The organism is Flavobacterium sp. GSA192, assembly GCF_006386525.1.
In the GTDB taxonomy this organism is placed as follows: Bacteria; Bacteroidota; Bacteroidia; order Flavobacteriales; family Flavobacteriaceae; genus Flavobacterium; species Flavobacterium commune.
In genome coordinates this window covers 461,374-519,044 of the sequence record NZ_VAHC01000001.1, presented here as the reverse complement: position 1 = coordinate 519,044, position 57,671 = coordinate 461,374, and the positions used below count along the sequence as shown (strand labels likewise).

57 protein-coding genes, 2 tRNA genes and 1 pseudogene (2 of these 60 only partly in view) are annotated in these 57,671 nt (G+C 35.7%); 32 read left to right on the top strand and 28 right to left on the bottom strand.

Going from position 1 to position 57,671, the window contains the following annotated elements; all coding sequences use genetic code 11:
* The 12 genes and pseudogenes from FDM27_RS02195 to FDM27_RS02140 all read right to left on the bottom strand — a co-directional run.
* On the bottom strand, positions 1 to 1,115 hold the 5' portion of the coding sequence (locus FDM27_RS02195; RefSeq protein ID WP_140485011.1) for an alginate export family protein. It extends 148 nt beyond the left edge of the window; the window shows 1,115 of its 1,263 coding nt (coding positions 1-1,115); it begins with the start codon at positions 1,113 to 1,115; its stop codon lies beyond the left edge, outside the window.
* Between the two features lie 7 nt (positions 1,116 to 1,122).
* Positions 1,123 to 1,755 carry an SCO family protein gene (locus FDM27_RS02190; RefSeq protein ID WP_255510441.1) on the bottom strand — a complete coding sequence of 211 codons (633 nt, stop codon included), beginning with the start codon at positions 1,753 to 1,755 and terminating at the stop codon, positions 1,123 to 1,125.
* Positions 1,752 to 2,552: a formylglycine-generating enzyme family protein gene (locus tag FDM27_RS02185; RefSeq protein ID WP_140485010.1), complete on the bottom strand. Its 801-nt coding sequence runs from the start codon at positions 2,550 to 2,552 to the stop codon at positions 1,752 to 1,754. Before FDM27_RS02185 ends, FDM27_RS02190 begins: the two co-directional genes overlap by 4 nt.
* 26 nt (positions 2,553 to 2,578) lie before the next feature.
* A pseudogene (locus FDM27_RS02180) lies at positions 2,579 to 2,899 on the bottom strand (c-type cytochrome); the annotation flags it as partial.
* Positions 2,900 to 2,984: 85 nt separating this feature from the next.
* The gene (gene nirK / locus FDM27_RS02175) at positions 2,985 to 4,418 is read right to left on the bottom strand and encodes a copper-containing nitrite reductase (RefSeq protein WP_255510469.1); all 1,434 of its coding nucleotides are present in this window, start codon (positions 4,416 to 4,418) and stop codon (positions 2,985 to 2,987) included.
* 167 nt (positions 4,419 to 4,585) lie between these two features.
* On the bottom strand, positions 4,586 to 4,831 hold the full coding sequence (locus tag FDM27_RS02170; RefSeq protein WP_140485008.1) for a cytochrome C oxidase subunit IV family protein: 246 nt from the start codon (positions 4,829 to 4,831) through the stop codon (positions 4,586 to 4,588).
* Positions 4,832 to 4,833: 2 nt separating this feature from the next.
* Positions 4,834 to 5,415: a cytochrome c oxidase subunit 3 gene (locus FDM27_RS02165; RefSeq protein WP_140485007.1), complete on the bottom strand. Its 582-nt coding sequence runs from the start codon at positions 5,413 to 5,415 to the stop codon at positions 4,834 to 4,836.
* A gap of 7 nt (positions 5,416 to 5,422) precedes the next feature.
* Entirely contained in the window at positions 5,423 to 6,388 is a 966-nt protein-coding gene (locus FDM27_RS02160; protein WP_140485006.1) for a DUF438 domain-containing protein, read from the bottom strand.
* Between the two features lie 7 nt (positions 6,389 to 6,395).
* Positions 6,396 to 8,171 carry a nitric oxide reductase activation protein NorD gene (locus FDM27_RS02155; protein ID WP_140485005.1) on the bottom strand — a complete coding sequence of 592 codons (1,776 nt, stop codon included), beginning with the start codon at positions 8,169 to 8,171 and terminating at the stop codon, positions 6,396 to 6,398.
* 76 nt (positions 8,172 to 8,247) lie between these two features.
* Positions 8,248 to 9,039, bottom strand: coding sequence for a CbbQ/NirQ/NorQ/GpvN family protein (locus FDM27_RS02150; RefSeq protein ID WP_140485004.1), 792 nt, complete (start codon positions 9,037 to 9,039; stop codon positions 8,248 to 8,250).
* 110 nt (positions 9,040 to 9,149) lie between these two features.
* Positions 9,150 to 10,484 (bottom strand): cbb3-type cytochrome c oxidase subunit I, encoded by a 1,335-nt coding sequence (locus FDM27_RS02145; RefSeq protein WP_140485003.1) that lies wholly within the window; start codon positions 10,482 to 10,484, stop codon positions 9,150 to 9,152.
* 11 nt (positions 10,485 to 10,495) lie between these two features.
* Entirely contained in the window at positions 10,496 to 10,930 is a 435-nt protein-coding gene (locus FDM27_RS02140; protein WP_140485002.1) for a c-type cytochrome, read from the bottom strand.
* Positions 10,931 to 11,221: 291 nt separating this feature from the next.
* On the opposite strand from FDM27_RS02140, the gene ric reads away from it, so the two are divergent.
* The 10 genes from ric to FDM27_RS02090 all read left to right on the top strand — a co-directional run bounded on the left by ric (position 11,222) and on the right by FDM27_RS02090 (position 20,519).
* Entirely contained in the window at positions 11,222 to 11,950 is a 729-nt protein-coding gene (gene ric / locus FDM27_RS02135; RefSeq protein ID WP_140485001.1) for an iron-sulfur cluster repair di-iron protein, read from the top strand.
* 232 nt (positions 11,951 to 12,182) lie between these two features.
* Positions 12,183 to 14,273 (top strand): ribonucleoside triphosphate reductase, encoded by a 2,091-nt coding sequence (locus FDM27_RS02130; RefSeq protein WP_071186333.1) that lies wholly within the window; start codon positions 12,183 to 12,185, stop codon positions 14,271 to 14,273.
* An 81-nt stretch (positions 14,274 to 14,354) separates the two neighbouring features.
* The gene (gene nrdD / locus FDM27_RS02125; protein ID WP_128194331.1) at positions 14,355 to 14,519 is read left to right on the top strand and encodes an anaerobic ribonucleoside-triphosphate reductase; all 165 of its coding nucleotides are present in this window, start codon (positions 14,355 to 14,357) and stop codon (positions 14,517 to 14,519) included.
* Positions 14,503 to 15,192: an anaerobic ribonucleoside-triphosphate reductase activating protein gene (locus tag FDM27_RS02120; RefSeq protein WP_140485000.1), complete on the top strand. Its 690-nt coding sequence runs from the start codon at positions 14,503 to 14,505 to the stop codon at positions 15,190 to 15,192. Before nrdD ends, FDM27_RS02120 begins: the two co-directional genes overlap by 17 nt.
* An 11-nt stretch (positions 15,193 to 15,203) precedes the next feature.
* Complete coding sequence (locus FDM27_RS02115; protein ID WP_071185110.1) at positions 15,204 to 15,653, top strand: CopD family protein; 450 nt, start codon at positions 15,204 to 15,206, stop codon at positions 15,651 to 15,653.
* A gap of 43 nt (positions 15,654 to 15,696) precedes the next feature.
* Positions 15,697 to 16,914 (top strand): hypothetical protein, encoded by a 1,218-nt coding sequence (locus FDM27_RS02110; RefSeq protein WP_140484999.1) that lies wholly within the window; start codon positions 15,697 to 15,699, stop codon positions 16,912 to 16,914.
* 53 nt (positions 16,915 to 16,967) lie between these two features.
* Positions 16,968 to 17,402, top strand: a complete 435-nt coding sequence (locus FDM27_RS02105; protein WP_140484998.1) for an RrF2 family transcriptional regulator — start codon at positions 16,968 to 16,970, stop codon at positions 17,400 to 17,402.
* An 81-nt stretch (positions 17,403 to 17,483) separates the two neighbouring features.
* Positions 17,484 to 18,428, top strand: a complete 945-nt coding sequence (gene nadA / locus FDM27_RS02100) for a quinolinate synthase NadA (protein ID WP_071185107.1) — start codon at positions 17,484 to 17,486, stop codon at positions 18,426 to 18,428.
* The gene (gene nadB / locus FDM27_RS02095) at positions 18,428 to 19,978 is read left to right on the top strand and encodes an L-aspartate oxidase (protein ID WP_140484997.1); all 1,551 of its coding nucleotides are present in this window, start codon (positions 18,428 to 18,430) and stop codon (positions 19,976 to 19,978) included. Before nadA ends, nadB begins: the two co-directional genes overlap by 1 nt.
* A 109-nt stretch (positions 19,979 to 20,087) precedes the next feature.
* Positions 20,088 to 20,519: a hypothetical protein gene (locus FDM27_RS02090; RefSeq protein ID WP_071185105.1), complete on the top strand. Its 432-nt coding sequence runs from the start codon at positions 20,088 to 20,090 to the stop codon at positions 20,517 to 20,519.
* A gap of 49 nt (positions 20,520 to 20,568) precedes the next feature.
* Here FDM27_RS02090 and hemL read toward each other — a convergent pair whose 3' ends face one another.
* The 4 genes from hemL to FDM27_RS02070 all read right to left on the bottom strand — a co-directional run bounded on the left by hemL (position 20,569) and on the right by FDM27_RS02070 (position 24,244).
* Positions 20,569 to 21,855: a glutamate-1-semialdehyde 2,1-aminomutase gene (gene hemL, locus FDM27_RS02085; protein WP_140484996.1), complete on the bottom strand. Its 1,287-nt coding sequence runs from the start codon at positions 21,853 to 21,855 to the stop codon at positions 20,569 to 20,571.
* Between the two features lie 89 nt (positions 21,856 to 21,944).
* Complete coding sequence (locus FDM27_RS02080) at positions 21,945 to 22,775, bottom strand: glucosaminidase domain-containing protein (protein ID WP_140484995.1); 831 nt, start codon at positions 22,773 to 22,775, stop codon at positions 21,945 to 21,947.
* Positions 22,768 to 23,664, bottom strand: a complete 897-nt coding sequence (locus FDM27_RS02075) for a 1-aminocyclopropane-1-carboxylate deaminase/D-cysteine desulfhydrase (protein WP_410503830.1) — start codon at positions 23,662 to 23,664, stop codon at positions 22,768 to 22,770. The genes FDM27_RS02080 and FDM27_RS02075 overlap by 8 nt, the downstream gene beginning before the upstream one ends.
* 250 nt (positions 23,665 to 23,914) lie before the next feature.
* A complete protein-coding gene (locus FDM27_RS02070) occupies positions 23,915 to 24,244 on the bottom strand; it encodes a hypothetical protein (protein WP_071185101.1) in 330 nt (109 codons plus the stop codon).
* A gap of 48 nt (positions 24,245 to 24,292) precedes the next feature.
* Here FDM27_RS02070 and FDM27_RS02065 point away from each other — a divergent pair, with 48 nt between their 5' ends.
* From FDM27_RS02065 to FDM27_RS02050, 4 genes are all read left to right on the top strand, one after another.
* Complete coding sequence (locus tag FDM27_RS02065; protein WP_071185100.1) at positions 24,293 to 24,475, top strand: DUF5522 domain-containing protein; 183 nt, start codon at positions 24,293 to 24,295, stop codon at positions 24,473 to 24,475.
* Positions 24,476 to 24,564: 89 nt separating this feature from the next.
* Positions 24,565 to 25,101 carry a DUF4136 domain-containing protein gene (locus FDM27_RS02060; RefSeq protein WP_071185099.1) on the top strand — a complete coding sequence of 179 codons (537 nt, stop codon included), beginning with the start codon at positions 24,565 to 24,567 and terminating at the stop codon, positions 25,099 to 25,101.
* A gap of 234 nt (positions 25,102 to 25,335) precedes the next feature.
* A complete protein-coding gene (ilvA, locus tag FDM27_RS02055) occupies positions 25,336 to 26,580 on the top strand; it encodes a threonine ammonia-lyase IlvA (RefSeq protein WP_071185098.1) in 1,245 nt (414 codons plus the stop codon).
* 37 nt (positions 26,581 to 26,617) lie between these two features.
* Positions 26,618 to 27,016 carry a group III truncated hemoglobin gene (locus FDM27_RS02050; RefSeq protein ID WP_071185097.1) on the top strand — a complete coding sequence of 133 codons (399 nt, stop codon included), beginning with the start codon at positions 26,618 to 26,620 and terminating at the stop codon, positions 27,014 to 27,016.
* A gap of 5 nt (positions 27,017 to 27,021) precedes the next feature.
* Here the strand turns inward: FDM27_RS02050 and FDM27_RS02045 are convergent, their stop codons facing one another.
* The 3 genes from FDM27_RS02045 to FDM27_RS02035 form a co-directional block, all read right to left on the bottom strand.
* Positions 27,022 to 27,642, bottom strand: a complete 621-nt coding sequence (locus tag FDM27_RS02045) for a DUF4230 domain-containing protein (RefSeq protein ID WP_140484993.1) — start codon at positions 27,640 to 27,642, stop codon at positions 27,022 to 27,024.
* A gap of 2 nt (positions 27,643 to 27,644) precedes the next feature.
* Entirely contained in the window at positions 27,645 to 28,607 is a 963-nt protein-coding gene (locus FDM27_RS02040; protein ID WP_140484992.1) for a GSCFA domain-containing protein, read from the bottom strand.
* A 257-nt stretch (positions 28,608 to 28,864) separates the two neighbouring features.
* Positions 28,865 to 29,635 carry a hypothetical protein gene (locus FDM27_RS02035; RefSeq protein ID WP_140484991.1) on the bottom strand — a complete coding sequence of 257 codons (771 nt, stop codon included), beginning with the start codon at positions 29,633 to 29,635 and terminating at the stop codon, positions 28,865 to 28,867.
* Between the two features lie 401 nt (positions 29,636 to 30,036).
* On the opposite strand from FDM27_RS02035, the gene FDM27_RS02030 reads away from it, so the two are divergent.
* Positions 30,037 to 30,420: a hypothetical protein gene (locus FDM27_RS02030; protein ID WP_140484990.1), complete on the top strand. Its 384-nt coding sequence runs from the start codon at positions 30,037 to 30,039 to the stop codon at positions 30,418 to 30,420.
* Between the two features lie 89 nt (positions 30,421 to 30,509).
* Here FDM27_RS02030 and alaS read toward each other — a convergent pair whose 3' ends face one another.
* On the bottom strand, positions 30,510 to 33,146 hold the full coding sequence (gene alaS, locus FDM27_RS02025; protein WP_140484989.1) for an alanine--tRNA ligase: 2,637 nt from the start codon (positions 33,144 to 33,146) through the stop codon (positions 30,510 to 30,512).
* A gap of 219 nt (positions 33,147 to 33,365) precedes the next feature.
* Here alaS and FDM27_RS02020 point away from each other — a divergent pair, with 219 nt between their 5' ends.
* The 8 genes from FDM27_RS02020 to FDM27_RS01985 all read left to right on the top strand — a co-directional run bounded on the left by FDM27_RS02020 (position 33,366) and on the right by FDM27_RS01985 (position 41,177).
* Positions 33,366 to 34,343, top strand: coding sequence for a M23 family metallopeptidase (locus FDM27_RS02020; RefSeq protein ID WP_071185092.1), 978 nt, complete (start codon positions 33,366 to 33,368; stop codon positions 34,341 to 34,343).
* Positions 34,344 to 34,489: 146 nt separating this feature from the next.
* Complete coding sequence (locus tag FDM27_RS02015) at positions 34,490 to 34,822, top strand: MerR family transcriptional regulator (RefSeq protein WP_026713247.1); 333 nt, start codon at positions 34,490 to 34,492, stop codon at positions 34,820 to 34,822.
* A gap of 86 nt (positions 34,823 to 34,908) precedes the next feature.
* Positions 34,909 to 35,502, top strand: coding sequence for a LemA family protein (locus FDM27_RS02010; RefSeq protein WP_140484988.1), 594 nt, complete (start codon positions 34,909 to 34,911; stop codon positions 35,500 to 35,502).
* Positions 35,503 to 35,560: 58 nt separating this feature from the next.
* Complete coding sequence (locus FDM27_RS02005) at positions 35,561 to 35,998, top strand: TPM domain-containing protein (RefSeq protein WP_140484987.1); 438 nt, start codon at positions 35,561 to 35,563, stop codon at positions 35,996 to 35,998.
* A 3-nt stretch (positions 35,999 to 36,001) separates the two neighbouring features.
* On the top strand, positions 36,002 to 36,838 hold the full coding sequence (locus FDM27_RS02000) for a TPM domain-containing protein (RefSeq protein WP_140484986.1): 837 nt from the start codon (positions 36,002 to 36,004) through the stop codon (positions 36,836 to 36,838).
* A gap of 304 nt (positions 36,839 to 37,142) precedes the next feature.
* A complete protein-coding gene (locus tag FDM27_RS01995; RefSeq protein ID WP_071185088.1) occupies positions 37,143 to 37,556 on the top strand; it encodes an RrF2 family transcriptional regulator in 414 nt (137 codons plus the stop codon).
* Between the two features lie 257 nt (positions 37,557 to 37,813).
* Entirely contained in the window at positions 37,814 to 40,363 is a 2,550-nt protein-coding gene (locus tag FDM27_RS01990; RefSeq protein ID WP_140484985.1) for a TonB-dependent receptor, read from the top strand.
* 199 nt (positions 40,364 to 40,562) lie between these two features.
* Positions 40,563 to 41,177: a deoxynucleoside kinase gene (locus FDM27_RS01985; RefSeq protein ID WP_071185086.1), complete on the top strand. Its 615-nt coding sequence runs from the start codon at positions 40,563 to 40,565 to the stop codon at positions 41,175 to 41,177.
* A 78-nt stretch (positions 41,178 to 41,255) separates the two neighbouring features.
* Here FDM27_RS01985 and FDM27_RS01980 read toward each other — a convergent pair whose 3' ends face one another.
* The 4 genes from FDM27_RS01980 to FDM27_RS01965 form a co-directional block, all read right to left on the bottom strand.
* The gene (locus FDM27_RS01980; protein WP_255510440.1) at positions 41,256 to 43,739 is read right to left on the bottom strand and encodes a sodium-translocating pyrophosphatase; all 2,484 of its coding nucleotides are present in this window, start codon (positions 43,737 to 43,739) and stop codon (positions 41,256 to 41,258) included.
* A gap of 110 nt (positions 43,740 to 43,849) precedes the next feature.
* Entirely contained in the window at positions 43,850 to 44,380 is a 531-nt protein-coding gene (locus FDM27_RS01975) for an inorganic diphosphatase (RefSeq protein WP_066328669.1), read from the bottom strand.
* Between the two features lie 92 nt (positions 44,381 to 44,472).
* On the bottom strand, positions 44,473 to 46,962 hold the full coding sequence (locus FDM27_RS01970) for a DUF5686 and carboxypeptidase-like regulatory domain-containing protein (RefSeq protein WP_071186329.1): 2,490 nt from the start codon (positions 46,960 to 46,962) through the stop codon (positions 44,473 to 44,475).
* Positions 46,963 to 47,082: 120 nt separating this feature from the next.
* The gene (locus FDM27_RS01965) at positions 47,083 to 48,060 is read right to left on the bottom strand and encodes a pyruvate dehydrogenase complex E1 component subunit beta (protein ID WP_035662453.1); all 978 of its coding nucleotides are present in this window, start codon (positions 48,058 to 48,060) and stop codon (positions 47,083 to 47,085) included.
* A 263-nt stretch (positions 48,061 to 48,323) separates the two neighbouring features.
* Between FDM27_RS01965 and FDM27_RS01960 the strand changes: the two genes are divergently transcribed.
* From FDM27_RS01960 to FDM27_RS01945, 4 genes are all read left to right on the top strand, one after another.
* Positions 48,324 to 49,070 carry an electron transfer flavoprotein subunit beta/FixA family protein gene (locus FDM27_RS01960; protein ID WP_071185084.1) on the top strand — a complete coding sequence of 249 codons (747 nt, stop codon included), beginning with the start codon at positions 48,324 to 48,326 and terminating at the stop codon, positions 49,068 to 49,070.
* A gap of 107 nt (positions 49,071 to 49,177) precedes the next feature.
* A complete protein-coding gene (locus tag FDM27_RS01955; protein WP_140484984.1) occupies positions 49,178 to 50,146 on the top strand; it encodes an electron transfer flavoprotein subunit alpha/FixB family protein in 969 nt (322 codons plus the stop codon).
* Between the two features lie 137 nt (positions 50,147 to 50,283).
* Positions 50,284 to 50,904 carry a bifunctional nuclease family protein gene (locus tag FDM27_RS01950; RefSeq protein ID WP_071185082.1) on the top strand — a complete coding sequence of 207 codons (621 nt, stop codon included), beginning with the start codon at positions 50,284 to 50,286 and terminating at the stop codon, positions 50,902 to 50,904.
* Between the two features lie 51 nt (positions 50,905 to 50,955).
* Entirely contained in the window at positions 50,956 to 51,780 is an 825-nt protein-coding gene (locus tag FDM27_RS01945; protein WP_140484983.1) for a thymidylate synthase, read from the top strand.
* Positions 51,781 to 51,878: 98 nt separating this feature from the next.
* On the opposite strand, the gene FDM27_RS01940 is transcribed toward FDM27_RS01945, so the two are convergent.
* On the bottom strand, positions 51,879 to 52,175 hold the full coding sequence (locus tag FDM27_RS01940) for an isoamylase early set domain-containing protein (protein WP_071185080.1): 297 nt from the start codon (positions 52,173 to 52,175) through the stop codon (positions 51,879 to 51,881).
* 238 nt (positions 52,176 to 52,413) lie between these two features.
* Between FDM27_RS01940 and FDM27_RS01935 the strand changes: the two genes are divergently transcribed.
* The 3 genes from FDM27_RS01935 (at position 52,414) to FDM27_RS01925 (ending at position 53,736) form a co-directional block, all read left to right on the top strand.
* Positions 52,414 to 52,749: a 2TM domain-containing protein gene (locus FDM27_RS01935; RefSeq protein WP_071185079.1), complete on the top strand. Its 336-nt coding sequence runs from the start codon at positions 52,414 to 52,416 to the stop codon at positions 52,747 to 52,749.
* 6 nt (positions 52,750 to 52,755) lie between these two features.
* Positions 52,756 to 53,259, top strand: coding sequence for a dihydrofolate reductase (locus FDM27_RS01930; protein WP_140484982.1), 504 nt, complete (start codon positions 52,756 to 52,758; stop codon positions 53,257 to 53,259).
* 237 nt (positions 53,260 to 53,496) lie between these two features.
* Entirely contained in the window at positions 53,497 to 53,736 is a 240-nt protein-coding gene (locus tag FDM27_RS01925) for a hypothetical protein (RefSeq protein ID WP_140484981.1), read from the top strand.
* A 64-nt stretch (positions 53,737 to 53,800) separates the two neighbouring features.
* Here FDM27_RS01925 and der read toward each other — a convergent pair whose 3' ends face one another.
* Complete coding sequence (der, locus tag FDM27_RS01920) at positions 53,801 to 55,111, bottom strand: ribosome biogenesis GTPase Der (RefSeq protein ID WP_140484980.1); 1,311 nt, start codon at positions 55,109 to 55,111, stop codon at positions 53,801 to 53,803.
* A 211-nt stretch (positions 55,112 to 55,322) separates the two neighbouring features.
* Positions 55,323 to 56,204: a GTPase Era gene (era, locus tag FDM27_RS01915; protein ID WP_071185076.1), complete on the bottom strand. Its 882-nt coding sequence runs from the start codon at positions 56,202 to 56,204 to the stop codon at positions 55,323 to 55,325.
* Positions 56,205 to 56,407: 203 nt separating this feature from the next.
* Here era and FDM27_RS01910 point away from each other — a divergent pair.
* Together FDM27_RS01910 and FDM27_RS01905 are read left to right on the top strand one after the other, a co-directional pair.
* A tRNA-Met gene (locus FDM27_RS01910) sits at positions 56,408 to 56,480 on the top strand.
* A 111-nt stretch (positions 56,481 to 56,591) separates the two neighbouring features.
* Positions 56,592 to 56,664: transfer RNA gene (locus FDM27_RS01905), tRNA-Met, on the top strand.
* Here the strand turns inward: FDM27_RS01905 and FDM27_RS16270 are convergent.
* A protein-coding gene (locus FDM27_RS16270) for a recombinase family protein (RefSeq protein ID WP_410503833.1) crosses the window boundary here: on the bottom strand, positions 56,624 to 57,671 show its 3' portion. Its footprint extends 605 nt past the window's final position; only the last 1,048 of its 1,653 coding nucleotides appear in the window; the start codon falls outside the window, past its right edge; the stop codon is at positions 56,624 to 56,626. The genes FDM27_RS01905 and FDM27_RS16270 overlap by 41 nt on opposite strands.

Below are 57,671 nucleotides of genomic sequence, written 5' to 3'. Positions count from 1 at the left end.
TGAACAGCGTAGCCCAAGGTAAAATCAAGCTCTGTTCCTAAATAGCTTTCCTTTTTTTGATTGGAAGCATCCAAAACCGTATTGGGCGCATTGAAAATATGTGGTGTTAACGAAAATTGCCATTTTTTGGAAGCATAATTTAATTTCAAATAAGCATCCTGCAATCCCACACTATTTTGATGATTCCCAACATAGAAATAATCCATAAAACCATTAAAAGCGTGATTGGTTCCAAAAATAGGACTGAACGATTTAATTGCTAAACTGCTATCATTTTGATCTTTCCCTGATAAAAATTCATATCCCAAAGTTGCTTTAAAAGCATCAGTCAAGGCATAACCTACATTGGCTCCTGCATACCAGGCACTGACATTCTTATCGGTACTTTTTCCTGTTTGTCCGTACAAACCTAAATTGCTATCCCATTTTTTATCTTTAAAAACAAGATAAGTTCCAAAAGTTTGTTTGTAATCGACTTCTAAATTCCCAACCGATTTTTCAAATTCATAACCCGTATTCAACAATAAAAAACTGCTACTTATTTTACCAAATTGCGTATGATACCAGGCATATTGCATCGATTTATAATTAGTGGTATAAGGCGTTTTAGGAGCAACCAAATTTTCAGCATTGGCATTCATAGCGAAACCTAAATCCAGTTGATGTTTTTCCTTATGGAAAGAAAACAAGGCGGCATCATGGCTTTGTCCTTGTTGCAACCAATCGATTTCTCCAAAAATACGCTGATTGTCATAGGAAATCACCTGACGACCAAAACGAGCAGACCAATTGGGACTAAATTCATATTGTGCCCAGGCTTCAAAAACAGCTACTCCATTTTTATCCGCTGTGGTTGTGGTAGCAACATCGCCCCAGCTTCGGATGTTCTGTAAAGTCAGTTTGACTTTTAATTTTTCTTGTTTAAAATTCAAATTCAATCGGGAACGCTGTGAGACAAATGAAGTCGCATCTTCTCCGTTTGACATCGGGCTTTTAAAACCGTTTCGGTATTCGTAACGAGGTCTTATTTGTAAATTGGCATCCAATTCCTGTGCATAAGTTCCCAGACTTAGTATTCCTGTTAATGCCAGGCCAATTATTTTTAGTGCTTTCATCGTTAATTTATTTTTGAGCTTCCTCTTTAATTTTGGCTATCGTTGCATCCGAATTAACACCCAAACCTTCTTGTTGATATGTCAGTTCTCCGTCGGCATTGAATACGCTGATAATATTGGAATGAGAAAAATCAATAGGGGATATTTTTTTATAATTTACTGCCAAAACTGCTGCAAACTCCCGGGTATTTTCTTCGGTTGAACGCAGAAAAACCCATTGATTGCTATCCATTTTATTTTCGACAGCAAAAGCTTTAAGACGTTTAGACGTATCTGTTTCCGGGTCAATACTTACCATAACCATTTTCACCTTGTCTTTAATCTTTTCGGGCAAACGCTGCTCGATATTACGCATATCTGCAACTAATCTAGGGCAGGCAGCTTTGCAGGAAGTATAAATCATCACCATGACCAGAACTTTTCCTTTCATATCTTTCATTTCGATATGCTGTCCGTTTTGATTGGTCCATTTGGAAGGAAGATTATAAATCGACAAATCTGAAATCGGCTTGTCTTTTACCGCTGCTTTTGCTTTTTGGTTGCAGGATTGTAATGTAATTGCCAACACAAATACTCCTAAAAAAAGCAAGCTAAGGATTCTTTTTTTTATTTTCTGACATTCCAATTTTGATTTCATCATCTTAAATTTTGAATGGGTTTCACTAGAGCAACTTTATCTTTAGCACAGCGAAATCCCAGATTTCTAGTAGTATATCTTGCTTTTAAACTGCCTCTAAATGCATAACGCATAAAGGCAGCATAATTCATCAAATCGGTGGCATTAACTGAACCGCTGCCACAAAACAAATTCTTATCGGTATCCTTGTCTTTTCTGGATTCACCGGAAAGAAAAATACTGTTGAAATCGGCCGTCCATTCCCAAACCAGTCCATGCATGTCGTAAACACCCCAATAATTTTTGAAGGTTTGCCCTATCGGATTGGCAAAGGTTTTCGGTTTTTCGTACCAGGACATGATGTATTTATTGAAATTTTCTTTGGTACGGGCATCAATACGCTTTTCATCGGCCATAGCAACATATTCCCATTCATCCATTGTGGGTAATCTTTTTCCCTGACATTCGCAGTATTTTTTAGCAGCAAACCAGGAAACATTGGTTACAGCTGCATTATCTAAATTGTTTTTTCCGTAATTGAAATCACTTTCCCATTGATTCAAATAACTTTTATCCGCAAAAAGTCCTTTCATTTTAGAACGGCTGTAAGCTGGATATTTTTTTACAAAAGCCAGATATTGTGCATTAGTTACCGGATACACATCTATACTGAAGGAGGTGACTTTAACCGGTTTTTTATTGGTAACTCCATAAAGAGGGACAAAGCTGCCCTCTTTTATGGATACCATTTTTACTTCTTGTGCAAAAAGAGTAGCCGTCAACAACATCAAAATGGCTGTTATTTTTTTTTGTAGAAACATAGATACTCTTTTTAAACAATTCGTAATTATCTTTGGGCTTTGACCATTGCTGGAGTAATCACTTTTTTGCTATTTCCCCAGCTTGAATAGACATAAGTTAGTACATCGGCAATTTGTTGATCACTTAATGCCTGAGCTGGCATGGCTCCACTAAATTTTTTCCCGTTTACAACTATAGGTCCATTTAATCCTTTTACCACTCCTTTGATAGCTCTGTTTACATCTTTGTTAAGATAATCAGATTTTGCTAATGGCGGAAAAGCTCCCGGTACTCCAGCACCTGTTGCCTGATGGCAAGCCACACAGGTTTGCATATAAACCGATTTCCCTTTAGTTGCATTTTGGCTATAGCCATACAAACCTACTCCCATCATTACGATGCTTAAAACATACTTTTTCATTGGTTTTTAATATTAAATTATTGTTTTTATTTTAATGTTCAGAAGCAACTTTAGGAGCTGGTTTTGCTCTAACTGCTTTTACTTTTGCAGGAGTTACAACTGTTTTATTATTACCCCAACTATTATATACATAGGTCAAAACATCAGCTACCTGCTCGTCTGTTAAATTTTGGCTGGTCATTACATTGTTGAATTTCTTGCCGTTTACTGTGATTTCTCCGCTCAATCCATGCAATACAGCACCAATTGCTCTATCCGGATTAGCATTTAGGAAATCAGATTTAGCCAATGGTGGAAAAGCATTAGGAATTCCCTGTCCTTCTAGTTGATGACAGGCAAAACAAGTTCTTTCATACAATCCTTTACCTGCTTTTATTTGTTCAGGAACTGTTTTGGCTACAGGAGCTTTTGCAACACCATTCGTTTTAGGCATGTTCTGGATTGTTCCTCCTTCCGGCAAATAAATTCCTTCTTGAATTGTTCCTGAATAAATTTTCTTATTTTCTTCTCCTTCAACTTTCAGCATCCCTAATGCTCCTTTATTGAAAGCCCTAAAAATGGAATGATCTACTAATATCAAAGTACCCGGAACATCAACTTTAAACTCTACAATGGCTGAACCACCGGCAGGTATCAAAGTAGTTTGGATATTTTTGTTAACCATATCTCCTCCTTCAATATGAACTTTGTCGAAAATTTCCCCAATTACGTGGAAAGAAGAGACCAAATTTGGACCTCCGTTACCCATATAAATACGAACGGTTTCACCCACTTTGGCTGTAATTGCTTTATCTCCGGCAACAGCACCTACTTTTCCATTGAAAACCACATAATCAGGCTCTTCTTTAATGGCTTTATTCATATCAAAAGGTTGAGAACCTTGTTCTCCATAACTTCCTTTGGTATAAAAATCACCCTGCATGATGTAGTATTCTTTGTCAACCGGAGGCAATCCTCCTTCTGGTTCTACCAATATCAAACCATACATTCCGTTAGCAATATGCATCCCTACAGGTGCTGTGGCACAGTGATAAACATACAATCCTGGATTTATGGTTTTGAAATTAAATACTTTTTCGTGTCCCGGTGCTACCAGAGACGATGTTGCTCCTCCACCTGGCCCGGTTACAGCATGCAAGTCGATGTTATGCGGCATTTTGTTATCCGGATGGTTTTTTAGATGAAACTCCACCTCATCACCCACTCTGGTTCTGATGAAACTTCCCGGTACAGATCCTCCAAATGTCCAATAGGTATATTTTACTCCATCGACCATTTCTCCTACTTCTTCTTTTATCTCCATATTGACAACCAATTTAGTAGCAGCACGATCTCCAACGGGTTTTGGCACAAATGGCGGAGCGGTTAGTTCGGCTTCTGTTCGTCCTTTTACTTTTATATCCTGATAATTTTGCGCTTCTTTTTTAGAACAAGCAAAAAAGAAAAAGACTGCAAATACTACCATAGGCAAAGCACTGTAATACTTACAAGAGTTAAATGTAGTTTTCATAAATTTCAAATTAAATTACTTTTTAATAAAGGACTTTTTTATCCTTTATTTAAGTATAAAATTAAAACTCACATTCTAATTAAAAACTGACAAATATCATCTTTATAAGTTTTTTTTAAGAATTATTTTTTAAGAAACAACAACAACAAAACCAACAGTCCCAGTGTTAGTAAAACACTCATTTTCCAGAAAATATTGGCTTTTTTTAATTCCATAAATTGATATACAACCAATAAAAATTTAACTGTAGCAAATCCTAAAACAAGACTAATCAACAGTTTGCTTATGGGTAAATATATAGAAAGTACCGCTGTAATAAGTGTAAAAAATAACAGCGAGATATAAGTAAAAATTAAAGATTTATTCATGATTAAAAAATTAGATATAAAACCGGAAACAACAATAACCAAATCAAATCGCACATATGCCAAAAAGCAGCGCAAGCCTCAACATCTTCAACCACAGTATCCGAATTTTTCTTGGTCATCCCGTAGTTTGTCCATCCTAAAATAACCAATCCGATGATGACATGAATAAGATGGAATCCCGTCAATAACCAATAAAATGTGTAAAACATATTGGTATCCAATGAAATTCCGCTTTCTATTTTATGGTAATATTCGACACTTTTTAGCAGCATAAATAAAATACCTCCCAGCATGGTCAACTTTAAATAAAAAGAAGCTTTTTTACTATTTCTTCCTTTAAACTCATGAACAGCTGCGGCCATAAACAAACCACTCGTTAATAAGAAAACCGTGTTTACAGCACCAAAAACCGTATTTAATTGCAAACGTGATTCATGAAACAAATCAGCTTCCTGATTGCCATAAAATACAAATGCTACCAATGCCATTCCGAAAGTAATGATTTCCAGAAAAATAATAATCCACATCAGGATGCCTCCCGGCGGATAATAAATGTTTTTATAATTTATTTCTTGTGTATTCATTCTAAAATTATTCCCAATCCAACAATCTTTTTTCTCCTTCTATTTTCTTAATATCCGTAATATCCTGTGACATTTCGATAACACCTCTGTAGTTTTTATCGGCATCTCTTACAGCAAAATAGCGAATGTAAATCAGACGTTCTTTATAATTTATCCAAAACGAAGATTCATTTTGTGTTCCTTTTCTAAATTCTTCTAAAATTTTCAGCACCGTTCCCACACTTTTGGGCGGATGACAAAATTTAACTTCACGCCCAATGATTCCGGAACTTCTGGGAAAAACACGTTCTTCTCCCCGATTATAAAAAATCACTCTGTCGTTTTCATCGACATAAGTCAAATCCAACGGCATCGTTTTAAAAAGCAAATTCACCTGCTCCACCGTCATATAGCCTTCATCATAATGGGAAGTGTTTTCTAAAGAAAAAGTCAGTTCTCTCGGAGTAACATCTTCAGCCGGATGAACGTATTCAACAGCCGGAAACGGAGCCGGAGTATTAGGCAACATCCAGCCAATTTCTTCCTCACCGACACGCATTTTTATCCAGTCTTCTTCGGAAAGTAAATCCAAAGCATTGGGAAATAAAACCGTTTCTTCCACATGCATCAAGCGATAAATCCCATCAACCAAAAATGGAGTGTTTGTACTTATTTTTTCGGGATTTTGAGTTTTAAGATAATAACGAATCAAACGAAATTGTTCTCTCAAATTATCATGAAAAGACCACATGCCCTGTGATGGTCCAACCCAGTTTTTCTTTTCCAAAAACGGAAAAAGCTGGTTTTCTTTTCGGGCAAATCGTTTTTCAATCGTGCACAATTCATTAAATACATTCGTATATTTTTGAAAATCTTCTTCAGGATTTGTATTTGATAATTCTTCTAAAAGAAAATGAATCAGATCATTTTCCTGAAAATATACCCTGATAGGGTGCCCTTCGGGAAGTCTTGTGGTATTAGAATCAGTGTTCATTGTACTATTATTTTTGATGTTTAATTTTTTCATACAATCGCACTAACGATTGCAATAATTCAACAGGGGTGGTTAAAATCTGATAGTGATTCTGCCCAAACATTTGCGGCAAATAATATTTCGCTTCGGCCTCAATGGCCAACGCATAGGAATTGATATTCTTTGAATTAAGTTCGCGAAGTGCCTGTTTCACATCGTTAATACCGTAGTTGCCTTCGTATTTGTCGTAATCATTCGGCTTTCCGTCAGAAATCAGGATTACCCATTTATTTTTGGTATTTCTTTTGTCAAGTCGGGCACCGGCATGGCGCAGAGCTGCCCCGATTCGGGTATAACCGCTAGGCTCAACAGCTCCGATTTTATGTTTGCCAATATTCCAATTTTCATCAAAATCCTTAATGGTCAAATAGGTCGAATAATTTCGGGTTTTCGAATAAAAACTGTCAATCGAAAAATCGATATTGAACTCGTTCAGGATTTCCCCAAAAAGAATGGAAACCTCTTTCTCCACATCAATCACCCGGTTTCCTGCGGCATATCCATCGCTGGAAAGGCTGATATCCAACAGAATCAGAATAGATAAATCTTTTTCTTTTTTACGGTTCGAAATATAAATTTTGTCCGAAGGCGTTCTTCGGGAATGCACATCGACATACAAATCGGTAATGGCATCAATATCAAATTCGTCGCCTTGGGTCTGGCGTTTTTGCTGTTGCATTTTGTTATTGACATTGGTCAACATTTTGCGCAAGCCCATCAAGATCGAAGCATTTTTGGCAATCGTCTTTTTGTAATAATCCGAATCGGTTTTTTGTTGTGATTTGGGATAGACTTTACAAAAATTCTCTTTGTAAATTCCTTTGCTGCAATCCCATTCGTTATAGGTCAGATGAAATCCTTTGGCATCCACTTCGGCACTTTCGGAGATTGAAGTGTTCTCAATAAAATCAGCCTGATAAACCGAATGAGCCGTATCATCCACGCGGACGGTGAATTTCATATTCAGCTCTTCCAAAGCTTCCTGATGGTCTTCCAATTCGTCCGAGCCATCAAAATCACGCCAGACGCCATTAAATTCTTCGGCCGTTTCTACCTTTTCAAAATTATGCAGCAAGACATAATCTTCCTGCTGTTTTTTGTCCAATTCCACCGTTTTAACTTCTTCCACCGCAGTTGCTTTTAAAGTAGTTGTAGGCTGGTTTTCGATTCCTTTTTTGGTCTTATCCGAGAAATTTTCGAGCACCGTTTCGGGATTTTGTTCTACCTCATTTTGCATCCATTTACCGTAAAGCCAGGAAAAATCAGGAGCTTTTTTTTCAGTTGCTTGCTGAATAAAATGTTCTCTGGCCTGGGCATGAAAGTTTTCGTCAAGAGCATAATCTTCGAATACAATTTTCAAAATCGCATTAGAAGTTTCTAATGCTTTTTGCTGCGAAAGCTCCAATGACGGTTCTTTTTCTTCGAAAGTCCAATTGAGATTCAAACGTTGTTGGACGCTTAAAAACAATATCCGGAAAAGATAAAAAGTGTGGTTTTGTTCTTTGGTTGAAAATTCGGCAAAGGAAATCGGAAGGAAAAAATTATTGTTTTTATAACCTCCTTCGCGTTCGGCTGGAAAAATTTCGATAGGATTGCCTGTTAAAGCCCTTGCCAAAATAGTCAGCCGCGGTTTAATTTCGCTAAGGCTAACCGTTCTTGCCAGAATTTCGGGATGTACTTTTCTACTTTTTTTTAAGTGTTTAAAGAATTTCCCAACTAAATATTCATCTATTTCGAAACCCATTTTCAAAAAGTTTTTGATTTTTTAGTTAATGGTTTGTGGTTCTGTAAACTATAAACAACAAACTATCAACACTTTTTCATATCATCAAATTGCACAAATCTTTGAGTGCTTCCAGTGTTTGTAAGTCATCTGTCAGGGGTTCTACAATTGCCACATGAACAGACAAACGTTTGGGTAATCCGCTGTGGATGATTTTTGCGGCATCTACCAACAGTCGTGTAGAAACCGTTTCCGTCAATCCTAATTCGGTCAGGTTTCGGATTTTATTTCCAATGGCCACCAGTTTTTTAGCCGTATCCGTATCGATATCGGTTTCATTAACCAAAATCTCGGTTTCGATTTTGGGTTCGGGATAATCAAACGACACCGCAATAAAACGTTGGCGTGTGGAAGGTTTCAGTTCTTTAAAACCTCTTTGATAACCCGGATTGAAGGAAGCCACCAACATAAAATCCTCGTGTGCTTTCAACGTTTCTCCCAGTTTATCAATAAACAATTCGCGTCTATGATCGGTCAGGGAGTGAATAGCGACAATCACATCGGGACGGGCTTCGGCCACCTCATCCAGATATATAATCGCCCCTTCTTTTACAGCAGTGGTCAACGGACCGTCCAACCAGACGGTTTCGGCTCCTTTGATGATAAACCGACCTATTAAATCCGTAGAAGAGGTTTCTTCATGACAGCTGATAGTGATGATTTTTTTATCCAGTTGATGCGCCATAAATTCCACAAAACGGGATTTCCCCGTTCCGGTTGGTCCTTTCAATAAAAAAGGAATTTTGTTTTTATATGCCTGGTTAAAAACGTCTATCTCTTTGCCAACAGCATGATAATAGGGCGTATTTATTAAAGTTTCTACTAACATATTTTTAAAATTTTAGAAAAAAACCGGAACGTCAAACCATTGTCTTTCTGGAAATGCAGTTCTAAAAAACGCTCGTTATCGTTCCGGTAAAAAAAAAGGGATTCGGTTAGTTATTTTAGCTCTATGGCTTCATCCGAAGGACGGCCATATTTAAAGAAATCATAAATGAAGAGGCTTATTCCGGTGGTAAACATCGTAGCGCAAATAAGCAGTACTACAAAATGGATACTGATTTCGTTTTGAACGGCCATAAATTCCATTTTCATTTTGCGTTCCAAATAAACCTGGGCCACACCTGCAACCCCAAAGGCTACAGTCATTCCCAGCATTCCAACATTGGACAACCAAAATGCTGTATTTCCTTGTGTAGTATTGTAGCGTTTTCTACCCGTTAAATTAGGAAGTGCATAGCTTATAATTGCAAGAACAATCATGGCGTAAGCACCCCAAAACGCATAATGTCCGTGCATAGCCGTTACCAATGTTCCATGTGTGTATAAATTAGTTTGGGGCAAAGTGTGTGCAAACCCTAGTAAACCAGCACCAATAAATGAAACAATAGAAGCACCAATGGTCCAGAATAAGGCTATTTTGTTTGGATGGCTTTTTTCGCCTTTACGGTACATATTCACGGCAAACAATGCCATCGCCAGAAAAGCCAAAGGTTCTAAGGCAGAGAAAATTCCCCCCACGATTAACCAAATTTTATTCACCCCGATGAAATAATAGTGATGTCCTGTTCCCAACACTCCGGAAAGGAAAGTTAAACCAACAATTACATACAACCATTTCTCGATTACTTCTCGGTCAACACCCGTTAATTTGATTAACAGGAACGAAAGAATACCTCCCATAATCAACTCCCAAACTCCTTCAACCCAAAGATGTACTACCCACCAACGGAAGAATGAATCCATTACCTGACTGTCAAACCAAATCATTCCCGGCAGGTACAATAAGGCGGCAAACAACAATCCCATGGATAAAACCAAAGCCGTGGTTGTCTGGCGTTTTCCTTTGAATAGCGTTCCCAGAATTAATCCCAGAAAAAGCAATACATTAATCACTACCAGAAAGTCCAATTCTCTGGGAATCTCCAAGAATTTTCTACCTTCCCAATGGTTGAAGTGAAAGCCAACAATGGCTACAACTCCTACCACCGCTAGAGAAATTAATTGTACATAAGCCCACTTGACGCTGATTAATTCTCGTTGGGCCTCTTCGGGAATAATGTAATAAGCGGCTCCCATAAAACCGGTCAATAACCAAACCACCAACAAATTGGTATGTACGGCACGTGCCGTATTAAAGGGAATAATGTCGTGTAATCCTTGTATTCCTATACGGTCGAAGCCCATGATAAAACCATAGATAATTTGCAGGGAGAACAAAAGCATACACAGTGCAAAAAACCAATAGGCCACTTTTTGTGATTTATATTTCATAATAATACGTTTTAATTATTTTCTTTGGCTAAAGGCGAAACAATTCGGTCAAAACCATTTAAATCTATTTTTCCAACCCATTTAAAGTAGGCTACCAATGCATCGGCATCTTTTTCGTTCATGTGGTAGGCTACCATTTTTCGACCACTAGGTGCCCAGGGTACCGGCGACATTAAGGCTGCTTTGACATAGCCTTCCCCTCTTCGGTCGAGTACTTTTGTCAATTCGGGAGCATAATAGCCTCCTTCTCCCATGATCGAATGACATCCCATACAGTTGTTGGTTTCCCAAAGTTCTTTTCCCCGTACTACCTTTTTGTCAATCTTAGTGTAGTTTGTTTGATCGTTTCTGGGCATAAAGGAATAAACGGTCAATCCTATAAAGATTAAAAAAGTGACCAATGTCCCACCCAAAAAAAATGCTCTTGCCTGTGATTTTGAAAGCATACTTAATTCGTTTTTTAGTTAATAAATGTAGATTTTTAAATAAAGGACAAAAACATCCTTTATTTGATATTGCAAAGAAAAGATTGATATGAAATATAGAATATGATTTAAATCATATTCTATATTTTTTATTATTCCTAAAATTACAGTCACAAACAAGGGCAACTAATCGAAGCTCATTTAACTGATTACAAATCATTTAAAAAACAAAACTTAGCGAAAATCAATTTAGGACAATTTTATCCTTTTTACAAAGAGATTATTTAATTTTTAAACTTAAAAACAACAATTATGGAAACATTAGAAAAAACAACAATTGGAGAATATGTAGCAAAAGATTTTAGAACAGCAGCTATTTTTTCAAAATACGGAATTGATTTTTGTTGCAAAGGCAACCGAACAATCGAACAAGCCTGTGAAAAAAAATTCATTGATGCGAATGAAATACAAGAAGAAATTAACGCTGTTTTGGCAACAAAAAACGACAATACCATCGACTTCCAATCCTGGCCAATGGATTTATTGGTGGACTATATTGAGAAAACCCATCACCGTTATGTGGAAGACAAAACCCAGATTTTACTTCCTTTCTTAGACAAACTATGTAAAGTGCATGGAGCAAGCCATCCGGAACTGTTTGAAATCAACGAACTTTTCATAGGCTGTGCGGGGGAACTGGCGCAACACATGAAAAAGGAAGAACTGATTTTATTTCCTTTCATCAAAAAATTGGTCAAAGCCAGTCTTAGCGATGAACTGATTCAGCAACCACATTTTGGGACGGTAGAAAACCCGATTGCCATGATGATGCACGAGCACGATGCCGAAGGAGAGCGTTTCCGCAAAATTGCCGAATTGACCAATAATTATACACCGCCGGCAGATGCCTGTAATACCTACAAAGTAACCTTTGCCATGCTTCAGGAATTCGAGCAGGATTTACACAAACACATCCATCTGGAAAATAACATCTTGTTCCCAAAAGCAGTCGCATTGGAGAAAAAATTCTCAGAACAATAATAAAAACCAAATAAGTAAACAGAGTGTTCGCATTGAAAAAAAAGTTGGACACGAATTTCACCAATTGTCACTAATTCTTAATCAATTAAAAATCAAATAACACAAATTTCTATCTGCCTTTGACAGATTCGTGAAATTAAAACGGGGTGTAGTTTGTGTTTATTTGTGTAATTCGTGGTGAAAAATTTTAAATGCGAATGCCTTCATAAGTAAATCAAAATCATCAAATGCTATGGAAAAATATGTTATCAAAAGAAACGGCGAATACAAACCCTTTGAGAGTTTTAAAATAAAGGATGCCATTGAAAAAAGTTTCAACAGTGTCAATGTAGTATTTGATGAAAATATTTTCAAAACCATTTTACAAGGCCTGGAAACCAAAGAAACCTGGGCGGTAGAGGAAATTCAGGATTTGATTGAAAAAACGCTTTTCGAGAAACACTATTTTGAAGTCATGCGTTCGTTTATGTTGTTTCGACATACCCGTAAACTGCAACGCGAGCATATTGATGGTCTTAATGAGGACACCACTTATGTAGACAGTACCCAAACTATCGAAGAATATATCGAACAAACCGATTGGCGCATCAATGCCAATGCGAATACCTCCTACTCTAATGCCGGTTTGGTCAACAATGTGGCGGGAAAAATCATTGCCAATTATTGGCTGGATAAAGTTTATACCAAAGAAGAAGGCTATGCACACCGCAATGGTGACATCCATATTCACGATTTAGACTGCTTGACAGGCTATTGCGCCGGCTGGAGTTTACGCGTATTACTCAACGAAGGTTTTAACGGCGTGAGAGGTCGCGTGGAAAGCAAAGCGCCTTCACATTTCAGGGAAGCTTTAGGACAAATGGCTAATTTTCTTGGAATTTTACAGAGCGAATGGGCTGGAGCGCAGGCTTTCAGTTCGTTTGACACCTATCTGGCTCCTTATGTTTTCAAGGATAATTTATCGTTTGATGATGTGCTGAAAGCGGTTCGCAGTTTTGTGTACAACCTGAATGTGCCTGCCCGTTGGGGACAATCGCCTTTTACCAATATCACTTTGGACTGGGTCGTGCCCGAAGATTTGAAAACACAAATCCCGACGAAAAATGATTTGCATTTTTTTGAAGGAAACTTTAATTATGATCTTTTGGTTCGAGCGAAAGAAAGAGGGGTCTTAAAACTAACCGATTTGCGTTACGAGCATTTTCAACCCGAAATGAACCTCATCAACAAAGCTTATTACACCGTAATGACTGAAGGTGATGCCAATGGACAGCCATTTACGTTCCCGATTCCAACGGTAAATATCACCGAGGAATTTGACTGGAACGGCGAAAATACCGAATTGCTTTTTGAAAATACAGCCAAGATTGGATCTTCCTATTTCCAAAATTTTATCGGAAGCCAATATGTTTTGGATGAAAATGGCAATAAAGAAGAAAATCCGAATGCTTATAAACCCAATGCAGTGCGTTCTATGTGCTGCCGTTTGCAACTGGATTTGCGCGAACTCTTAAAACGCGGTAATGGACTTTTTGGAAGTGCCGAAATGACCGGAAGCATTGGAGTGGTAACCATCAACATGGCGCGTTTAGGGTATTTACACAAAGGAAACAAAACCGAATTGTTCAAACAATTAGACCGATTATTATCTATTTCGAAATCGACTCTGGAGAAAAAAAGAGTGTTCATTCAGGAAATGTACGACCGTGGTTTGTATCCGTATACGAAACGTTATTTGCCTCATTTCAGAAATCATTTTTCAACAATCGGGGTAAACGGGATGAACGAAATGATTATCAATTTTACTGAAAACCAAAACGATATCACGACCGCATCCGGAATTGCATTTGCTTCTGAAATATTAGACCATATCCGCAACCGAATGAGAGAATTTCAGGAACAAACCGGAAATTTATACAATCTGGAAGCGACTCCTGCCGAAGGAACTACCTATCGTTTTGCCAAGGAAGACCGGAAACGCTTTACCGATATTTATCAGGCAGGACAGGAAAATAACATCTATTATACCAACAGTTCCCAAATTCCGGTGAATCACACCGAAGATCCTTTTGAAGCCTTGTTTCTTCAGGACGAATTGCAATGCAAATACACCGGAGGAACGGTATTGCACTTGTACATGAGCGAAAGAATCAGTTCGCCCGAAGCCTGTAAAAAATTTGTCAAGAAAGTGATTAGCAATTTCAAATTGCCTTACATCACCGTAACGCCAGTATTTAGTGTGTGCCCGGTACATGGCTATTTGAATGGCGAACACGAATATTGTCCAAAATGTGATGATCTTTTATTAATAGAAAAAAATTAAGAGTTAAGTATCAGCTATCGAAAATTGGTAACCAACTCTTTACTCATAACTTTTAACACATAACTCATAACTCCACAAAATATGAAAACAGCCACTAATCCCATTTTAGAAGAAAAACAGCATTTAAGAACCAAATGCTTAGTGTACACCCGCGTTATGGGCTACCACCGACCTGTAGAGAGTTTCAACATTGGTAAAAAAGGCGAGCACAAACAACGCACTCATTTCAATGAAGAAAAATGTTAGCACCCCTATTTACAGCATAACCCCTTTTACGTTATTAGATTATGCGCATCAATCAGCCTGTATCCTTTGGTTTGCAGGCTGTAATATGCGTTGTCTCTACTGCTACAACCCGGAAATTGTATTGGGAAAAGGAAGTATTTCTTTCGAAAAAGCACTTGGCTTTCTTCGCTCCCGAAAAATTTTATTAGACGGAGTGGTTTTCAGCGGAGGCGAATGTTTGCTGCATAAAAACATCATAGAATTAATTGCTGAAGTCAAAAAAATGGGCTTTCTGGTCAAAATCGACACTAATGGTTCCCAACCCAAAGTCTTAAAAACACTAATCGAAAACCAATTAATTGATTATGTAGCTTTAGATTTTAAGGCTCTGCCCGAGCACTTTGAAAAAATAACCCAATCCACACTTTTTTCTGCTTTTGAAAAGTCCTTACATTTATTGCTGGAAAGCCAGCTTCCGTTCGAGGTTCGTACCACTGTTCATTCAGAATTAATTAGAGAAAAAGACATTCAACTAATGATTGCGTATTTAGAAAATAAAAAATATTCTGGGAATTATTACATCCAGTATTTTGTAAATGATGTAAAAACCTTGGCCAAATTAGGACATTCGTTCCGGGAATTAGACAGCCAAAAACTCTCTACTTCGAAAATTAAAGTTTGTATTAGAAAATAATTTCTGAAAAAATGAATCATCATCTGCTATTAATCATTCATCTCTTAAGTGCCGCAATATGGGTTGGCGGACATTTATTACTTTGTTTTGCCTATTTACCTCAGGCATTCAGGGAAAAAGACCCCAAAATCATTTTAAATTACGAAAGGAAATACGAGGCAGTAGGAATGACTTCGCTCTTTTTCTTAGTAACTACCGGCATTATGATAGCTTACAAATACGGTGTGAGCATCCATTTTTGGTTTCAATTTGCTTCACCCATTGAGAAAGTTGTCTCTTCAAAATTGATTTTATTATTGCTAACCGTAGCCTTTGCATTAAGCGCACAATTTAGAGTGATACCAAGATTAAAAAATGATTCCACTCACTTATCCGAAATGATTTTTCATATTGTATCGGTGACAACAATTGGTGTTTTAATGCTTATTTTTGGATCATTCATACGATTTGGAGGTTTTTAAAAATTGCTACACCAATAGGCAATATTTATTTTAGAGGATAACTATGCAAAAATCTTGGCTTTTAACCTGCTTTTTCAATTTCTTTATTGCAGCATTCATGGGATTGCTGCTTCGGTTGCTCTATGTATTCCCTGTTGAAATTATAAATTATCAGTTTTTATTACACGGACATTCTCATGTTGCCATGCTAGGCTGGGTTTATCTGATGATTTACAGTTTGATTGTTCATTTTTTTATCCCAAAAACAACACAGCAAAAACCCGTTTACAACCGATTATTTTGGCTAACTGAAATAGCTGTTATTGGCATGATGTTTCGTTTTCCTGTTGAAGGATATGCTTTCTTTTCGATTGCATTTTCTACACTTCATATTTTTTGCAGTTATTATTTCTGCCGATTGGTATGGAAAGACGCCCATACCGATTCGCTGCCGGAAAAATTACTTTTGAAAACTGCTTTATTTTTCATGATTTTATCGACTCTGGGGGTTTGGTGTTTGGGACCGGCAGTTGGATTGCTTGGTAAAGCCAGTGCTTTTTACCAAATTGCCATTCAGTTCTTCCTGCATTTCCAATTCAACGGTTGGTTTCTTTTTGCCGTTTTAGCCTTGTTTTTTCATCAATTAAAAGCAAATATCAACGAAAAGCAATTTCGATTATGCTACAAATTGTTAGTCACAGCCACCATTTTCACTTTGGCTTTACCGGTAAGTTGGTATCTTTCTAATCCTGTTTTTCATTGGATAAACAGCATAGGAGTACTATTGCAACTGCTTTCTTTTATTCTTTTTATTCAAATAATCCGACCATATTTTCAAACTTTCTACACCGCTTTAAAAGCTATTGAAAAATTACTTTATGGTTTTGCTTTAACTTCATTATTGTTAAAAATTGTTATTCAATTAGTGGTTTTAATTCCTGAATTGGCTCAAATTTCACATCAAATTCGAAATTTTGTAATTGGTTATATTCACCTGACTATGTTAGGGATTATCAGCGGTTTTTTGTTTGCTTTCCTATTAAAAAATTCTTTTTTAAACGGACAGAAAAAATTATCCAATTGGGGAATAAAACTATTTATTTTTGGTTTTGTACTAACCGAATTGCTGTTATTTGGACAAGGCATTTATCTCTTTTTAGAGAAAGGACAATTCCCTATGTATTTCCAAAACCTATTTTTTACTAGCATTTTCTTACCTGTAGCTATTTTAATGCTTATTTTTAGCCTTTTTAAAGGCATAATTAAATCACATAAATACTGAAAATTGAGTCGAATAATAACGCTTATTTTCTATAAATTTGTAAAAAACTAATTATGTTCTCTAAAACCTGCGAATATGGGATTCGAGCGACTATTTTTATTGCATCCGAATCTTATCAAAATAATAGATCCGGTCTAAAAGATATTGCCAAAAAGATAGATTCTCCCGAGGCTTTTACGGCCAAGATTTTACAGATTTTATCTAAAAACAATATTATCAATTCTATCAAAGGTGTGGGTGGTGGATTTGAAATTCCAAAAGAAAAAATGAGTCAGATAAAATTGTCTCAGATTGTAACTGCACTCGAAGGTGATTCTGTTTTTACAGGATGTGGTTTAGGCTTAAGCCATTGCTCAGAAACACACCCTTGTCCGGTACATGAGAAATTCAAATCCATCCGAAATGAATTGGCTTTTATGTTAGAGAATACTAATTTAGAGGAATTGGCAATGGGAATTAAATCAGGAGATACTTTTTTAAGGTATTAACTTTTTAAATAAATTAGCTTTACAAAAACAAAACAACAAACAACAACATATTACAATTAAACACTTGTTATCAATATTAAAATGGATACAAACAAAATAAAAGACCTAAAAGAACGAATATTACAATTAAAAAAAGAGAAAAATGCGGTTCTTTTAGCGCATTATTATCAGGAAAATGATATTCAGGACATAGCGGATTATGTAGGGGACAGCTTGGGATTATCACAAGAAGCGATGAAAGTGGATGCCGATATTATTCTTTTTGCAGGAGTCCATTTTATGGCTGAAACAGCTAAGATTTTAAATCCAAACAAAAAAGTAATCCTTCCTGATTTGAATGCAGGATGTTCATTGGCAGAATCCTGTCCTCCGGATTTATTTAAAAACTTCATCGATCAACATCCTGACCATACGGTTATTACTTACGTGAATTGTTCGGCCGAAGTAAAAGCATTGACTGACATTGTGGTTACTTCAGCAAATGCAGTAAAAATTGTAGAATCAATTCCTAAAGACAAACCAATCATCTTTGCTCCGGACAAGAATTTAGGAAAATATGTGATGAGCAAAACAGGGCGCGATATGTTACTTTGGGATGGTTCCTGCGTAGTTCACGAAGCCTTTTCATTGGATAAATTAATCGAATTGCACAAACAACATCCGGATGCAAAAATCATTGCACACCCGGAATCTGAAACTCATATTTTAGCTACTGCCAGCTATATTGGTTCGACTTCAGGAATGATTGATTATGTAAAAAACAATCCTAACAATAAATTTATTGTAGCTACTGAATTTGGTATTTTACACAAAATGCAACAGGAAGTACCTGATAAAATCTTAATTCCGGCTCCTGCAAAAGAAGACAATACTTGCGCCTGCAGTGAATGTGGTTACATGAAAATGAATACTTTACAAAAAGTATATGATTGCTTAGTAAATGAAAGTCCTGAAGTTCACGTAGCCGAAGACATTATCCAAAAAGCATTAATTCCAATTGAGAGAATGCTTGAATTATCAAAATAATGACAAATACCAATTACCTGATTATCGGTTCTGGTGTTGCCGGTTTGACATTTGCCCTTCGAATAGCAGAGCAATTTCCGAACAAAAAGATAACCATTGTAACCAAGGCAAATGCTGACGAATCAAATACCAAATATGCCCAGGGTGGTATAGCCATTGTTACTGATAAAAATGAAGATTCATACCAAAAACACATCGAAGACACTTTGATTTGTGGAGATGGATTATGTGATGAAGCTGTCGTAAAAATGGTTGTTACCGAAGGTCCAAAGCGATTAAAAGAATTAATTGAATGGGGAGCCAAATTTGACAAAAACTCTGATGGCAATTTAAATTTAGGTAAAGAAGGCGGACATTCAGAAAACCGTGTCGTACACCATAAAGACCAAACCGGTCATGAGATAGAACGCGCTATTTTGATGCAGGTGTATCAAAAAGACAATATCACCGTTTTAGATCATCATTTTGCAGCCGATTTAATTACCGCTGACAACTGCTGCGTAGGAGCTATTGTTTTGGACGAAAAAACAAAACAAATAAGCACTTACCTATCCGATATTACGCTGTTGGCTACCGGCGGAATTGGTCATCTTTACGGACACACTACCAATCCTGTAATAGCAACCGGAGACGGAATTGCCATGGCCTATCGTGCTCATGCCAATATTAAAGAAATGGAATTCATCCAATTTCATCCTACCGCTTTTTATGATACATCTACCGGTTCCAAATTTTTAATTTCTGAGGCAGTTCGAGGTTTTGGTGCTTATTTACGCACCAAAAAAGGACATCGTTTTATGATTGATTATGATTCCAGAGAAGAATTGGCATCCAGAGATATTGTATCCCAAAGTATTGATTTGGAACTAAAAAAATCAGGTGACGATTGCGTGTATTTAGATTGCACTCATCTGGATATAGAAGCTTTCAAAAAGCATTTCCCAATGATTTACAATCATTGCCTAAAGGCTGGAATTGACATAGAAAAAGACTGGATTCCTGTAGTTCCTGCTCAACATTATATTTGTGGCGGAATTGTTGTTGACACTGACGGAAAAACATCAGTAAACAATTTATTTGCCTGTGGCGAATGTTCACAAACCGGCTTACACGGAGCTAACCGACTAGCATCTAACTCATTGTTAGAAGCATTAGTTTATTCGAGTAGAATTTACGAATATCTGGCCGATCCTAATTTAGAGATCAGAACAATAAAGAAGGATATTCAGGAAACAGTAGCTACTGAAAAACCGGAAATTGATGCTAACTATTTGACAAATTTAAAAGCAAATCTTCAGCATTTAATGAGACAAAATGCGGGTATTGTTAGATACGACTCTGATTTAATTAAAGCTAAAGAACAACTATTGAATTGGAAACAAGAAATAGAAGCGATTAGTAAAACACATCAAATCAACACTTCGTATTACGAATTATTAAATATGATTACTATAGGATATTTGATTGTTACCCAATCTATTGAAAGACATGAAAATCGTGGTGGCTTTGTAAAATTTGAATCGGCTTCATTTGTTAAAAAAAATTCCTAGTTCAGTTTTAGGATTAAAAAAGACATTCAATATTTTTTTATGAATAATTAAACCTTTTGTTCTTTTTATTATCTTACTGCTATAACTTTTAACATAAATCAAAAAAGAAATGAAAAAACTAATTATTGCCGCATTATTGGTTGTTGGAGTATCAAGTTTTGCTCAGGAAAACAACGACAGACCACAGAGAGCCAACATGGAAAGAATGACTCCGGAACAGCGCTCAGAACAACGTATCGCAAGAATGACTAAGGAATTGAATCTGGATGCAAAACAACAGGAACAGCTAAAACAACTTTATGCTGAGCAAGCTGCCCAAAGAGCTAACAGACAAAACAACCAAGGTCAGGGCAGAGAAAATATGGAGGCTCAAAGAAAAGCAATGGAAGATAAAATGAAAGCTATTTTAACTCCGGAGCAACTAACAAAATGGAAAAGCAGCCAGGACAAAATGAGAGAAAGAATGCAGCAAAGAATGGGTGACAGACAAGGTGGCGGAATGGGTGACGACAGACCTGCTGGTGGAAATATGGAAAACTAAAAAAAAGCTTCGAGAAACTAAACTCGAAGCTTTTTTTTACCCTTTTACATTACAATGTCTTTGAAACTTTATCAATTGCATTGATTGTAAAATCCAAATCTTCATAACTCAAAGCATCGGTGATGAACCAGGTTTCGTAAGCTGAAGGCGCAATATAAACACCTTCCTGTAACAATCCATGGAAGAATTTCTTGAAAGTATCATTATCACCTTTAGCAGCCGTTTGAAAATCAACAACAGGACTGGCATCAAAATGTACCGAAATCATAGAACCTACTCTATTAATAGTATAAACAACATTATTTGCTTGTAAAACTTTATGAATTCCGGCTTCTAAATAAGCTGTTTTTTCTTCTAATCTTTGAAAAATAGCTGTATCATTATTTAAAGATTCCAGCATTGCTTTACCAGCAGCCATAGCTAGTGGATTTCCCGATAAAGTTCCCGCCTGATAAACAGGACCAAGCGGAGCCAGATAATTCATAATTTCTTCTCTGGCAGCAAAAGCTCCCACTGGTAATCCGCCACCAATTACTTTTCCGAAACAAACAATATCAGCATTGATGTTTAATAACTCCTGAGCACCACCTCTAGCTAATCTAAAACCGGTCATTACCTCATCAAAAATCAGTAAGATTCCGTTCTCAGAACACAATTGACGTACACCTTCTAAAAAGCCTTTGCTTGGCGGCACACAACCCATATTTCCTGCAACTGGTTCTACTATAATGGCTGCAATTTCGTTCGAATTTGCTTCGATTAAACTGCGTACATTTTCTAAATCATTGTATTTAGCCAACAAGGTATCCTTAGCTGTTCCAGCAGTTACACCCGGACTATTAGGAGTTCCAAAGGTCATTGCCCCGCTTCCGGCCTGAATCAGGAAAGAATCAGAATGCCCGTGATAACAACCTGCAAATTTTATAATTTTATCTCTTTTTGTAAATCCGCGCGCTAATCTTACGGCACTCATACAGGCTTCAGTACCTGAATTTACAAAACGGATTTTATCAATATTAGGAACCATCGATACCGCCAAAGCAGCAATTTGAGTTTCTAATTCCGTTGGCATCCCAAAAGAAGTTCCCAGTTTAGCTTTCTCAGTTACCGCCTGAACTACTGGCTCATAAGCATGTCCCAGAATCATTGGTCCCCAGGAATTAATATAATCAATCAATCGGTTTCCGTCCTCATCATACAAATAAGCACCTTTGGCTTGTTTTACAAAAATAGGTGTTCCTCCTACCGATTTGAATGCTCTAACCGGCGAATTTACGCCTCCCGGAATTACTTTTTCTGCTTCAGCAAACAGCTGACTACTTCTTTGGTATAACATTTTTAATTTAAAATTTCTGATTTTAGAGTTTAGAATTTAGATTTACAATCTTGACTTCTAACAACTCATTATTTTTTTATAACTTATAATTACTTCACTTTCAACTTTTGCCCTACAAAAAGAGTATTATCCGAAAGATTATTTTTTTGCTTTAAATCATCCACTAACAGATTGTATTTTTTGGAAATAGAATACAAAGTATCTCCTTTCTGAACTTCATAAAAAGTATCATTTCCGGAATTTCTAACTACAATTCTTCGATTCTGATTTTCCACAGGCACATAATTTGTTCCCAAAACCTGAGCATCATATTGACCTAAATTGTAACGTTCTATATAAGAAATCAATTTGTCTGGATATCTCGGATCGGTTGCATAACCTGCCTTTCTCAAACCTTTTGCCCAAGCCTGATAATCATCTTTATCCAGTTCAAACAAGCTGGCATACCTGACTTTGCCTTTTAAAAACAAAGCATGATCTCTGTAAGATTCGGAAACTTTATCGTATTTTCTGAAACATTCCTGACTGGAATCGTCATCATGTCTTACCGAATCTCCTTTCCAGTCGGCGTGGCATTTGATACCAAAATGATTGTTAGCACTTTCTGCTAATTTTCCTCTTCCAGCCCCCGATTCTAAAATTCCCTGCGCCAAAATAATACTCGCCGGAATTCCATAGGTTTTCATATTACTCATGGCAATATCTTTGTATTGCAACACATAACCACTAACAACATCATTTTTAACCACCGTTCTCGAAGTCGATTCAATTACTTCATTGCGACCTTTGGATTTTTTATTTTTTTGAGAATATGCAGTATTTTTACCGGATCCTTTTTTAGTTGTTACAATTGGAGATTTTGTAGCATTACAACTAATCAGCGTCAGAAGAATAAATAAAAGTAGGTTTTTCTTAAACATCGATATTTATTGTTGGTAATTGTTTGTTTTTTAATCGCTCATTCATTCCAAAAATGCCTTGCAATCCACCAGTGTGAATAAGCAAAATATTGGAATGAGCCGGAAAATAATCTTTTTGTATCAAATCCATAACTCCAAAAACCATTTTCCCGGTATAAACAGGATCTAATGGAATTTGATTTTCAATATAAAACTGATTGATAAAATAAATCAAATCTTTATTGACCTTGCCATATCCCTCAAAATGATAATCAGTTAGTAACTCCCAATTTTGATTTTGCACAAAAATACGGATTTCATCTTGTAAAAAATCGCCTTTCAGAGCTGGAAATCCTAAAACTTTTTGATGCGGCAACGCGCTGTTAATAATTCCCGAAATGGTTCCGCCAGTTCCTGCAGCACAACAAATATAATCAAACTCGCTGTCTTCATCGGTTAAAATTTCCTGACAGCCTTTTATAGCCAAAGCATTCGTTCCGCCTTCGGGAACCAAATAAAAATCTCCAAATTGTTGTTTCAATTTATCTAAAAACGAAGATTCACTTTTTAATCGATATTCTTCACGGGAAACAAATTCGAATTGCATTCCGCATTCCTGAGCAAATTGGAGCGTTGGATTACTATCGATTTTATCTCTTAATTCATCGCCACGAATAATCCCAATGGATTGCAGTCCCTGCTCCTGAGCCGCAAAAGCAACAGCGGCAATATGATTAGAAAAAGCACCACCGAAAGTAAGCAGCGTTTTTTTATTTTCAGCTTTTGCCTGAAGCAAATTGTACTTTAACTTTCGAAATTTATTTCCCGAAACCACCGGATGCAGTAAATCCTCCCTTTTGATGGTAACGGAAATGGAATTCGGAAAGCTTATTTGCAGTTTTTGATTCAAAGCATTTATTTTTTTGACAAAGGTAAAACTTATAGCTTTAAAATAGTGAAAACTTTTTTTAACCCCGAGTTCACTGTGAATTATATGATGACTGTGATAATTTTTAATACCGCAGATTTTCAGATTTTTTTCCCTTCTTTGAATTAAAAAAAATCACGAAAAGCTTTGCTTACGCTACAATAAATAATTCAAAAACAACTATTAAAAAATCTGCGAATCTGCGGTATTAAAAAACTTCTAAACTTTGCGATTAAAACAAATACTTCCAAAAACTAAAAAACCTTCTTTTTTTAAGATAATCCATATCAATTTCGTTGCTATATGCCTCTCTTTCAAAAGAAATATTTCGATAGGCACGATTTTTGTTACGAAATTGTAATAAGCGAACAAGATATTCAAGGAAGTACCAAATAAAAAAAGGAAGTATCAATAATTCTATTTGTTGCCGTAAGTGAATGCGTTCGTGATTGATAAAAACTGGATTTTGTTTATCAATCCGATGTTTCAAAAACACAAATGGATAAGCCGTTAATCCACGGTATCCTTTTGGTATTAAATACTTGTTAACAACAAAAAACATTGGTTCTTAAATTTATAAATTTGTGTAAACTAACAACAAAACCTATTAATGATTGAACAAAGTAATGAAAATAAATTAATAGAAGGAGAAGATTTCTATTACACAGCCGAAGGATACAAATGTTTTACTGAAAAATACCACTTAAAGAGAGGCTATTGTTGCAAGAGTGGTTGCCGTCATTGTCCTTATGGATACGACAAAAAAACAGGTACAAATAAGAAATCGTTATAAAAACAACCCGAATCTATTTATCTTATTTTAGCGTATATAAAAACACAACCCATTTTTATTCATATATTTAACAATCAAATAATTGCATTATGAAAACACTCAAAATACTACCGCTTTTATTTATTTTTCTATTGAGTTCCTGTAGCTCTGTTAGGGTTTATTCTGATTTTGACAGTCGTGCTGATTTTAGTCAATACAAAACCTATGCTTTTCACAAAAAAGGCATTGATCGGGTTCAAATATCTGAATTAGACAAAAAAAGAATACTACATGCTATTGACAACGAATTGAGTAAAAAAGGCATGAGCAAAAGTGAAAATCCTGATTTACTAATCAATTTTTTCACCAAAGAGCGAGAACAACTTGACGTAAACCAATTCAATATGGGTTGGGGTTACGGTTGGGGTTGGGGATGGAATCCTTTCTTATGGGGCGGCAACACCTATGTTAGCTCATCAACCCAAGGCACACTGTATATCGATTTAATCGATGCTAAGAAAAAAGAGTTGATTTGGCAAGGTGAAGGAGTTGGAACCCTAACTGAAAATCGAAGAGAGAAAGAAAACCAAATCAATGAGTTTGTTGCCAAAATTCTGGCGCAATTCCCACCTACTGAAAAAAAATAAATCATATTCTTTCACCAAGCCTAAAGGGTGGAAAATTGATTTAAAATTTTTAAAAGACCTAAAATATAAAATGATATATTTGTAATACAATCATAAAAAATGAACAACACGATTAACATAGGTATCACAATTAACATTATTATCCAATAATAATGACGGAGTGTTATGTAAATAAGTAATCAAGATACCATTTATTCAACCTCCCAATACGGGAGGTTTTTTTATACCAATAAAATGAAACTACTAAACCAAATACAAGAAGCCAAAAAGCAATTACAGGGCGTGGTCATGGAGACACCGCTATCGGAAAATTTGAATCTATCAACCGAATTCAATGCCCGAATTCTATTAAAAAGAGAAGATTTACAAACGGTACGTTCCTATAAAATCAGAGGAGCTTACAACAAAATCAGCACGCTTAGCCCTGAAGAACAAGATCAGGGTGTAATATGTGCCAGTGCCGGAAATCATGCGCAGGGCGTTGCTTATTCCTGTAAATTACTTCAGATAAAAGGCAAAATATACATGCCTAAAACCACACCGAAGCAAAAAATAAAACAAGTCAAACTTTTTGGAGGTTCCTTTGTAGAAATTGTGCTTACAGGAGATACTTTTGACGATGCTTACGCCGCTGCATTGGCTGATGCTACCAAAAACAAGATGCCTTTCATCCATCCTTTTGATGACATTAAAGTTATTGCCGGTCAGGGAACGGTAGGTCTTGAAATTCTGGAAAGCTATAAAAAACCTATTGATTATGTATTTGTTCCCATAGGCGGCGGCGGACTAGCCTCAGGGCTTTCGGAAGTTTTCAGGTATTTGAGTCCTAATACTAAAATCATTGGCGTTGAGCCCGAAGGTGCTTCTTCGATGAAAACATCTATAGAAAATGGAAAAGTGACCATTTTAGAAAACATCGACAAATTTGTTGACGGAGCAGCCGTAAAACAAGTGGGGAAAATGACTTTTGACATTTGTAAAAAAAACCTAAGCGACATTATTCTTGTTCCTGAAGGAAAAGTATGTACCACTATTTTGCGTTTGTACAACGAAGAAGCCATGGTAGTAGAACCCGCAGGGGCATTGACTATTTCGGCATTGGATTTTTATAAAGAAAAAATAAAAGGAAAAACCGTAGTGTGCATTGTTAGCGGAAGTAACAACGACATTGAACGTACCGCCGAAATAAAAGAACGCTCTTTGCTTTACGAAGGATTGATGCACTATTTTATGATTCAGTTTCCGCAACGTCCGGGTGCTTTAAAAGAATTTGTCAACGACATTTTAGGTCCTGACGATGATATTACTTATTTTCAGTTTACAAAGAAAAACAATCGCGAAGTAGGCCCTGCCGTTGTAGGATTGGAACTCAAAAACAAAAACGATATTATTGCTATAAAAACCAAAATGGACAACAAAGGTTTTGAATACAAATACCTCAACGAAAAACAAGACTTATTTCATCAATTAATTGGCTAAAAACAAGCTAACTTTGTAATTCATTATTCCAGAAAACATGAGCGATTTAGCCGATATTAAAAATCTTGACGACATCAAATTATTAGTAGATAGTTTCTATGCTAAAGTACGGGAAGACAACTTAATTGGACCTGTTTTTAATGAAAAAATAGGCCCTAATTGGCCGGCACATTTAGAAAGAATGTACCGTTTTTGGCAAACCATCTTACTCGAAGAACACACCTACTCAGGCAGTCCGTTTCCTCCGCACAAGCATTTGCCGGTAGAAAAAGAGCATTTTAATCGTTGGATGGAAATTTTTACCGAAACTATCGATGCTTTATTCCAAGGAAAACTAGCAGAAGAAGCAAAACTCCGAGCTAAAAACATGGCAGAAATGTTCTTTTACAAAATTGAGTATTTCAGAAATGGCGGACGGAATTTTTTCGAAAACTAAATCAACTATAATTTCACCTGTTGCCCTAAATCTTTTTCAGTTTCAATAACTTTGCCTTCGTATTGTAATTTCCAACCCATAGTGTTGGTCAGAATCAGGATTTTAGACAATTCGCTAATGAGTCGGTTTTGGGCATTAGATTTTAAGGTTGATTTAGCAATTTTCTTTGCCAAATTAGCCTTAACCTGCTTGTTGATTTTATTGTAATCATCGCCCGTAAAAGGATTCAGTTTACTTTGTTCTACATCATAAAACTGAATATCGGGACTGATTTTTATTTCTTCTTTTGGAATACTTACAATAGTGATTGTTTTGTTTTTTTCGTCAATATCATACTTCATTTGGTGCAAATCATAAGCCACGGTCACATCGGCATTGACCACAATGAGCGCTTTTTTTTCAAAAGAAACCATATCCAACAGGTATTTTTGCTGATTTTTATAGGTAATCACTTCTGAGAAATGCCCCTCGGTAACGACTAATTTACCAACGTTTACAATTTGCTGCTGAATAAGATTGGTATTGTAACTAATAGCATCTTCATCGCTTTTTTTGAAATCACAAAATTTAAATAACAAGACGGCTGCCACTATAACTGCGGCTCCAATAAGTATGTTTTTTATCATAATTAAAATTTAATAAATGGATATTCCGAACACAATTTAGTAATTCCTGCCTGAAGTTTGGCTAGAAATTTTTGATGACTTTCTGATTCTGGCTTAAAAGACCTATGAGATAAGCTTTTTTGAATTCCTTCCACTTGCTCCATAACAATAAAAGCAGTTTTTGAAATGGAAGTTTCCTTAAATCGCTGCCAGATGTAATTTATTGCTACTTGGTTAGGATGCAACATGTCTTCGGCATAAAAGCGATAATCACGTAATTCGTCCATCATAATTTCGTAACTGGGAAAATAAATGGCAGAATTTACATTGCAGAAAGCAGAATCCCCTAAAACCTGATGAATTGCACTAATTAAATGGGCTTTACTCCTTTGATTTTCTACAACGCCATCTTTGATATGACGCACTGGTGAAACGGTGAATGTAAATTTTGCCTCGGGATTTAGCGACTTAATTAAACGAAATGTATTCTGAATTGCGGTTTGAATGCTGTCAATCGATAAAATTTCCTTTGTAAATTGCTTCTGGGGTAGTTTATGGCAATTGGCCACTATTTCTCCGCTTTCGATATGACGATATACCCAAGCCGTTCCGTAGGTAATTAGAAAATGGCTGGACTGGATTATTTGCTGATGTGTTGCAACAACTAATTCATTTAATAATTGTAAAAAAATTGCTTTATCAGAATTTGAAAGTTCCGAATGAACTTCAAAACAATGCCATGAATCATTGTGAACGAAAATATCTTTTTCGCTAAAAAACTGTTTAGTAACGGCTCTTGAAATTAATTTTTCAATCGAAACGGGATTAAAAATAATCCCAAACGGATTGCAAGCATTTTGAAATTTAAAATACTCCAGTTTTTCGGCCATATTTACCGCAAAACAAGAGCCCAAACTTAAAATTCCTGAATGATAATCAACAGGAAACGGACTTTCTAAAATGGGTATTGGGGTACGAAATTGCATTGCAGTTTTTTACCAAAAATAAGTATAATAATATTTATTATAATGAGTCTTATATCAACTTTTTTTTGCAAACAATTAAACATAAATAATGTTGCTTTTTAAACCATATAAGCCATATAAGTTTTAGCTTATCTAGTCTTACTTACATAAACTTTGAGTTGCTGTTTTATAATATATTAAGACCATATAAGTATCGATACACCAAACAACAAAACTTATATAACTTACAGACTTACAAACTGCTTTAAAACCGATAACTAATACAAATATTGGATTTTAGAATAATTTGGATTTCCTACACTCGATTCCGAAACCTGTTCAGTAGGATAATTATCGGCATCGTATTTATAGGTTGTTGGATACAAATTTGCCGAAGCAATTGTTTCTTCTCCATTTACAACCTTAGTTTCAACAACGGTTAAAACAACATTGTTTTTAGAAACTAAAGCAGCATTATCCAATAATTGGTTGTAACCTAAAATAGCACAATACGGATTATTATAAGTATCGTACTCATAAGTAGTTTTAGAAGTAGAAAGCACTCCTTCATCAACATTATCAAAAGTACGCTCCACCTTGATTAAATTTTTATTCTTAAAAAACAAGGTTCCATGATGTACCATTTGCTCCTGATTTTGAGTATCGATCTTGAATTTTTCATACAAAACCGTTTCACTGTTTTCATGAGTGTAATAAATCACATAATGATCGGACGAAGTTATTTTAACTAATTTATCATCAAGATAAGTATATTGTAATGTAACACTAAGTTGTGTTTGCTTATTATACTTAACAATTTTAGTAATCAAGCCGTCAGTATAGGTATAATCAATTCTTTCCTTTGAATTATCGGCACTTAACAATTGATTTTGATTGTATGTAAAAACGGAATTTTCTGAAACACCATTCTCGGTAGATTCAATAATTTTGACAAAATTCTTTCCTTTAATTTCTTTTTCATTGGAACAAGAACTAAAAAGAACAGCAACTATTGAAATGAAAACAAATATTCTATTTAATTTTCTCATGGTTTTATAGGTTAATTTGAACATAGCATATTGGGGACTTCAAAACTATATATTAAATACAGCTAAGCCAACAAAACAAGTTCAACAACCTAAAAACTCGTTAAAAAGAATATTTCAAACAACAATTACTGCAAAATATCGAAACATTTTCTATATCAGGGTTTAACCTCATCAAATTGTTAATTCGTTTTTGCAAAACTTCTTAGGCTAAATTCGACCTGAACTCAAACGAACTCTAATTTGGTACTTCAAAAAGAATTACTGATGCAAACCAACTACTTATTTTATCGACAAAATACATAGCCCAAGCGATTTAAAGAGTATTTTATCCTTTCAACGATTTTAAATGGTGAACTCATTTATTGCTTTTACTTTTGATAATGAATACTACAACCAACACCATGAAAAACATATTCAACCCAATTTACAGACAAGATTATTTAGAAGGTTATTCTAAAGGTCTTGATCCTTATTCGAAAGTAAAAAGCGACACAGCCAATACTGCTTTTAATGACGGATTTAACTCCGGTAGAGTTGATTACGAAAGTGTAAATGGCTGCATCCTTGACGGAATTCCGAAAAAAATCATCACCGAAAAAATCTTAGAAGAATTCCTAATGGCCGGCTTACTGGGTATTAATATTGACACCGAAGGTTATACCCATTTCCAGATAAGTGTTTTAGTGAAGTGGTATCAAAGTGGTATTGAAAAATACGATCCTAAAGAAAACAATTACTTACTGGATATTCTGGAAGAAAACGGAATTGAACTAAACCATTCCTAAAAATAACTTTTTCATACTTAAAAAGAGAAACCCTTTTAGTTGGCTTACACATTCTAAAAGGGTTTCTTGATTTTTATAAAACTTAAATTTTACTTCACAAAGTCAATTGCTTTTGATAAAGCATCCGGGATTCCGGCTGCGTTTTTACCTCCTGCAGTTGCAAAGAACGGCTGTCCTCCACCCCCACCTTGGATAAACTTCCCTAATTCACGAACTACCTGACCTGCATTTAGATTTTTCTCAGCCACTAATTCTTTAGAAATATAACAGCTTAACATTGGTTTTCCTTCTTCGGCTGTAGCCAAAACTAAAAACAGATTATCTCCTAAATTCCCTAATTCATAAGCCAAATCTTTTGCTCCCTCTGGGTTCAAATCAACTTGTTTAGCCAGAAATTGAACGCCGTTTACTTGTTGAAGTTCGTTTGCCAATTCGGCTTTCATATTTTTCGCTTTCTCTTTCAACAAAGCTTCCACTTGTTTTTTCAATTTGGCATTTTCATCCTGTAAAGAAACTACTGCTTTAACCGTATCTTGTGGATTCTTCAATGCCGTTTTAATTTCGTCTAACAATTCTTCCTGCGAAGCAAAAAACTGTCTTACGCCATCTCCGGTAATCGCTTCAATACGACGGATTCCTGCCGCTACTGCTCCTTCAGAAACAATTTTGAAAGACCAAATATCAGCGGTATTGTTTACGTGGATTCCTCCACACAATTCCATGCTGTCTCCAAATTTAATTGCACGTACATTATCACCATATTTTTCTCCAAACAAAGCCATTGCTCCTTCATCTAAAGCTTGTTGGATAGGAATACTTCTTCTTTCGATCAATGGCAATTGCTCTTGAATTCGAGCATTTACAAAATCCTCTACTTGCTGCAATTCTTCATCAGTTACTTTAGAAAAATGAGAAAAGTCAAAACGTAAATTTTTTGGGTTTACCAAAGATCCTTTTTGCTCCACATGCGTTCCTAAAATACTTCTCAACGCCTGGTGCATCAAGTGTGTCGCCGAGTGATTTTTAGAAGTCGCCGCTCTTAAATCGGTATTTACTTTTGCTACGAAAGAGGCGTTTACATTTTCCGGCAATTTTTTAGCAAAATGCAAGATTAAATTATTCTCCTTCTTTGTATCTATAATTTCGATGGTTTCATTAGCCGAAACCAAGGTTCCTTTATCACCTACTTGTCCTCCACCTTCCGGATAGAATGGCGTTGCATCTAAAACAATTTGGTACAAAACACCATCTTTTTTAGAATCTACTTTACGAATACGCGTGATTTTCACTTCGTTTTCTGTCTGGTCATAACCTACAAAAGATTCTGTATTCCCATCAACCAAAATTTTCCAGTCGTCAGTAGAAACTTCAGAAGCCGCACGAGAACGTGATTTTTGTTCTTGCATGGCTTTTTCAAAACCAGCTTCGTCTAGGCTAAATCCTCTTTCTCTAAGAATTAAAGCGGTTAAATCAATTGGGAAACCAAAAGTATCATACAATTCGAATGCTTTTGTTCCTGCCACTTCTTTTCCTTTAGTCTCAGCCATTACATTTTCCAACAATTGCAATCCTTGATCTAAAGTTCTTAAAAAAGAAGCTTCTTCTTCACGAATTACATTGGTTACCAAAGTTTGTTGTTTTTTGATTTCAGGGAAAAATTCACCCATTTGATCTGCCAAAACAGCAACCAATTGATTGATAAAAGGTTCTTTAGTATTTAGAAAAGTAAAACCGTAACGAATAGCACGACGCAAAATACGACGAATTACATAACCTGCTCCAGTGTTAGATGGCAACTGTCCGTCAGCAATAGCAAAGGCTACGGCACGAACGTGATCCACCACTACACGAATCGCAATATTGGTTTTATTCTGCTCTTCTGAAATATTTTTTATTTCATTTGAGGTGTATTTCAATCCTGTAATTTGCTCCACTTTTTCAATAAGTGGTGTAAATACATCGGTATCATAATTAGATGTTACATTTTGCATCGCCATACACAAACGCTCAAATCCCATTCCGGTATCTACGTGTTGTGCCGGTAACTTTTCCAATGAACCATCGGCTTTACGGTTGAATTCCATAAATACGTTGTTCCAGATCTCCACTACCTGCGGATGATCGGCATTGACTAAACTAAATCCTGAAACTTCCGCCCTTTCAGCATCGGTACGCAAATCGATATGAATTTCCGAACAAGGCCCGCAAGGTCCCTGATCACCCATTTCCCAGAAATTATCTTTTTTGTTTCCAAGGATAATGCGGTCTTCAGATACAAATTGTTTCCAAATATCGAAAGCATCCTGATCAAAAGGCACATTCTCTGCCTCGTTTCCTTCAAAAACAGAAACGTACAAACGGTCTTTGTCTAATTTTAACACTTCTGTTAAAAATTCCCAAGCCCATGGAATAGCCTCTTTTTTGAAATAATCTCCAAAAGACCAATTCCCAAGCATTTCAAACATGGTGTGGTGGTAAGTATCAAAACCTACATCTTCCAAATCGTTGTGTTTTCCTGAAACACGAAGGCATTTTTGCGTATCAGTAATACGATTGCTTTTTGGCGTGGCGTTTCCTAAAAAATATTCTTTAAACTGAGCCATTCCTGAGTTATTAAACATCAGGGTTGGATCGTCTTTTAGAACAATAGGTGCCGAAGGGACAATTAAATGTCCTTTACTTTCAAAGAATTGTAAATACGCTTTGCGAATGTCTTGTGATTTCATTTTTATATTTTTTTGCCACTAAGGCGCTAAGGCACAAAGTTTTTATTTATTTTTTGTAAAACTCCTAAATTCAACAATTTTTAAATCTTTGAATTTTAAATTTTGTCAATCAATTTTATGTTATATTTAATACTAAAAAAAGGGCGGAACAACTAAAACATTTATTAAATTTGTTGCAATGTGCTTTTTTAGAGGTGCAAAAATAGGGTATTTTAAAATATGGCGAAAGTAAAATATTATTACGATTCTGAAAATCTGGCTTATCGCAAAATCAAAGTCAAAAAAAGAACAAAATTTGGCTTTGTAGCCTTATTTTTGTTGGCTTCCGCTTTATTTGGTTTCATCAGCTTTGTAGTTTTGTTAAACACCCCTTATTTTGACACTCCAAAAGACCGTCTTTTGATTCGGGAAATTGAAAATTTAAAATTAAACTATGCTTTTTTGAATAAAAAAATAGATCAACTGGACAATGTAGTGGAAGCTATTGAAGAGCGTGACAACAACCTGTATCGCACTTATTTTAATACAGCGCCCATTCCTGAAGAAGAAAGAAAAGCAGGCTACAAGGGTGCAAATAAGTACAAAGCACTTCAGGGATACAACAACAGCCAACTGGTTTTACAAACCACTAAAAGAGTCGATATTTTAACAAAAGAGCTCGTAATTCAATCGCAATCATTAGATTATATTTTAAAATTAGCCAAAGAGAAAAACAAATTACTGGCCGCTATTCCGGCCATTCAGCCGGTTAGAAATGAAAATTTAAAACACATGGCTTCCGGTTTTGGTTATCGCACTGATCCTTTTACAAAAGCTAGAAAAATGCACAAAGGCATGGATTTTACAGCTAAACAGGGTACTCCTATATTCGCCACCGGAGATGGGGTCATTGCACGGGCCGACAATACCGCTTCGGGATATGGAAACCATATTGTTATCAGACATGGTTATGGATACGAAACCTTATATGCCCATTTGAGCAAATACAAATGCCAAAGGGGACAAAGAGTAAAACGCGGGGACATTATTGGATTAGTAGGAAGCACAGGAAGATCGGAAGCACCACATTTGCATTATGAAGTTCACAAAGACGGTCGGGTGGTGAATCCGCTTAATTTTTATTATGGCAATATTTCGGCAGTGGAATACGTTGCCATTTCAAAATTGGCCAACCAGGAAAACCAATCGCTGGATTAGTTTTTAGTACTTAGTATCTGATTCTATAGTGATTAGTAACAAGTAATTGAAAATTTAGATACCATAATTAATAATAGATGATAAAAACAATATAAAAAAGACTGGGGACTAGGGACTAGTAACTACGGACTAAAAAAACAACAAAAATGCACATAGAATTACAACCCGGTAAAAGATATTACAGCATCGGCGAAGTGGCGAAAGCCTTTGACGTCAATGCGTCGCTGATTCGTTTTTGGGACAGCGAATTTGATATTCTCAAACCCAAAAAGAATGCTAAAGGCAACAGAATGTTTACTCCTGAAGACATCAAAAATCTCCAATTAATTTACCATTTGGTTAAAGAAAGAGGATTCACACTAGAAGGAGCTAAAACCCATTTGAAAGAAGGTCAGAAAAAAACGCTGGACAAATTTGAAATTATCAGTAAACTGGAAGCAATCAAAGTACAGTTGACTAATATTAAAAATGAGCTTTAGTCAATTTCAATAGCAAAATTCAATTACAATATCAATTTTGAAATAAATAAAAACAATAAATATTAAACTTTAAATTAAACAGAAACATGGATTTTAAAAAATTTTTACCTTGGATTATTTTAGCAATTATTATTATTGGTGGTTATAGCTGGGTTAAAGGAATTAACAACACTGCTGTGACTCTAGGTCAGGATGTAGAACAATCTTGGGGGGATGTTCAAACAGCTTATCAAAGACGTAATGACCTAATCGGAAACTTAGTAAACACCGTTAAAGGAGCTGCTGATTTTGAAAAAAGCACTTTAACAGCTGTTATCGAAGCTCGTGCTAAGGCTACACAAACTACAATTGACCCAACTAATATTACACCAGAACAATTAGCAGCGTTTAACTCAGCTCAAAGTGGCTTAAGCAGTTCTTTGTCTCGTTTATTAATTACGGTAGAAAAATATCCCGATTTGAAAGCCAATCAAAATTTCTTAAAATTACAAGACGAATTGGCCAGTACTGAAAACCAAATTTTAACTGCCAGAACTCGTTTTAATGAAGCGGTAAAACCATACAATACACACATCAAAACGTTTCCAAATACCCTATTTGCTGGAATTTTTGGTTTCAAAGAAAAAGCCTATTTCAACGCTGTTGAAGGTGCTGATAAACCAGTGGAAGTAAAATTCTAATCCTCCCCAACCCCTCCAGAGGAGGGGCTTTTTAATAGGTATTAAAAAAACAAAACAAATGTCAAAAGTAGAAGATTTTTTAACCAAAGAGGAAGAACAAGAAATTGTTGAAGCTATCCGAATAGCTGAAAAAAATACCTCCGGCGAGATTAGAGTCCATATTGAAAGAACAACTTCTATGGACACCTACGATCGTGCGAAGGAAATTTTCCATGAACTTAAAATGGATGAAACCGAATTAAAAAACGGCGTGTTAATTTATCTGGCGGTTGACGATCATAACTTTGTGATATGCGGAGACAAGGGAATCAACGATGTTGTTGAAGCCGATTTTTGGAATTGTACCCGTGATGCTATGGTTACTCAATTCAAGCAACATAAATTCAAACAAGGACTTGTTGACGGGATTCTAAGAGCCGGAGAACAGCTTAAAAAATATTTCCCTTGGCAGGAAGGTGACAGCAACGAATTATCTAACGAAATATCAAAAGGATAAATAATGAAAATTCCAACACAGAAAAACTCAAATTCCAAAGGAATTTTTCAATTTGTACTCTTACTATCTGTACTTTTTTCCTGCAATTGCATCTTTTCACAATTTACAATTCCAGAAAAACCAAGTTTACAAACATCCGTTTATGACTATGCCAATCTTTTTAGCACCAACGAAAAAACGCAATTAGAAGAAAAACTCATTCGATATTCTGATACAACCACAACACAAATTGTGGTTATTACAATAGAGAGTTTAAAAGGCGAAGACGTTAGTTTACTCGCTACCAAATGGGGACACACCTGGGGAGTTGGAGGAACTAAAAAAGACGACAATGGCGTAATTATCTTAATATCTAAAAACGACCGAAAAATTGCCATCAATCCGGGTTATGGTTTAGAAGACCGATTGACGGCGGGAATTGGCGGTGAAATTATCCGAAACATCATCATTCCTGAATTCAAAGCCGGTAGTTATTACAACGGAGTTAACAAAGGAACCGACGCCTTGTTTGATGTTTTTAAAGGCAAATACAAAGGCACTCGAAAACAAGCCAAACAAGAACAAGATTTCCCATTTCTCCCTTTTATCATCATCATTGCTTTTATTTTGATTTTAGCATCCAGAAACAAAGGTGGCGGTAGTGGAAACTCCGGAAATAGTGGTGGCGGAGGTCCCAGTTTATTAGATGTTATTATCCTGAGTAATCTGGGACGCAATAGCGGTGGTTTTGGAGGAGGCTTCGGTGGAGGTTCTTCTGGTGGTGGATTTGGTGGAGGCGGCTTCGGTGGAGGCTTTGGCGGCGGAGGTTTCTCTGGCGGCGGTTCCAGCGGAAGTTGGTAATTTTTTATATAACTTTCATTGAGAATGGCACACAGATGAAACTGATTTTAACAGATTTTCGCAGATTATAATTTACAAAAAACTAAAAAAATCCGTTTTTATCTGTTAAAATCAGTATCATCTGTGGCCTATTTTTTCATTTGGTCCGCTTAGCGGACAGCCATAATTTTTTATTCAAACACAATCACAATAAACCATTGGCTACAGCTAATGGTTTATTTATTTTAAAAATTCCTTGACTCCTTTATAAAATTATTTATCTTTATCCTGAATTTATCTGAACCACATAAGATAACCCACACAAATGCTTTCACAAAAAACCAAATACGCACTTAAAGCCCTACTCTATTTAGCGCAACAAGATGTCAATCATATTTCTAAAACCACTGATATAGCTGAAGCAGCTAATATTCCTAAAAAGTTTTTAGAACAAATTCTTTTAGACTTAAAACGTGGGCATTTAGTAGGCAGTAAGCAAGGGAAATTTGGCGGATATTATCTTTTAAAATCAGGAAACGAAATTACACTAGCTGATATTCACCGATTATTTGACGGTGCTATTGCTTTACTACCTTGTGCTTCTATCAATTTTTACGAGCGTTGTTTAGATTGCAAAGACGAGTCGGAATGCCTGCTACGACACGGATTAATCACTATTAGGGAAGAAACTTTAAAAGCAATGCAAGGCATTACGATAACCTCATTAGTAAAAAAATAAAAAAATATATTTTAATTTCTACTAATTATATAGAATTAATCATATACATTTGCCCCAGAATTAAAATCATATATAAAAACCCAAAAATGAAACTTATGAAAAGGCAACGAACAAAATTTATTTTTTCGGAAAATTATTCAAAAGAAAACAAAACTCTAAACAGCAATACAACCATAGCTATTATAATGTGTATGTGTTAGTTAAAAAAATTTATTTTTAATTCTACTAATTACATATAACATACATAAATACTAAACATGAAAACAATTTATACAAAATCAATCACAATAATCACATTACTATTATTCTTTTCAGTTTCAAATGCTCAGAATACTTTAAAAGGAAACGTAAAAAACAGTCAGGACCAATCTCTACCAGGTGCAAATGTTATCCTAAAAGGAACTAAATACAACACGACCACAGATGCAAACGGAAATTTTTCGATTGACACAAAAGACAAGACTTCTTTTTCCCTATTAATACAATATGTAGGATACAAAACGGAAGAAATAACTATTACTGAAAATCAAACAGCTCCATTAACAATAAAACTTTCTGAAGAAAACGAACTTGTTGAAGTTGTTATCTCATCTCGAAGAAGAATTGAAAAAGCTCAAAACGTACCTATTCCAATTTCGGTAGTGAGTGGAAAACAAGCAGAACAGGCAGGTGCCTTTAATGTAAACAGAATTAAAGAATTGATTCCATCTGTTCAGCTTTACTCATCAAACCCAAGAAACACAGGAATTAACATTCGTAGTTTAGGTTCTCCTTTTGGTCTTACTAATGATGGTATTGATCCGGGTGTTGGTTTCTATATTGATGGTGTCTATTATGCCCGCCCTGCAATTACAACTTTAGATTTTATTGATGTAAGTCAAATAGAAGTACTACGCGGACCGCAAGGAACGTTATTTGGAAAAAACACCACTTCAGGTGCCTTTAATATTACAACCAGAAAGCCAAGTTTTACTCCTGCTGCTGACTTTGAAGTAAGCTATGGAAATTATTCTTTCCTGCAAGCCAAAGCATCTATTACAGGAGCAATTGCAAAAAAAATTGCAGGACGTATTTCTTTTTCAGGAACACAACGTGATGGTTTAATTGAAAATGTGGCAACAGGAAAAGCAACAAATACATTAAACAATCAGGGAATCAGAGGTCAGTTACTTTTTACCCCTACAGAAAATACTAATATTACATTAGCTGCAGACATCACCACACAACGTCCTGATGGATATGCACAGGTTCTTGCCGGTGTTGCTCCAACTCAAAGAGCTGCATACCGTCAATTCAATCAAATTATTGCCGATTTAAATTACACCCTTCCAAGCACAAATCCCTTTGATCGTAAAATTGACCATGATACTCCATGGCGTTCCGGACAAGACATAGGAGGTATTTCGCTTAATGTTGATACAAAAATTGGAGGAGGAACACTTACCTCAACAACAGCCTGGCGCTTTTCAACTTGGGATCCGTCAAATGACAGGGATTTTACAGGATTACAAGTTTTAGCAAAATCACAAAATCCAAACAGACATGAGCAATTCACCCAAGAAGTGCGTTATGCTGGAGAAATCAGCCCAAAATTATCGGGAGTTGGAGGAATATTCTTTATTGACCAGGAAGTTAATACATATGGAACAGAAGAATCAGGAAGCGCACAATGGCGTTTCTCTCAAAGTACTACTAGCACCAAATGGCAAACACCAGGTCTTTTTGAAGGATATGGTATAAGAACAAATGCAGGTATCCATTCAGTTAGTGCTGCTGTATTTGGTCAATTAGACTGGGCTATTACTGATAAATTACATATTTTACCAGGTTTAAGATACAATTATGATAAAAAGGATGCCGATTACGACCGTGCCACTTACGGAGGTTTACAAACGACAGATCCTGAATTAATCGCTCTAAAAAGATTAGTTTATACTGACCAAAGTTTTAGCAAAAACACGGATGCAACTGACTTTTCAGGAAACTTAACGCTATCTTTCAAGGCATCTGACCGAATTAATGCTTACGCAACTTATGCAAAAAGCTACAAGCCTGTTGGGGTAAATGTTGCCGGACTTCCAACTGTTTCCGGTCAACCAGCTCTTGATTTGGCAGTAATCAAACCCGAAAAAGTACAGCACTACGAAGCAGGTGTTAAAACATCTCCATTTAATAATACTATCTTGAACCTAACTTTCTTTAATACCGATATTACGGATTACCAAACTAATGTTCAGGCTGCTGAATTAGGTGTCAATCGTGGTTATTTAGCCAATGCTGATAAAGTACGTGTAAGAGGTGCCGAATTAGATGCCAGTTTTGTTATCAACAAAAATTTCAGTATAAATGGAGCTGCAACTTATACGGATGGAAAATACATTAAATTTACAAATGCACCACTACCATTAGAAGAAACAGGATCTTCAGTATCTTTTAAAGATGTTTCAGGAAGCAGCTTACCAGGAGTTTCAAAATGGGCCGGAAGTTTAGGTGGTGAATACACAACAGATGCAAAATTCTTTGGAAATTTAGGTAAATTCTTTGTAGCTGTAGATTCTTATGCCCGTTCAGAATTTTCTTCAAGTCCATCGGCCTCAAAATACTTGGTTGTTGACGGCTATGCAATCTTTAATGGTCGTTTAGGATTTAGAGCTACTGAAGGTTTATCAATCAACTTCTGGGGACGCAACCTTTTAAATAAAGATTATTTTGAACAATTATTACCTGCCGGTGGTAATGCCGGTCACTATGCCGGAGTATTAGGAGATCAGAGAACGTATGGAATTACATTGAAATATTCACTATAAAATTCAATTTTCTAACTAAAGGAAGCCGTCTCAAAAATTGTATTGAGGCGGCTTCTTTATTTAATCCAATATTAGAAAACGCAAAAAAACAGCAGTTCAAACAAAATTTAAAATCATTCAAATCACTTACAATAAAGACTATTTTTTTTCTATTTTTACATCTTTAGTAAAATACAAATCATAAAACTGTAACATCATAATGCACATAGCAGTAGCAGGAAATATAGGCTCAGGAAAAACAACATTAACCGCTTTACTATCCAAACATTTTAAATGGGAACCTCATTACGAAGACGTAGTTGACAACCCGTATCTGGATGATTTTTATCACCAAATGGAGCGTTGGTCTTTCAATCTTCAAATTTATTTCTTGAACAGTCGTTTCCGCCAGGTGATGCAAATTCGCGAAAGCGGAAAAAAAGTAATTCAGGACAGAACCATTTATGAAGATGCTCATATTTTTGCCCCTAACCTTCACGCCATGGGATTAATGACCAATCGTGATTTTCAAAATTATGCTACCCTTTTTGAATTGATGGAATCTACGGTTAAAGCTCCCGATTTATTAATTTACCTAAGAAGTTCAATTCCGAATTTAGTGGGACAAATCCACAAACGCGGACGCGAATACGAAAACTCTATTTCTATCGATTATTTGAGTCGTTTGAACGAACGCTACGAAGCATGGATTCACACCTATACGAAAGGAAAATTACTGATTATTGATGTGGATAAAATTAACTTTGTGGACAACCCTGAAGATTTAGGAAACATCATCGAACGAATTAATGCCGAATTAAACGGATTATTTTAAGACACAAATTTTACAGATATTTCTACGAATAAAAAATGCCTCACAATTGCGAGGCATTTTTAGTTTTTTATAGCAAATTTATTTTTTGTGAGCACAACAACTTCCCTTAGAAGTTCCTGAAGCTATAATAAACTTTCCATTCGCATCATAATGAGACAGGCAGGCTTCTTTTTGCGCTGGTGAACATTTTAAACTATCGCACATTTTTGCACATTCTTCTTTGGACATTGTTGCCATTTTGGACATGTCGCAATGCCCCATCATAGCAGCATTATGATGCTCGCAATTTTTATTCGTACAACCTTTGGCGATACATTCTTCTTTAGACATCGAAGTACATTTAGCAGTTGAAACACAACAAGAAGCCGCAGTTCCAATGGTATGACTTCCATTACCTAAAATCGGAGCAATAACTAAACCTATTAAACATGTTAATTTGATTAAAATATTCATCGAAGGTCCGGAAGTATCTTTGAATGGATCTCCAACAGTATCTCCGGTTACAGCAGCTTTATGCGCATCAGAACCCTTATAGGTCATTTCGCCATTAATCATTACACCAGCTTCAAAAGATTTTTTAGCATTGTCCCAGGCACCTCCGGCATTGTTTTGAAAAACCGCCCAAAGCACACCCGAAACTGTAACTCCAGCCATATAACCTCCCAACATTTCGGCAATTAACTGATTATTGTCGCCATAAACTAATTTACCAAGCAACACAATCGCAATAGGAAAACCAATGGTCAAAACACCCGGCAACATCATTTCGCGTAAAGCGGCTTTTGTTGAAATATCCACACATTTAGCATATTCCGGTTTGGCTGTTCCTTCCATAATTCCCGGAATTTCTTTAAACTGACGACGCACTTCATATACCATGTCCATAGCTGCTTTCCCAACGGAATTCATTGCTAATGCTGAAAAAACCACAGGAATCATTCCGCCCACAAACAACATTGCTAAAACGGGTGCTTTAAAAATATTAATTCCGTCAATTCCTGTAAAAGTAACATAAGCCGCAAACAGAGCCAATGAAGTCAATGCTGCCGAAGCAATCGCAAATCCTTTTCCGGTTGCTGCAGTTGTGTTTCCAACAGAATCTAAAATATCGGTTCGGGTACGTACTTCTTTAGGCAATTCACTCATTTCGGCAATTCCTCCCGCATTGTCTGAAATAGGTCCGAAAGCATCAATGGCTAATTGCATTGCCGTAGTAGCCATCATTGCTGAAGCTGCCAAGGCTACACCATAAAAACCCGCTAAAGCATACGATGTCCAAATTGCAGCTGCAAACAATAAAACCGTTGGAAAAGTAGAAATCATTCCTGTTGCCAATCCTGCAATAACATTTGTCCCGGCTCCTGTACTCGATTTTTGAACAATAGCCATTACCGGTTTTGTCCCAAGACCTGTATAATATTCAGTTACCGAAGAAATCACTCCACCAACTATTAATCCGATAATGGTAGCATAAAAAACACGCATCGAAGAAATTTCCTGACTTCCCTCACCAAAAAATTCCATTCTCATCATTGGTGGTAACATGTATTGCACTAAAAAGAAACAGCTAATAGCCGTTAGAACTATGGCAACCCAATTCCCTATATTCAATGCTTTTTGTACCTGAGCTTCTTTAGCATTATCATCGGTTATTTTTACTAACATTGTTCCAATGATGGAAAATAAAATTCCAAAACCAGCAATGGACATTGGCAACAAAATAGGTCCAATTCCGCCAAAAGCATCCTGAATGCTTCCGCCCATATCTTTGATAACATAATTCCCCAAAACCATAGCTGCCAAAACTGTTGCTACATAAGACCCAAATAAATCGGCTCCCATTCCTGCAACATCGCCCACATTATCTCCTACGTTATCTGCAATGGTTGCAGGATTTCGAGGATCATCTTCTGGGATTCCGGCTTCCACTTTCCCTACTAAATCGGCACCTACATCGGCAGCTTTTGTATAAATTCCGCCTCCAACACGAGCAAACAAAGCAATCGATTCGGCTCCTAAAGAAAAACCTGCTAAGGTTTCTAATACTACGGTCATGTCATCAATAGAAGTCCATGTCCCGCCCATAAAAAAATGATAGAAAAAAATAAAAAAAGAAGTCAATCCTAAAACGGCTAAACCGGCAACGCCTAATCCCATTACGGTTCCGCCTCCAAAAGAAACCTTTAAGGCCTGAGGCAAACTACTGCGAGCAGCCTGAGTGGTTCTTACATTGGTTTTAGTTGCTATTTTCATCCCCATATTTCCTGCCAGTGCAGAAAATAAAGCACCAATAACAAAGGCCACAACAATTAACAAATGTGTTTTAACTCCTGGTAAAAAAGTAATTCCCGCCAAAACAATACTGGCAAAAAAAACAAAAACGGCCAGTAATCGGTATTCCGCTTTTAAAAATGCCAGAGCACCCTCGTAAATAAAATCGGAAATTGAGGCCATTTTACCATCGCCGGCGTCTTGTTTTAAAACCCAGGCTCTTTTTAAAAACATAAAAGCAAGTCCAACTAATGCCATAAAAACAGGCACCCAAATCATAATTGTATTCATAAATTCGTTTTTGGTTAAGGTTAATAATCAACAGCATACAAACGAATTTAAACAAAAAAGCAATACTCCTGACGAAGTATTGCTTTTTTTACAAATTTATAACCTGAAAATTATTTAATGCTAAATAACCCTTCAGGCTTGTTTTCAATGGCATTAAAACGATCAGTACATTCTTTGATGATTGCTTTTGCTTCACTCAAATCTCCCCATCCTTCAACATCTACTTGTTTGTTTTCAAGATCTTTGTAAACCTGGAAGAAATGCTCGATTTCTTTTAATAAGTGTGGATTAACGTCTGATAAATCATTTAATTTATTCCAAATTGGATCAGAAACCGGTACACAAACAATTTTCTCATCCGGTCCTTTATCATCTGCCATGTGGAAAACACCAATTGGTTTTACTTCCATAACACATCCAGGGAAAGTTGGTTCGTTTACTAAAACCAATACGTCCAATGGATCTCCGTCAAGAGCTAAAGTTTCAGGAATAAATCCGTAATCAGCAGGATACATCATTGAAGAGAATAACATTCTGTCAAAACGCATTCTTTTGATTTCAAAATCGTATTCGTATTTGTTTCTACTTCCTCTTGGAATTTCGATTAACACATCGAAAGTGTTTATTTTGTCTGCAGTCATTTTATTTATTGTCTTAAGTTGATTTTATCTGGGCACAAAAGTAACTCAAATCCTTATTTATAACAAAACATTTGCTTTAGATTTCGTGATTTTTAGAAATAAAATCCAAACGAACCTTTTACAGAAAACTTCTGCGTATCAGGTGTATTCAAATAATTTCCTCTCCAGGTAAAATCAATTCGAAATACTTTAAAAATATTGCCTATTCCTGCACTGTATTCCCAATACACATCTTCGGGAGCGGCATACACTAAGCCCGAAGCATTAATGGCTCTGCTGGCATCTGAAATTGTTCCGTAAACTGCTTTTGCCCCAATTATTTCTCGCCAATTTAGCTTTCTCATAAATGGAATTCTTGAAAACACACGTCCTCCAAAATTATGTTCCCATTGCAACGTACTGTATTGATCGGCAACAAATTCGTAAAAATTAAGGTTATTAAAAGTGTTTTCGATAGTAGAATATGACTGGTTTCCGGGAATTACACTCATCAATCCTAACGGAATTGTTCCAAAAGTTTTTCCTAATTCCAAAGTAAGATTAGTACGTCCTAATGGTCCAATAATAATAGGCTGTCTATAATACAACTGTAATTTATCATACTTAAAATCACTATCAAACAGGCCTTTAAAACCATGACTATAATTAACATAAAAACGGCTAAAAGGACTATCTACAGTACTTCTTTCTACTCCGTAACCTATCATTTTTCGGTTAGGAGTTAACTCTAACTGCAAATTAACCTCTGATTGCTTAACATCACTTCTTGTGGTGGTTTGGCTTGCATCAGTATAATAATCCAACTTAAAAGTATCCGATGCCGATTCTAATGTCCTGTACGAAAATCCCATTTGAAACATTAAGTTTTTTACAGGCTCCATTTCAACCGACAAATTAGACAAATTAATATTAGTCAACTTTCCATTATTTCCTGTTGAAACCAATGAAGAAGAAGCAAAACTTCTGCCCAAAACATCGTTAGTAGTTGTTAAACTGGCACCTATTTGCTCCACATCCCGTCTATTTCCACCTGAAATGATAATTCGGTTCTTCTTATCCACCATCCATTTTCCTGACAAACCGTATTTGAATTTATTATCATCAAAACCATAGGCTGTATATCCTTGTAAACGCCAGGTGTCATTAGGACCAAAATAAGTTCTTCCCCCTGTTCTAATTCGGATTCCTTCTACTTCATTGTAACCAAAAGTGGAAAAAATAGGCCCGTAATCAAAATGCCCAAACTGTACATATCCACTACCTAAAATAGAGACCAAATTATACAATTGCCTGAATTTCTTGACTGTTTGCAAGGTATCCAGCATTTTATAAATTCCTTTCTCGTCTTTATTTAAGTTTTCAAAACGATTGTCATCCCAATACTTCTCCGATCGATTATAAACCTCATTATCAATATAATTAACCTCATCTCTATAAAAAGCAGCCGGTTTTTCGATATTGAATTGATGATTTTGATACAAGGTAGTACGTTTTCCATACACCCCTTTAGACTCATCTTTTTTATTCAAAGCAAAATCTGACATCATGTGATCGCGGGTCAACAAAAAGACCGAATCGTTTTGCACTTCAAATTCCTGTTCGATATAAATATCTTTTACCCAGTTAATATTGGCACTTTTAGTCACTGCCATATTGATTTTTTTGATGGCAAAAGTGGTATCGTTCACCCAAAAATCGCCTTTAAAAGTCAGCTCATTTTTACGTCTTGGATAAAACAAAATGTTGTAACACCATTTTTTATCAATAAAAGCACTGTCTCTAAGAACATAACTATAGACATCTATACCCGTTTTAGACAATGGACTGGTGAAACTTTTGTCAAAAAAAGTAAGGTGGTTGTTGTAAATATCGTAATTCGAATACAAATCCTTAATAAAAGATAAAATTTGCTGATTATCACTAAATCCAGAATTTTTATTAGCCTTTAATTTTTCTTTTACCTTATTTATTTTATTATTCCCATAAACATCCATTAACGATTCATTGATAAAAATAGGCAGATACGTTTTCCCGGTAACTCTCGAAGTATCAATATGATTAAAAACAAATTCCATTCCTTTGAAGATTTTGTTTTTCATAAAAGCACTATCAATAGTATTCATATCAAACTCTACTTTTTCGTACTTCTCCATTTGGTACTGATCAAATTGGTACAAACCATTTTTTCGCTTTCTTTCCCAAATTTTCCTAAGAATATCTAATGCCGGATTGTTCTTTTTAGAAGTTTTTCCAGAGTAAATAACCACCTCTTTTAATTCCTCGACATCTTTTAGTAATACCTTAAAATTATAATTTACGGCTTTGTCCAAAGTAATTTCCGTATCTGAAAACCCTACAGAAGTCACTATCAAAACAGTATAAGTAGCAGGCGATTCGATATAAAAACGTCCGTCTTCATTAGACATAACTCCCATATTCGAACCTTTAAAAACAACATTTGCAAAAGGAACGGGTTGATTGGATTTATCTACCACTATACCGCTCACTTTTGTTTGGGCAAAAAGTGTTGAGAAAACAGACAATACAAAAAACAGAGCTAGAAATAGGTACTTCTTATTCATACAGGTTGACATTTATTGCTTTTTATTGAGGTTTGTTTGCAACAAACTCCCATTAAAATTTAAAAAAAAAGCTTCATCAAACTAACGTAAGATGAAGCCTTAATAGTATTTACTAATGTATTATTTATACATTACTTTCTTTACTGCTTTCACAACATCAGCTGCGTTTGGCAACCAATCTTTCAATAATACCGGAGAGTAAGGTGCCGGAGCATCGGCAGTTGTAATTCTTTGAATTGGTGCATCAAGGAAATCAAAAGCTTGTTCTTGTACAATATAAGTAATCTCAGAAGAAATACTTGCAAATGGCCAAGCTTCTTCAAGAATTACCAAACGATTTGTTTTCTTAACTGATTTTAAAATCGCTTCGTTATCCATTGGACGAACCGTTCTTAAATCGATAACTTCACAAGAAATTCCTTCCTTAGCTAATTCATCAGCAGCAATAAAAGCTTCTTTGATGATTTTTCCAAAAGAAACAATTGTTACATCAGTTCCTTCTCTTTTAACATCAGCAACTCCAATAGGAATTACATATTCTCCGTCTGGCACTTCACCTTTATCACCATACATTTGCTCAGATTCCATAAAAATTACAGGATCATTATCGCGAATAGCTGATTTCAAAAGTCCTTTAGCATCATAAGGAGTAGAAGGTACAATCACTTTTAATCCTGGAGTATTAGCAAACCAGTTTTCTAAAGCCTGTGAGTGAGTAGCTCCTAATTGACCTGCAGAAGCAGTTGGTCCACGAAAAACGATAGGCACATTAAATTGTCCTCCTGTCATTTGACGCATTTTAGCAGCATTATTTATAATTTGATCAATACCAACTAAACAGAAGTTGAAAGTCATGTATTCTACAATAGGACGACAACCGTTCATAGCAGATCCTACTGCAATTCCTGTAAAACCAAGCTCAGCAATTGGAGTATCAATTACTCTTTTTTCGCCAAATTCAGCCAGCATTCCTTTTGAAGCTTTGTATGCTCCGTTGTATTCTGCAACTTCTTCGCCCATTAAATATATGGATTCATCGTGACGCATTTCTTCGCTCATCGCTTCGCAAATGGCCTCTCTAAATTGTATTGTTCTCATATTATATTGTATGTTGAATTTTCTGAAGAGCAAAAATAAATATTTTAAACCATTTAAAACACAAATTAACTTAAATAATCCTCCATAAATTCTAACATCTTAGATTAGGTATGTGAATATCTCGCATTTATTCTGCTATTTTACACGAATCAAACAAATAAAAATATTATTGCAACAATGCTTAGTCTTTATTCATACTAAATTATTCGAAATATTATTCTAATTTTGTAACTCAATCTACGAAATTTATAAAATATCCCAACATGAAAATACTAGTTTGCATCAGTCATGTTCCTGATACTACCTCAAAAATCAACTTTACAAACGCTGATACCGAATTTGATACTAACGGCGTACAATATGTAATCAATCCTAATGACGAATTTGGATTAACACGTGCTATTTGGTTTCAAGAACAACAAGGAGCTACCGTAACTGTAGTAAACGTGGGCGGTCCTGAAACCGAACCTACATTAAGAAAAGCATTAGCAATCGGAGCTAACGAAGCCATTCGTATCAATGCTACTCCTACTGACGGATTTTTTGTTGCCAAACAATTAGCTGAAGTTATCAAATCAGGAGCTTACGATTTAGTTATTGCTGGAAAAGAATCTCTTGATTATAATGGAGGAATGGTTCCCGGAATGATTGCCGGTATTTTAGGATACAATTTCTTAAACGCCTGTATTGACATTGCTGTTGATGGTACAAATGTAAAAGCGGTTCGCGAAATTGACGGAGGAAAAGAAACTGTTACCACTTCTTTACCTTTAATCATTGGCGGACAAAAAGGAATCGTTGAAGAAAAAGATTTGCGTATCCCCAACATGAGAGGAATCATGACTGCCAGAACAAAAACATTAAATGTTGTTGAACCGGTTGACGCTGCCATAAACACCAAAGCGGTAAAATTTGAAAAACCGGCTCCAAAATCGGCAATAAAAATGGTTTCCCCAGATAATTTAGACGAGTTAATCGACTTATTACACAACGAAGCGAAAGTGATTTAAGATTGTAGAGTTTAGATTTTAGATTGCTGATTGCAATACGAAATCTAAAAATCACCATTTGATTCACCTCTAAAATCTAAAATCGTTAATCTAAAATCTAAAATCATATGTCAATATTAATATATGCAGAATCTGCAGAAGGAAAATTTAAAAAAGTAACATTCGAAATCGCTTCTTACGCAAAAAAAGTAGCTGAATCTTTAGGAACTACAGTAACTGCCTTAACTATCAATACTGAAAACGTTGCCGAATTAGCAAAATACGGGGTTGACAAAGTATTAAAAGTAAACAACGACAAATTAGCCGGTTTTAACGCCAAAGCTTATGCTGACGTTATCAAACAAGCAGCCCAACAAGAAAACACAAAATTAGTTATTCTTTCTTCCAGCACTGACAGCATCTATCTTTCTTCATTGTTAGCCGTAAATCTGGAAGCAGGTTTTGCTTCAAACGTAGTAGGATTACCGGTAAGCACTGCTCCTTTTCAGGTAAAAAGAAATGCTTTTTCAAACAAAGCATTCAACATAACAGAAATCAATACCGAGGTAAAAGTAATTGGTCTGGCTAAAAACTCTTATGGTATTTTCGAAAATGCCTCAACATTAACAGAAGAAGCTTTCAATCCAAGCATTGGAGATAATGATTTTGGAATAAAAGTAGCATCAGTTGAAAAATCATCAGGAAAAGTATCTATTGCCGATGCTGACATTGTAGTTTCCGGCGGACGCGGATTAAAAGGACCAGAAAACTGGAACTTAATTGAAGATTTAGCTGCTGTTTTAGGAGCTGCAACAGCCTGTTCTAAACCCGTTTCCGACTTAGGATGGAGACCACACGCTGAACACGTAGGACAAACAGGAAAACCGGTAGCAACTAATTTATACATTGCAGTTGGAATTTCGGGTGCTATCCAGCACATTGCCGGAATCAATGCTTCTAAGGTAAAAGTAGTTATCAATACTGATGCCGAAGCACCTTTCTTTAAAGTTGCCGACTACGGAATTGTAGGGGATGCTTTTGATGTTGTTCCTAGATTAATCGAAAAACTAAAGGCTTTTAAGGCGCAAAACGCTTAACACCCTAACTCCTTATTAAAATAATTCTGCCTAATAAAATAAGATAATCGTATCTTTGCTTATTGGCAGAATTTTTAATTAATATTGTAACCTAAAACTAGCCAACAAAACTAAAATACTTTTTCATTTCAACAATTATGAGCTTAGTCAAATTATCCATAAAAGGAATTTCATATAGCCAAACACAAAATGGAGCCTACGCTTTGATTTTGAATGAAGTAGATGGCGAAAGAAAACTACCTATCGTAATAGGAGCTTTCGAAGCACAATCTATCGCTATTGCTTTAGAAAAAGAAATCAAGCCGCCACGTCCATTAACTCATGATTTGTTTAAAAATTTTGCAGAACGATTTGATATTGTTGTCAAACAAGTTATTATTCACAAACTCGTTGACGGTGTGTTTTACTCCAGTATTATTTGCGAAAGAGACAAAATAGAAGAAATTATAGACGCCAGAACATCTGATGCTATCGCATTAGCCTTGCGTTTTAATGCTCCTATTTTTACCTATAAAAACATTCTTGATAAAGCTGGAATTTATTTAAAAACGAATCCTACTGATTCCGACAAGGAAAATCAGCCAATGGATGATGTGATTTCAAATCCGGAATCTTTTACCGCCGAAGCCGAAAGCGGTCGCGCTTACATCAAATACAGTCTTCAGGAATTAAACGACTTATTAATTCAGGCTGTAGAACAGGAAGATTATGAAAAAGCAGCAAAAATAAGAGACGAAATTTCAAAAAGAGAATCCTAATTTAAACGTCAATTCGATCATTCAAATCAACAAATAAGCAAATTCAAAGCAATGAAGCAATATTTAGATTTAGTAAAACATGTTATGGAAAACGGTTGCCAAAAAGGCGACCGAACCGGCACCGGAACTAAAAGTGTATTTGGCTACCAAATGCGTTTTGATTTAAGCGAAGGTTTTCCAATGGTTACCACCAAAAAACTACATCTTAAATCGATTATTTACGAATTGCTTTGGTTCTTAAAAGGCGAAACCAACATTGGTTATCTTAAAGAACATAATGTAAAAATATGGGATGCCTGGGCAGATCAAAATGGCGATTTAGGTCCAGTTTACGGACATCAATGGCGCAACTGGAACAGTGAAGAAATCGATCAGATTTCCAATTTAATCCAAGAATTAAAAACCAATCCTAATAGCCGCAGAATGCTGGTTTCGGCTTGGAATCCTTCGGTTTTACCCGATACAACAAAATCATTTGAAGAAAACGTAGCCAATAACAAAGCGGCTTTACCTCCGTGTCATGCGTTCTTTCAGTTTTATGTTGCCGATGGAAAACTGTCCTGCCAACTTTATCAAAGAAGTGCCGACATCTTTCTGGGAGTTCCATTCAACATTGCTTCTTATGCACTATTAACCATGATGATTGCACAGGTATGCGACTTAGAACCAGGAGAATTCATCCATACTTTTGGTGACGCACACATCTATAACAATCACTTTGAGCAATTGGAATTGCAATTATCACGCGAACCAAAACCATTACCAAAAATGATTTTAAATCCGGAGATTAAAAATATCTTTGATTTTGATTACAGTGATTTTACCCTCGTAGGTTATGAACCACACGAAACCATAAAAGGGAGCGTAGCGGTTTAAAATTATAGAAATTCCAAATTCTAATTTTATCCCGATAGTTATCGGGATAAAATTAGAATTTGGAATTTTTTATTAGAATAAAAAAAAAGCATTTTAGATTAAACCTCTAAAACGCTATTTTCTGTTCCTGCAAATTCATTCCATTTAAAAGAATCTGCTTCTGTTTCGTTGATATATTCTCCGTCAACTAAATATTTGAATTCGTAAGCGGCATCTTTATTCAAATCAAAAGCTCCTTTAAAAGTTCCGTTTTTTAATTTACTTAAAGCACCTTCTTCAGGATTCCAATTATTAAAATCACCAATAACCGAAACTTGAGTCGCTTCTTTAGCTTCTATAGAAAATGTAACTTTACAAACTGGTTTTGACTTTACAAATTGTTTTTTAATTGGCATAACTATTTCATTTTTAGATTTATGAGACAAAGTAAGTCAATTTAATCGAAGTTTAAATACCCAAAAGTAAGTTTTAGGATAATGCTTAATAAACTGTTAAAAACAAACCAATTCATCAAATTTAAAAGCTTTATATTTTCAAAATACAAAAAAGCAAGAGACTAAAAGCTAAATATTCTATAGTACAAATCGGCATTTCCAAATTAAATTTTATCTTTATAGTCAAAAAAAACAGCCTATGAAAACCGAACAATATGAATTGTACGAATACGCCAGAAAACGTATAACACAAAAAAAAAGAGTCTATTTTCATTTTGTTGTATTGTTTTTAGCCAGCCTGTTTTTATTTGTATCTACCGAAGTTTTTCACTTTAACGAAGATGCAAATTGGCACATTTGGTTAATTACAGTCTGGTTATTTCTTTTTATATTACACTTTATCAAAGTTTTTATAACCGATCGTTTTATGAGCAAAAATTGGGAAAAAGAACAAATTGACCGATTAATTGCCCTACAGGAAAAAAAGATAGCCGAATTAAACGACCAAATCAACGAAGAATCCTCTACAAAATAAAAACTAATGATTACAATGATTGCTGCCGCTGCCCAAAACAAGGCATTGGGAAAAGACAACCAATTGATTTGGCATTTACCTAACGATTTTAAAAGATTCAAAAGCCTGACAACAGGACATCATATTATCATGGGAAGAAAAACTTTTGAAAGCTTCCCAAAACCATTACCTAATCGCACACACATTATAATTACGCGTCAGACGGATTACAAAGCCGAAGATTGTATTGTTGTAGATAGTATCGAAAAAGCTATTGAAAAATGCCCGGAAGGAGAAGAATCTTTCATTATTGGCGGAGGCGAGATTTATCAGCTAGCCATACCTTTTTCAGATAAAATTGAACTTACGGTAGTGCATCACAACTTTGAAGCCGATGCTTTTTTCCCAGAAATTAAATTGGAAGACTGGGAATTAATCAACAGTGATTTTCAGCCCAAAGACGAAAAACACCTCTACGATTACAGCTTTGACACTTACATCCGAAAACAAAAAAGACCGTCCGAAAAGTAATTCCCAAACATCCTCTTATTGTTTTTATGTGAATTTTTCAAAGTATTAAAAAGATCTACTGATGTAAGTTTGTACCTTATCCTTTTAGATATGCTTAATACATATTTGAGTAATGCAATATTTGCTATAAATTTGATTTCAAGATTTCACAATCCCAAAAAAAACCAACTAATTGATTAAAAGACATTTAACCCTATTTTCCGTTTAAAAATCGTAACTTTAAGAGAAAATGGGGCTATGAAAAATTTTGCTATCAAACTGGTATGGTTTACAACGGCTTATGTATTTGTATTTGCTGGTCTCAATCAAACGAATGTTGATTTGAGAATTATAATGACTTTACATCTTATAGGTGTAATTTTGATTCCTTACATGACGTACTGCGTACTCACGGATAAATACAAAACCAATAAAACATTTAAAGATTGGTACGAAGATCATCCGATGGACACGCTGGAAGACGAAGAAGACAATTAAATTCTTAATCATTTTATTCCAAAAAAAAGTCCCCATTCCGATTGTTCGGAATGGGACTTTTCTATTATTTCTCTCTAATATAGATATCTATTGGAACACCTGAGAAATCCCAATTTTCTCTAATTTTATTTTCAAGGTAACGCTTGTACGGTTCTTTAACATACTGCGGCAAGTTAGCAAAAAACACAAACTGAGGAGTTGGTGATGGCAACTGCATACAATATTTAATCTTCACATATTTTCCTTTAGTTGCTGGTGGCGGATAAGCTTCAATTACTTTCAACATGAATTCGTTGAATTTTGAAGTTGAAATACGTTGTTGTCTATTTTCAAATACCTTTACCGAAGCTTCTAAGGCTTTTAACAAACGTTGTTTAGTCAATGCCGAAACAAAAAGAATAGGTACATCGGTAAATGGCATTAATTCTTTTTTAATTTGCTCCTCGTAATCACGAGTTGACATGGTATCTTTTTCTACCAAATCCCATTTGTTCACTAAAATTACAACACCTTTACGGTTTTTTTGAGCCAGCCAAAAAATATTTTGATCCTGACTTTCAAATCCACGAGTCGCATCAATAACCAGGATACAAATATCAGCATGTTCAATAGCACGCACCGAACGCATCACCGAATAAAACTCTAAATCTTCTTTTACTTTCGCTTTACGACGAATTCCCGCCGTATCAACTAAGTTAAATTCGAAACCAAAACGATCAAATTTAGTATCAATAGCATCACGGGTTGTTCCTGCAATATCCGTAACCATAAAACGGTCTTTGCCAATAAGTGCGTTTATAAAACTAGATTTACCGGCATTAGGACGTCCTACAACTGCAAAACGTGGTAAAATCACTTCTTCCTGAACAGGTTCCGGTTTTTCAGGAAAAGCATCGATTAAAGCATCCAATAAATCCCCAGTTCCACTTCCGGAAATACTGGCAAAAGTGTAATAATCTCCTAAACCAAGGTTGTAAAATTCCACAGCATCCTTCTCACGCATAGCGTTATCCACCTTATTTACTGCTAACAAAACCGGCTTAGTTACTTTACGCAACAATTTAGCCACAGTTTCATCCATTGGGGTAATCCCCTCTTCTACATCCACCACAAAAATGATAACATCGGCTTCATCGATAGCCAATTCGACTTGTTTACGGATTTCCCCTTCAAATACGTCATCTGATCCGCGAACGTATCCTCCGGTATCAATTACAGAAAACTCTTTTCCGTTCCACTCGCTTTTACCATAGTTTCTATCACGGGTAACCCCAGATACTGAATCTACAATAGCTTCTCTTCTTTGTATCAGCCTATTAAAAAGGGTTGATTTCCCTACATTAGGTCTTCCTACTATCGCAACAATGTTATTCATTTTTTTGAATTTTAAATTTCAGTCCCGATAGCTATCGGGATATATTTTAGATTTTGCAGACTAAATCACATATTAGTTTAACAAATCCAAAATGCGGTGTTTTAATTTTTTGCAAAGGTACACTTTAGTTTGCAGTATTCAGCATTAAGTATTCAGTTATTAAAATGCGAAAACTGATTACTACACCCGAAGCTTCGGGACTGACCATTGATTACTGGTTATAACCAAAACGCTTCAACATATTAGCGTTGCTTCTCCAGTTTTTATTGACTTTCACATACAATTCAATGTGAATTTGTTTTCCGAAAAACTTCTCTAAATCCACACGGGCATCCATTCCTACTTTCTTCAAAGCTGCTCCTTTATGACCAATAACAATACCTTTTTGAGTATCTCTTTCGACCATAATCAGCGAACGAATACGAATAATAGTATCCGTTTCAACAAACTCTTCCGTTACAATTTCTACAGCATACGGAATTTCTTTGCTGTAATTCAATAAGATTTTTTCGCGAATAATCTCATTCACAAAAAAACGTTCCGGTTTATCGGTCAATTGGTCTTTTGGATAATAAGGCGGTGAATCCGGTAATAACGAAATAATTCTTTGAAAAACTTCCGGTACATTAAAGTTTTGTAAAGCCGAAATGGGGTAAATTTCTGCATTCGGCACTTTCTCAGTCCAGAAAGCCACTTGCTGCTCTAATTGCTCCTGATTAGAATTATCAATCTTATTCAACAACAACAAAACCGGAATCTTAGAATGAATAATTTTATTAAAAAAAGCTTCATCTTTCAATTCCTGCTCTCCTATTTCGACCATATAAATCAACACATCAGCATCTTCAAAAGCCGATTTCACAAAATCCATCATCGATTCCTGCATTTCATAAGCAGGTTTGATAATTCCGGGCGTATCCGAAAGTACCATTTGAAAATCGTCACCGTTTACAATCCCCAGAATTCTATGACGGGTAGTTTGCGCTTTTGACGTTATAATAGACAATCGCTCTCCTACAAAGGCATTCATCAAGGTTGATTTCCCTACATTTGGATTCCCTATAATATTTACAAAACCAGCTTTATGTGTCATTTTCTTATAATTTAATGCTGCAAAGGTAGTCATATCAAGCCAATAGACGAAATAAAACATTTTTTAAAATTCGGCATTGTATATGTCGAATTTATTTGTATATTTGCACCCGAAACATCGCAGGATAAAACATTATCCAAATCAGATGGCTCATATCCGCCATGGCGGACACAGGTTCAGAAATTGACAAATTGAAAATATATCGCGGGATAGAGCAGTAGGCAGCTCGTCGGGCTCATAACCCGAAGGTCACAGGTTCGAGTCCTGTTCCCGCTACTAATTAACTTTATTGAATTTCAATCGCAATTTGCGAAATACGCAATAAAAGTTATCGGGCTCATATCCGCCACGGCGGACACAGGTCCTAAAAACATATTGAAAATACATCGCGGGATAGAGCAGTAGGCAGCTCGTCGGGCTCATAACCCGAAGGTCACAGGTTCGAGTCCTGTTCCCGCTACTAAGAATGACCCATCAACTTTTTGATGGGTTTTTTGTTTTTTAGTACCTTGCTCAGCCTTTATAAACATTGGGATTAAGTCAAAAACAGAGTTCACTTTATTGGTTAGATATTCCCTGTTTTCTGCCCTAATGGACAAACCTTCTGGAAACACTAGTTTTTGAATCCTAATTTTATTCTCAATATCTCCTCTACCCCAACAATCACTGATGTTTTTGATTTTTTCGACTACTTTTTCTACATGAATCTTGTGGTTAGATAATTTTTTTTCATTCAACTCAATTTGCTCTTCAATAGCCTTTAATTCGGCTCCAAATTGCAAAACATATCTATTATATTTTTCATCTCCAAAATTCGGATTATTAAAATAACGTTCATCCAAATTTTCCATTTTACATTCTAAATCTTTTTTCTTCGCTAACAAACTCTTCGTTTCATCCTTCGCCTCAGTATTCATAGTATCAAAGAGCTTATTTAACTGCCATTTAAAAGGTTCGATAAATTGACTGTTAAGTGTATATTTTGACAATAAATCCTCAAAAGAATTATCCAAACCTTCACTTTTAGATTTTTTACTAGTATGAGCATTGAAACTCGCATTTTTACATTTCTGACACTTGTAATAATGCAACCCTTTTTTCTCAACAACATAACTGGTAAGCAAACATCCGCATTCACAACGCAAAAAACCTGTTAAGGGTCTAAAACCACTAACCTTACTTTTTACGTATTCTTTGACTGCATTCCTTTTATTTTCCGATAGCATATCATTTATAGTCAAAAAATCCTTTTCACTCACCAATCCCTTCCAATTCCCTTTTATTGGCTCTTCAATTAATGAGTTAACCAATACACCACAATAAAATGGCTTCCTCCACATCTCGCTTAGAGCTTGCTTCCTCATAACTAGACCACGTTTTTCCAATTTCTGGCTAATCACATAATCTCTTTCACCTCTTAATTTCCATTGCCATGCTTTTTTCAATATCTCACCTTCTTCATTAATT

What these genes read in the sequence shown, in the direction of transcription:
- FDM27_RS02190 (WP_255510441.1), bottom strand. Translation starts at nt 1,755, where the DNA reads ATGATGAAATCAAAATTGGAATGTCAGAAAATAAAAAAAAGAATCCTT.
- FDM27_RS02185 (WP_140485010.1), bottom strand. Translation starts at nt 2,552, where the DNA reads ATGTTTCTACAAAAAAAAATAACAGCCATTTTGATGTTGTTGACGGCT.
- nirK (WP_255510469.1), bottom strand. Translation starts at nt 4,418, where the DNA reads ATGGTAGTATTTGCAGTCTTTTTCTTTTTTGCTTGTTCTAAAAAAGAA.
- FDM27_RS02170 (WP_140485008.1), bottom strand. Translation starts at nt 4,831, where the DNA reads ATGAATAAATCTTTAATTTTTACTTATATCTCGCTGTTATTTTTTACA.
- FDM27_RS02165 (WP_140485007.1), bottom strand. Translation starts at nt 5,415, where the DNA reads ATGAATACACAAGAAATAAATTATAAAAACATTTATTATCCGCCGGGA.
- FDM27_RS02160 (WP_140485006.1), bottom strand. Translation starts at nt 6,388, where the DNA reads ATGAACACTGATTCTAATACCACAAGACTTCCCGAAGGGCACCCTATC.
- FDM27_RS02155 (WP_140485005.1), bottom strand. Translation starts at nt 8,171, where the DNA reads ATGGGTTTCGAAATAGATGAATATTTAGTTGGGAAATTCTTTAAACAC.
- FDM27_RS02150 (WP_140485004.1), bottom strand. Translation starts at nt 9,039, where the DNA reads ATGTTAGTAGAAACTTTAATAAATACGCCCTATTATCATGCTGTTGGC.
- FDM27_RS02145 (WP_140485003.1), bottom strand. Translation starts at nt 10,484, where the DNA reads ATGAAATATAAATCACAAAAAGTGGCCTATTGGTTTTTTGCACTGTGT.
- FDM27_RS02140 (WP_140485002.1), bottom strand. Translation starts at nt 10,930, where the DNA reads ATGCTTTCAAAATCACAGGCAAGAGCATTTTTTTTGGGTGGGACATTG.
- ric (WP_140485001.1), top strand. Translation starts at nt 11,222, where the DNA reads ATGGAAACATTAGAAAAAACAACAATTGGAGAATATGTAGCAAAAGAT.
- FDM27_RS02130 (WP_071186333.1), top strand. Translation starts at nt 12,183, where the DNA reads ATGGAAAAATATGTTATCAAAAGAAACGGCGAATACAAACCCTTTGAG.
- nrdD (WP_128194331.1), top strand. Translation starts at nt 14,355, where the DNA reads ATGAAAACAGCCACTAATCCCATTTTAGAAGAAAAACAGCATTTAAGA.
- FDM27_RS02120 (WP_140485000.1), top strand. Translation starts at nt 14,503, where the DNA reads ATGAAGAAAAATGTTAGCACCCCTATTTACAGCATAACCCCTTTTACG.
- FDM27_RS02115 (WP_071185110.1), top strand. Translation starts at nt 15,204, where the DNA reads ATGAATCATCATCTGCTATTAATCATTCATCTCTTAAGTGCCGCAATA.
- FDM27_RS02110 (WP_140484999.1), top strand. Translation starts at nt 15,697, where the DNA reads ATGCAAAAATCTTGGCTTTTAACCTGCTTTTTCAATTTCTTTATTGCA.
- FDM27_RS02105 (WP_140484998.1), top strand. Translation starts at nt 16,968, where the DNA reads ATGTTCTCTAAAACCTGCGAATATGGGATTCGAGCGACTATTTTTATT.
- nadA (WP_071185107.1), top strand. Translation starts at nt 17,484, where the DNA reads ATGGATACAAACAAAATAAAAGACCTAAAAGAACGAATATTACAATTA.
- nadB (WP_140484997.1), top strand. Translation starts at nt 18,428, where the DNA reads ATGACAAATACCAATTACCTGATTATCGGTTCTGGTGTTGCCGGTTTG.
- FDM27_RS02090 (WP_071185105.1), top strand. Translation starts at nt 20,088, where the DNA reads ATGAAAAAACTAATTATTGCCGCATTATTGGTTGTTGGAGTATCAAGT.
- hemL (WP_140484996.1), bottom strand. Translation starts at nt 21,855, where the DNA reads ATGTTATACCAAAGAAGTAGTCAGCTGTTTGCTGAAGCAGAAAAAGTA.
- FDM27_RS02080 (WP_140484995.1), bottom strand. Translation starts at nt 22,775, where the DNA reads ATGTTTAAGAAAAACCTACTTTTATTTATTCTTCTGACGCTGATTAGT.
- FDM27_RS02070 (WP_071185101.1), bottom strand. Translation starts at nt 24,244, where the DNA reads ATGTTTTTTGTTGTTAACAAGTATTTAATACCAAAAGGATACCGTGGA.
- FDM27_RS02065 (WP_071185100.1), top strand. Translation starts at nt 24,293, where the DNA reads ATGATTGAACAAAGTAATGAAAATAAATTAATAGAAGGAGAAGATTTC.
- FDM27_RS02060 (WP_071185099.1), top strand. Translation starts at nt 24,565, where the DNA reads ATGAAAACACTCAAAATACTACCGCTTTTATTTATTTTTCTATTGAGT.
- ilvA (WP_071185098.1), top strand. Translation starts at nt 25,336, where the DNA reads ATGAAACTACTAAACCAAATACAAGAAGCCAAAAAGCAATTACAGGGC.
- FDM27_RS02050 (WP_071185097.1), top strand. Translation starts at nt 26,618, where the DNA reads ATGAGCGATTTAGCCGATATTAAAAATCTTGACGACATCAAATTATTA.
- FDM27_RS02045 (WP_140484993.1), bottom strand. Translation starts at nt 27,642, where the DNA reads ATGATAAAAAACATACTTATTGGAGCCGCAGTTATAGTGGCAGCCGTC.
- FDM27_RS02040 (WP_140484992.1), bottom strand. Translation starts at nt 28,607, where the DNA reads ATGCAATTTCGTACCCCAATACCCATTTTAGAAAGTCCGTTTCCTGTT.
- FDM27_RS02035 (WP_140484991.1), bottom strand. Translation starts at nt 29,635, where the DNA reads ATGAGAAAATTAAATAGAATATTTGTTTTCATTTCAATAGTTGCTGTT.
- FDM27_RS02030 (WP_140484990.1), top strand. Translation starts at nt 30,037, where the DNA reads ATGAAAAACATATTCAACCCAATTTACAGACAAGATTATTTAGAAGGT.
- alaS (WP_140484989.1), bottom strand. Translation starts at nt 33,146, where the DNA reads ATGAAATCACAAGACATTCGCAAAGCGTATTTACAATTCTTTGAAAGT.
- FDM27_RS02020 (WP_071185092.1), top strand. Translation starts at nt 33,366, where the DNA reads ATGGCGAAAGTAAAATATTATTACGATTCTGAAAATCTGGCTTATCGC.
- FDM27_RS02015 (WP_026713247.1), top strand. Translation starts at nt 34,490, where the DNA reads ATGCACATAGAATTACAACCCGGTAAAAGATATTACAGCATCGGCGAA.
- FDM27_RS02010 (WP_140484988.1), top strand. Translation starts at nt 34,909, where the DNA reads ATGGATTTTAAAAAATTTTTACCTTGGATTATTTTAGCAATTATTATT.
- FDM27_RS02005 (WP_140484987.1), top strand. Translation starts at nt 35,561, where the DNA reads ATGTCAAAAGTAGAAGATTTTTTAACCAAAGAGGAAGAACAAGAAATT.
- FDM27_RS02000 (WP_140484986.1), top strand. Translation starts at nt 36,002, where the DNA reads ATGAAAATTCCAACACAGAAAAACTCAAATTCCAAAGGAATTTTTCAA.
- FDM27_RS01995 (WP_071185088.1), top strand. Translation starts at nt 37,143, where the DNA reads ATGCTTTCACAAAAAACCAAATACGCACTTAAAGCCCTACTCTATTTA.
- FDM27_RS01990 (WP_140484985.1), top strand. Translation starts at nt 37,814, where the DNA reads ATGAAAACAATTTATACAAAATCAATCACAATAATCACATTACTATTA.
- FDM27_RS01985 (WP_071185086.1), top strand. Translation starts at nt 40,563, where the DNA reads ATGCACATAGCAGTAGCAGGAAATATAGGCTCAGGAAAAACAACATTA.
- FDM27_RS01980 (WP_255510440.1), bottom strand. Translation starts at nt 43,739, where the DNA reads ATGAATACAATTATGATTTGGGTGCCTGTTTTTATGGCATTAGTTGGA.
- FDM27_RS01975 (WP_066328669.1), bottom strand. Translation starts at nt 44,380, where the DNA reads ATGACTGCAGACAAAATAAACACTTTCGATGTGTTAATCGAAATTCCA.
- FDM27_RS01970 (WP_071186329.1), bottom strand. Translation starts at nt 46,962, where the DNA reads ATGAATAAGAAGTACCTATTTCTAGCTCTGTTTTTTGTATTGTCTGTT.
- FDM27_RS01965 (WP_035662453.1), bottom strand. Translation starts at nt 48,060, where the DNA reads ATGAGAACAATACAATTTAGAGAGGCCATTTGCGAAGCGATGAGCGAA.
- FDM27_RS01960 (WP_071185084.1), top strand. Translation starts at nt 48,324, where the DNA reads ATGAAAATACTAGTTTGCATCAGTCATGTTCCTGATACTACCTCAAAA.
- FDM27_RS01955 (WP_140484984.1), top strand. Translation starts at nt 49,178, where the DNA reads ATGTCAATATTAATATATGCAGAATCTGCAGAAGGAAAATTTAAAAAA.
- FDM27_RS01950 (WP_071185082.1), top strand. Translation starts at nt 50,284, where the DNA reads ATGAGCTTAGTCAAATTATCCATAAAAGGAATTTCATATAGCCAAACA.
- FDM27_RS01945 (WP_140484983.1), top strand. Translation starts at nt 50,956, where the DNA reads ATGAAGCAATATTTAGATTTAGTAAAACATGTTATGGAAAACGGTTGC.
- FDM27_RS01940 (WP_071185080.1), bottom strand. Translation starts at nt 52,175, where the DNA reads ATGCCAATTAAAAAACAATTTGTAAAGTCAAAACCAGTTTGTAAAGTT.
- FDM27_RS01935 (WP_071185079.1), top strand. Translation starts at nt 52,414, where the DNA reads ATGAAAACCGAACAATATGAATTGTACGAATACGCCAGAAAACGTATA.
- FDM27_RS01930 (WP_140484982.1), top strand. Translation starts at nt 52,756, where the DNA reads ATGATTACAATGATTGCTGCCGCTGCCCAAAACAAGGCATTGGGAAAA.
- FDM27_RS01925 (WP_140484981.1), top strand. Translation starts at nt 53,497, where the DNA reads ATGAAAAATTTTGCTATCAAACTGGTATGGTTTACAACGGCTTATGTA.
- der (WP_140484980.1), bottom strand. Translation starts at nt 55,111, where the DNA reads ATGAATAACATTGTTGCGATAGTAGGAAGACCTAATGTAGGGAAATCA.
- era (WP_071185076.1), bottom strand. Translation starts at nt 56,204, where the DNA reads ATGACACATAAAGCTGGTTTTGTAAATATTATAGGGAATCCAAATGTA.